This window comes from Alkaliphilus crotonatoxidans, assembly GCF_054658015.1.
In genome coordinates, this window is the sequence record NZ_BAAHXS010000005.1 from 57,672 (window position 1) to 115,342 (window position 57,671).

Below are 57,671 nucleotides of genomic sequence, written 5' to 3' on the forward strand. Positions count from 1 at the left end.
CGATATTTTTGATTCGTAATTTTCATACTCATACTTAATTTTTCCATAGGCTACACCTTTGTAATCCCTTTCTTTCCAAATAGGCCATGGGGCCTTAGAACAAGAACAATGATTAATATGATAAATGAGACCGCATCTCGATAGGTTCCCCCCAAAAAGGCTGCTGCCAGGCTTTCTGAAACCCCTACGATTAAGCCGCCGATCACTGCCCCATGCAATACGCCAATTCCACCCAGTACGGCAGCTGAAAATGCCTTTAGCCCGGCCACAAAGCCCATGGTGGGGTAGACAATCTGATAATACCCACTAATCAGGGTACCGGCTATGGCTGCCGAAGCACCACCCAGAAAAAAGGTAAAGGCAATGATAAAATTCACATTAATTCCCATTAAATGGGCTGCCTTAACATTTTGAGACAGGGCCCTCATGGCCAGGCCTATTTTCGTTCGATTGATAACAAAGGTGAGTATGATAAGCAGCACAATAGATGTCACCAGCATAAAGATTTGGGTAGAGCTGATTTGTACCGATAATATGCTCACCATTCCCCGATCAAAGAGGGGTGGAAAGGATTTTCTTTCACTTCCGAATAAAATCATTAGCATATTTTGAATTATATAGGAAACCCCAATGGTGGTAATAAGGCCTGCCATGGGGATTGAATTTTTCCTCCTAAGGGGCTCAAGAGCCGTTTTATCAATGACTAAGCCCAACAAGCCGGTCAAGAGAATACTCAACAATATGGAGGGTGCCAGGCCAAGGCTCATGCCTGCAAAAAGCAAAACCATATGGGCACCAAAGGCATAGACAGCCCCATGGGAAAAATTAATCAGCCGTAATATTCCAAATACCAGGGAATAGCCAACTGCAATGAGGGCGTAGGCCATTCCCAGGGCTAAGCCATTGATTATTTGTTGTAAGATCATAGGCTATATCACTGTCATATTAAAATGACAGTAAAACTCCTTTCCCTATGGATTTTTATAGTCAGCATGGAATAATCCATACTGACTGAATTTACCATGATAGCTTAAAAATTTATTCAATATTCACAAAGGTACCATCCTTAACGGTGGCTCTGATATAGGTTTTTTGAGCGTCACCGATTTCATCAAAGGTGGTGTCACCGGTAACCCCCTTATAGTTGATTTCATAGAGGGCATCCTTTACCTTCTCACGGTCGGTTGTGCCGGCATTTTCAATGGCCTGGAGCAAAATTCCCGCACTGTCGTAGGCCTGGGAGGTCAGGGCACTGGGGGCGGAACCATATTTTTCTGTATACCGCTGTACATATGACTGAATGTCGGGGTCAGTACTGCCTGAAAAAAAGCTGATGGGAAAAGTGATTCCTTCCACTGCATCACCGCCCAGCTCAATTAATTGCTGGCTATAGGCATTGGAAAAGCCCACCAGTGCAATATCCGGGTCAACCTGCTTATATTGTCTGGCAAAAGGTGCCAGGGTATTGTACATACCGGCAACAATAATTACATCGGCCCCAGCATTAACAAATTTGGTTACCACAGCGCTATAATCATCAGAGCCTTCAATAACCTCCTCCTGGGCCACCAGATTCAGCCTGTCATCAGCCAGAATTAGATCTCGGGTAATATTAGCTGTCGAAGTACCCCAGTCGGTTTTAATTGAGAGTATACCAATGTTGGTTTTACCGAGATTGGTCACTGCAATATCAAGGCCAATTTCGGCCTCTGCACTGATAACGGTATTGTTGCGGAAAATATAATCACCCTCTGACGAATAATCAGGGTGTGAGGCCGTCGGCGAAATTTCGATCATCTTATTTTCCTGATAGGTGGGGGAAGCCGCCATAGAAACGCCACTGGCGAAGTGTCCGATTACCCCTATAATATCCTTGTCACTGACAATTCTCTGGGCGATGCTGGCAGCTTCTTCACCAGAGTTTTTATCATCATAGGACACCACTTGAATTTCCTTACCCAATACGCCACCCTTTTCATTCCATTCCTCTACCATGAGTTCAACGGCATTTTTAAAACCAATGCCATATTCAGCATTATCTCCTGTTAGGGGGCCTGCCACAGCAATCTTAATAACGTCACCTTCGGCACCACCGGAGGTTTCATTACCGCTACAGCCCATAAGTAATGTAAAGCTGAGGGCTAAAATCAATAAAAAGCTAATTTTTTTCTTCATTCAATCAACCTTCTCCTTCCTTTTTTCCCTAATACACGCTGCCTACCACCAAGCTGCCACAATTAACTTCTTTATTTTCCAATGGCTTCCGGCATTAAAATAAAAACATAGTATTCCTATATTTATACTATGTTTTATTTGAAATGTCAATACGCTTTTACTCTATGGTTCAAAAAAGAAAAAGGATGTATGAATAGTTTTTCATACATCCTTTTTAGCAGCCAAATAAAGGCCCACTGCTAAAACCCAAGTGCAGATGATATTTGAATCAGTTTATTAATTGTGGTTCAGGTTCTTATGGTAGTTCCTAAAATCAAAACCCACATCAAAACAGAAAAAAAGGCCTGTAATAGTTCCAAATCCTTATAGGTAGTTCCTAAACGAAGTATTTCGAAGTCAGGACTTTGCACATATTTATAGTTTCAAATCCTTATAGGTAGTTCCTAAACTTGTCACACATAGGAATAGTGAAGGACGGAGAAAAACAGTTTCAAATCCTTATAGGTAGTTCCTAAACGGAATAGTGGTCATTTCAATAGTGGTAATTATAACAGTGGGTTTCAAATCCTTATAGGTAGTTCCTAAACTGAGAAAGTAAGATTCAAAATATTAAATGATTGCTAGTGTTTCAAATCCTTATAGGTAGTTCCTAAACCTAAACGCACTCCAATAAAATTATCCCAATTGTGTTTCAAATCCTTATAGGTAGTTCCTAAACCTAGCTCTTTTGTTTGTGAAGTCTGCGGAGAAAGTGGTTTCAAATCCTTATAGGTAGTTCCTAAACAAATGCTAGGTTTAAAAACAAAGGCTTCATGTTCAGTGGGTTTCAAATCCTTATAGGTAGTTCCTAAACAAAGATAAGGGATACTGCCAAGAAAAATGGGGAGAAGGTTTCAAATCCTTATAGGTAGTTCCTAAACCCTGCATTGGCACTCTCTACCCCGACCGTTTTCTAGTTTCAAATCCTTATAGGTAGTTCCTAAACAAGAAAAAGCCCCGACCGTTGCAGCGGTAGGAGCCAAGTTTCAAATCCTTATAGGTAGTTCCTAAACCACTAATGCAGAGACTACAGGAAAAATTAAATTCGAGTTTCAAATCCTTATAGGTAGTTCCTAAACGTGTCTACATTCTTCTTTTTTTGAAAAACATAGATAGTTTCAAATCCTTATAGGTAGTTCCTAAACAGAAATCACTGAGCCTTTCATCATTTGCACTACTGAGTATGTTTCAAATCCTTATAGGTAGTTCCTAAACTCAGGAGATGACGAGTTGTATTTTGAAACAAAAAAAGTTTCAAATCCTTATAGGTAGTTCCTAAACTGTTGGAAGCCTATCCAACGGAGTCGTTTTTGAAAAAATGTTTCAAATCCTTATAGGTAGTTCCTAAACCATCACAATCCTTTATAAGTTTGATTTTCAGGATTTGTTTCAAATCCTTATAGGTAGTTCCTAAACGTGAAGCCAATTGAATCCTCAACAACCGATGTCTTTTTTCGTTTCAAATCCTTATAGGTAGTTCCTAAACCCATTAATACTATTGATTCTACCATATCTTCTAACTATTGTCAAAATAAGCCATTAGGTTTTATGTAAACTTAAAAAACGACTTTTGTGTACTTTATTTATTGATATTACTCGTTTCTTACAAAAAATCGAAATGTCGTCGATCTCCGGGGTTTTTTACGCTATTGGAGGTCGACGACATTTCGTAAAGCAGTTTTCTTGTAGTTCAATTTAATTCTATTTTAATATATACTTCTATTTAAAACCAGAAGTATTAGCCTGTTTTTAAAATTTGTCGGGGCTGGGAAGTCTTTTCTTGCGGAGCCAATTCATAGGGAAGACAGAGGGGGACTCCTGTCCGTGGATCAGCAACAATGTCGGCTTCGATATTAAAGACCCTTCTCAATACCTCTTTGGTCATTACCTGCTCTGGGGTACCCTGACTTATAATGGTGCCGGATCGAATCGCCACCATATGCTGAGCATATCGAGAGGCATGGTTTAAGTCATGTACCACCATGATAATGGTTCTTTTCTCCTTCTGATTCAGCTTGTATAAAATCTGCAGTACCTCTAGCTGATGGGCCATATCTAAAAAGGTGGTTGGTTCATCTAAAAATAATATATCGGTCTGCTGGGCCAGGGCCATGGCTATCCAGGCCCGCTGCCGCTGTCCTCCGGAAAGCTGTTCCACTGGTCGATCATAAAATTCCATCATTCCAGTTTCTTCAATGGCCCACTGTATAATTCGACGATCTTCATCATTTAAGTTGCCAAAACCCTTTTGATGAGGAAACCGACCATATGCCACCAGCTCTGAAACCGTTAGTCCATCGGGGGCTGTGGGATTTTGGGGAAGAATAGCCAGTTGTCTGGCAACTTCCTTTGTGGATTGCTGAAATATCGATTTACCATCCAGTAAAACATTCCCCCCCTGGGGCTTCATGATTCTTGCCATGGTTTTTAAAATCGTTGATTTGCCAGACCCATTGGCCCCCACCAGGGCAGTAATTTTACCTGTAGGGATTTCAAGATTGAGGCCCTTTACAATGATGGTATCACCATAGCCAATATTTAAATCCTTTGTATTTAATCTTTCCGACATTTTGTAACCTCCCGTCTTTTACTCCCACCGATCTAACTCAATTAGGCCCTGGCTTTTGCCAGCAAATATAAAAAGTATGGAGCGCCAATCACTGCCACAACTATACCGGCAGGTATTTCTAAGGGCTGGAGTATCCAGCGACCCAGGGTATCGGCCAAAATCAAGAGAAATGACCCCGCCAAGGCCGATGCAGGCAATAAAAATTGATGCTTAGGCCCAACAAGCCTTCTTGCCAGATGGGGGCCAATCAGGCCAACAAAGCCGATTCCACCACTGACGGCAACACAGGAGCCTGCCAGGCCAACGGCTATGGCCAATATTTTAAGTCGCTCCCTTTCAACGGGTGCCCCCAGGCCCGTAGCCATTTGTTCACCGAGGTTTAGTACATTCAATACATTCGCTTTACAAAAAGCATAGGGTAATAGTACGACAATCCAGGGCAGCAGGGCCAAGACAAACTTCCAGTTAGAGCCCCAGATACTGCCTGCCAGCCAAACAGCTACAAATTGATAATTTTCTGGACTTAACCGGAGGGTTAGTACAATCATAGCGGCACTAATTCCTGCTTCTACAGCTATACCTGTCAGCAAGAGATTGCCCGATGAGAGCCCCTGGTGTTTTTGATAGGATAGGACATATATCAAGGCAGCCGTTAATCCCGAGCCCAGCAAGGCCAACAGGGGTAAGAAGAAAATTGAAACCGCTGTTGTGGTGGGAAAGAAAGAGACATATAACACCACCATTAATCCGGCACCTGCATGGATGCCTAAAATTCCTGGGTCTGCCAATGGGTTCCGTGAAATACCCTGTAACAGGCAGCCCGAAACCCCCAGACCCGCCCCTACCAACACCGATAGTACAATTCTAGGCAGTCTGAAGTCAAACAAAATTAGCTTCTGATTACTGGTACCTGCCCCTATTATGGTTCTAAAGAGCTCATGGGGCGATAATCGAATATAGCCTACATTCATACTAATGATAAAGGTAAGTATAATTAAAATTCCAAAGACCATTAAAACTGTAAAACTCCGTTTTACTCTCCTTTTTTCAACAATTGACATTTCAAGGGTATCCATTATAGCACCCTCCTCTCTTTACGGGCCAGATAGAGGAAAAAGGGCACCCCAATTAACGCTATTAAGGCCCCTATTGGGGTTTCATAGGGGGGATTGATCATTCTGGCGCCTAAATCTGCTAAAACCACCATCAGACTGCCCAGTACAGCTGAGCAGGGAATCACCCATCTATAATCCACCCCCACCAGGTATCGTGTCACATGGGGGATTACCAGGCCTACAAAACCGACTGCCCCCACAACGGAAACTGCGGCACCTGCCAAAATCAGAACAATCAGAGAGGCCACAAGCTTAATGACATTGGTTCGCTGACCAAGGCCCTGGGCCACTTCTTCCCCAAGGCTAAGCAAGGTAATAGACGGTGAAAGTACAACAGCCCCCAAAAGGGCAGCGGCAATCCAGGGAGACATGATTCGAAGCTGCAGCCAGGTGGTTCCTGCAACTCCCCCGGCCCGCCAGTAGGCAATATCTTGACTAACCCTGAAGGAAATGGCGATCCCCTGACTGAGGGCGGCCAACAGGGCACTTACGGCAGCCCCAGCCAACACCAAACGGATGGGTGTAAGGCCATTTTTTGAAAAGGAGCCAATTCCGTAGACCAGTCCTGCCCCTAGGCCTGCTCCTAAAAAGGAAAATAGAATAATATACAGATAGGGTAAACCAGGAAAAAAAGCAAAGCAAATGGCAAGGGCGAAGCTTGCTCCGGCATTGAGGCCCATCAGACCTGAATCGGCCAGGGGGTTACGGGTGATTCCCTGCATAATAGCCCCAGAAACGGCAAAGCAGGCCCCCACCATGGCTCCTCCCAGTACTCGAGGCAGCCGCAGCTCTTGAATAATCAAATGCTCTGTTATGGCGTCATTAAAACGAAAAATTGCTTCCCATACGGTAGCAAGCTTTATATCGGCAGCCCCTAGGGAAACAGATACGGCGATGGCCAGCAACAGCCCTGTCAGGCCACCGACAAGTACTAAAGTAGCAGTAATCGGCCGAGTTCGCAGTTTTGGCCTCGATGATTCCATTGCTGGATTTGACTGTGTCATTTTATAACCTTCTTTGCTATTAAAATTTAAAAGAAAAAATAAAATAACTTTAATTAACAAGCCGTTTGACGCTTCTCAATCAAAGTTATTTTGCCCTCTAGATACCATGCGCAGCTATTTCCCAATTATATGTAGACTGGGAGCTCATCTTTTTTTGGAAATTATAATAAAGAGCAAAACTGATACCAATTATCATTATCATATTATATTGTAATTGAAAATGACTATCTATGTCAAGTTAAAAATATGCTATCAATATACCTCTAACCCCTATTCTGAAGCTTTGAAGACAAAAAAGAACAAAGTCTACCTTTGAAATATTTAAGGGAGACTTTGTGGAAATCTATATATGGTAGCACTTTAGAAAAATTATTTTAAGGTAAGAACTTTCCTATAAAACATAAAATGGAGAGTGCAGGGGCACTCTCGAATATGATATATTATATCAATACAATTTTTTGAGGGATAATGGTCAGCAGACTTACGTAAAAGCGCCTGATAATTCGATTGAGGTCCATTTCTAATTCAATTTCATTGAAGTTAATATGATCATCCTGGCTATAGGCAGTGATGATTCTGAACAGCGTGTTTTTAAACATCAGCTGGTTGTCATCATTTTCTATAGAAGCCAGCTCAGGAAAATGAACTGCTAAATCGCTGTTTTTGATAAAAACTGTTACCATAAAAGTAACCATGGGTATATGAAAATAATTTACTACCATTCGATTCATTCCATGCTTAAGGACCATATCAATAAACATATCGTCGAATTCCATCAATACTTCATCAAATTCATTGTTTAGATTTCGATTTAAAAAACCGTAGAAGTTAATGAAGAATTCTCGCTGCTGCATAACCCTGTCACTGTTGTTTTCAAGCTCCTTTGATAGCTTATAGTCGTTTAGATCTATTATTTGTGCCATCTTCATACCTCCTTAAACTTCCTTAAAAGTATTTGCATATCTCAAGAAATGTATTCAGATAATATGAAGAGCGGCATTGGATATCATTTTAATTGGTCAGAAGAGGATGGTGTCATATGGATGATAAAATGCGATATCGAGAGGTCAAGAAGGTCTCTTATGTGAGCATTATTGGAAATATTATCTTAACTATTTTAAAGGCAATTATAGGATATTTATCAGGCAGTACGGCCCTGCTGGCCGACGCCTTTCATTCAGCCTCTGATTTGTTTGGAACAATCATACTCTTACAGGGGTTAAAAATAGCCCATCTTCCCCCGGATGAATCTCATCCCTACGGCCATCATAAGGCGGAATCAGTTACTGCAAAAATTTTAGCCATCATTTTATTCGTTACTGCCCTGGGGATTGGAAATGAAGCAGTTAAAATTTTACGCTCCGGTAATATTGCACCGCCCCAGGTTACAGCTATCTACGTAGCAATTATATCCATCCTGGCCAAGGAAGGGCTTTATCATTATTCTGTTAGAATCGGGAAAAGAATCAAGAGCACTGCGGTCATTGCCGATGCCTGGCATCACCGTTCTGATGCCTTTTCCTCTGTTGCTACGCTAATTGGCGTTACTGGAGCCATTTTTGGGTATCCCTTTATGGACCCCTTTGCCGGAATCATCGTATCAATTTTGATATTAAGAACAGCCGTTTCGATTTATGTTGATGCCATAAAGGGATTGATGGATACTTCACCGGATAAAAAAATTTTGGAGGCCATCAAACAGGCCGCCTCTAAGGCCAAAGGTGTCGAGGAAATTCAAGATGTTAAGGTAAGACAATATGGTTCTAAGTATATGGTAGATATGAAAATATGCGTAAACCCTACCATTACTGTAGAAGAGGGCCATGGTGCTGCTGCCCGGGCAAAGGAGCATATTATGAATGAAATGGAGGAGGTAATGGATGTCTTGATTCATGTTAATCCTTGTTACAAGGGTAGAAAATAAAAATCCAACCCCCGGTCAACCGCCAGGGAGGCTGGATTAGTAGCAGATTAAAAGTCCCCCTTCACCGGAGTGGGTGCCAATAACAGGTCCCATTGTGGTAACAATTACTTCCTGGGGGCTAAAGCGTTTGATTATTTCTTCCTTCAGAGCCAGAGCATCTTCGATTCGATTACAGTGGGTAATTCCTACAATTTTATCCTTAAGGTCAACATTTTTTTCTGCAATTCTTTCAAGCATGAAGCTAATAGCACGTTTTTTCCCCCTAATAGCCTTGAGTACCTTCACATAACCTTCTTCAACATGAAGTATAAATTTAAGATTTAACATGTTAGCCACCATTTCCTTTGCCCGGCTAACCCGGCCACCCTTTACGGCATTTTCGAGGGTTTCTAAATATACCAATACCTTCATTTGGTCTCGATATTCCTTTAGCTTCTCAATAATATGGTTTAACTCAAAGCCTTCTTCTACCATATGACAGGCCTTCAAAACCTGAAGCCCTAACCCCATGGAGCCACTCAGGGAATCAAATATTTCTACCTTCGCCTCTGAAATTTCCTTTGAAAGCTGGGCACAGCTAAAGGTTCCACTTAATTTAGAGGACAAATGTATACTTAAAATTTCCTTTGTCTTTTTTGCCCCCTCCATAAAAGCATCTATGAATCGTTGTGGTGATGGCTGTGAGGTTTTAGGTAAGTTTTGGGACTGGGCAATTTTTTCATAAAAATCATAATGGGTTAATTCAAGGCCATCAAGGTAAGTTTCTCCATCTAATTCAATATTTAATGGCACAACAATTAGATTGTATCGTTCAATATATTCCTTAGGTAAATCACAGGAACTGTCTGTAATGATTTGCATGCTCTTACCTCCTTATTTGCTATCCCACTACATTCGACATTAAGTAAGTATTTCCTTTTTATCGATTGAATTTTCTTTTATTTCCAGTAGAAAGAAGAAAACCCGCCCATGGGGAGGTCTTCTTTCATAAAATCCTGGAATGATCATACCATTAACTTAAATCATTGGAAAAAAGCGCCGTAGGCCCGATAGGTCATGTATAAATCAACCTTACTGATTAATTCAATAGGGGCATGCATACTCAGCATGGGTGTGCCACAATCTACCACTTCAGCTCCATAGTTGGCTAAAATATAGGCTATGGTGCCGCCACCCCCCTGGTCAACCTTTCCCAACTCTCCGATTTGCCATGCCACTTTATGGCGGTTAAATATAGCCCTAATCTCTCCTAGAAATTCAGCATTGGCGTCATTAGAACCGCCCTTGCCCCGAACCCCTGTATATTTGGTTAAGGTGACCCCTTTGCCAATATAGGATGCATTTCGCTTGTCAAGAACATCGGGAAAGTTGGGGTCGAAGCCAGCCGTTACATCTCCTGACAATACCTTGGTATTTTTCAGGGATCGCTGAAGGGCTACATAGCTTTCCTTACCTTGAAGGGATAATAATTCAGCGACACAGTGCATAAAAAACATAGATTCCATACCTGTATTACCCATGCTGCCAACCTCTTCCTTATCGACAAAAAGAGCTACAGCAGTTTTTTCAGGGGAGACAAGCTCTAAAACAGCTTCCAGAGCTGCAAAGGCACACACCCGATCATCGTGACCGTGGGCAGCAATCATGCTTCTGTCAATCCCTACATCCCTTGATTTACCTGCCGGAACAATCTCCAGCTCTGCAACGGTGAAATCTTCTTCTGTAATACCATATTTTTCATTTAAGAGCTTAAGTATATTCAGCTTAACAGCCTTTTTCATTTCCGAAGACTGATAGGGAATGTTGCCAATAATAACATTTAGGTCTTCCCCCGTAATGCCCTCACTCATTTTTTTAGCCATCTGCTCGCTGGCCAGATGGGGCAAGAGGTCTGATATATAAAATACTGGGTCTGATTCATCTTCCCCTATGACTATCTCAAGCTTTGTTCCATCATGCTTGATAATAACTCCGTGAAGGGCCAAGGGGATGGCCACCCACTGATACTTTTTTACGCCGCCATAGTAATGGGTCTTCAGCAGAGCCAAACCAGCCTCTTCATATAGAGGAAAGGCCTTTAAATCCAGTCTGGGAGCATCCAGATGGGCCCCCACCACCTTCATACCGGCCGTTAAGGCTTCCTGTCCTATGACAAAAAGGGCAATGGCCTTTCCTCGGTTTTCGGCATATATTTTATCCCCCGTTGCCAATTTGCCCCTATTAATTACTTCTTCCAGTGATATGTAGCCCTTTTCTATGGCTTTTTTCTTAATTTGTTTGACACATTCCCTTTCAGTCTTACCATGATCCATAAAGTGCTTATAAGTCTCACCAAAGGAGAAAACCTTTTCCTTTTCTCCTGGTTGAAGCAGCTCCCAGGCACTTTCAAACTTCTTAAATAATTTTTCCTGTAATATTTGTTCCTGCTCTGCCATGAAACACCCTCCCCAAGATATTTTATGGAAATATATTAAGATTAGTCTATTCAAAAGTGATTATTCCCATATTATTTTTTTTATATAAACATCTACATCATATATTTCTCTTATTTTTTTGTCAACAGGTTTTGGAGAGGCAACACAATAAATTTATATTTTTTTAATATTATGCTTATAGGCATATATTGCAGCCTGGGTTCGATCATTCACTTCAATTTTCTTGAAAATATTGGAAACGTGATTTTTAACTGTCTTCTCACTAATAAATAATCCGCAGGCAATTTCCTTATTATTTAACCCTTCTGCAATCAGCGTTAATACTTCATACTCTCTTCGAGTCAGCTTACTCTCTTTACTGTTTTCCTGCTGACCTCGGTTAAATTCCTTAACCAGTCCTGTTGCCAGGCTGGGTTGTATGTAGGATGATCCTTTGTATACATCCCTTACGGCTTGAATTAGGCTTTCGCTTTCTGAATCCTTTAAAACATATCCATTGGCGCCCAAATTGATGGTTTCGTAAAGATATTCCTGATCTTCATGAAAGGTCAACATAATAACCTTGATGGTCTTGTCAATGTCCTTCAACCTGCGAAGGGTCTGTATTCCATTGAGCTTTGGCATGTTAATATCCAGTAAAACGACATCGGGCTTCAGCTGTTGAACCTTGGTAATTGCTTCTTCCCCATCACCAGCCTGTCCTATAATCTTAATATCCTTTTCCAGCTCTAAAATTTGCTTTAAACCTTGTCTGACTAATGAATGATCATCTACAATCAATACTTTAATGATTTTCACAAAGGTTCCCCCCTACTCAAAGTTATTTAAATTCACATAAATCCTCGTCCCCTTATTGGGCGCACTCTTTATTTGTAAAGTACCGTCTAGCAGCTCGACTCTTTCTCTAATATTTAATAGACCAAAGCCCCCACCTTCACTGGTTCCATTGGATGCCTCCGCATCAAATCCCACACCATCGTCACTAATGGTTAATTGTATATTTTGATTGGATATTTCTAATTTAATTTTTACACTTTGGGCCTTGGCATGCTTTCGAATATTATTCAGAGCCTCTTGAATGATTCTAAAAATAGCTAGGTTTTTTACAGGGTCTTCCATGGGTCTGCGGGATAAAATAATAAAATCTACTGGAATTTTGGTATCCTCCTGAAAGCCTTCAATGTATCTTTGCACCGTAGGAATAAAACCCAGATCATCCAATGACATGGGCCTTAAATTATAAATTATTTTACGTATATCCTTGATACTGTCCCTTAGTACGTTTCTTAAATCCTGCAGTTCATGTTTTGCCCTATCCTGATCTATATCAATTAACTTTTCACACACCTCTGCCTTTATTGTTAAGTTAGCTAAAGATTGTGCCGGCCCGTCATGGATGTCCCTTGCCACCCGATGCCGCTCCTCCTCCTGGGCCTGTATTATTCTTCTTCCCACCACAGCCCGCTGCTGTATATCTTCAAGGGTGTTGGTAAAGTCCTTTAGATTCCCCCCCAGATACTCCATAACAACGCCAATTTTTGAGGTAATGTCTTCAGCTTTTCTTAGAATGTCTTCAGAATGCTTATACCTCATTTCCAGCTCAGTTCGCTGTCTGATCAAGTCACATTCCTCTTGTCTTTTGATGATCAGTTGAATCTGCAGCTCATTTGCTCTCTCGTAGGCCCTTCTAATATCATTTTCCCGATATCGAGAAAAGTCTTTGCTAACCTCCAGCAATCGTTTACGACTGCTTTTTTCTGCAGCCTCCTGTCTTTCAACCTCCTTCATTACAGACTGAATCCTTAGCTTGATATCAGAAAGTTGCTTCTTCAGAATGCTACACTCTTTACGGGCGCTCTCTGCTATTTCAAAGACAGCCTCTTTACTCTCTTCAATAGCACTGATAGTCTTTTCCAATATCTCATTCATGTCTTTAATATCCACTTTCTGACTCATGCCTTCACCCCAATATATTCATTCGAATCATATTTCTTCATATTCATACAAATTTCCTCTATTTTTTACATTTAAAAAAGTAAATTATAAAGGATTCCTACCAGAAGCCTAATTTATTAGTTCACACAAAAAAGAGACCGGAGTGATCTCTTTAGGGATTTAATTCTTTACAATTGTTTAACTTATTAACTGGTATAATAATCCTTTAATAGCCAACAACCATCAATCTTTTCCATTTCAACATAATAGCCTACATCTTCACCTGTAATTCCTTCATAGCCCTCTATTTGCCATCGAACAACTACCTCCCAGGTCTCAACCGTTGCGGAATGCTTTAATAGCTCGGCTTTAATTATTTCCACATCCCTTATCTTTTCATAGGAAGCAGGCATCTCTATAATAGCTTCAAAGACCTCTATATCTGATTTTAATAATGGTTCGGTGACGATCAGCGATAATTCTGCTTCTATTTCCCTGATGGTGGGAACCTCTGAACGAAACAGGCTATTAAACAGACGATTTCTTTCCCGAAGTAGAGTGGTTAGCCTGGCCATCCTTTCTTCGTACTGTGATTCCTGTTCAAGGGAATCGATAGTGGCTGAAAATGATTGCGACTGAATCGAAAGCAAAATGAGTATAAGGAAAAGGGGTATGATTCTTTTCATTTCTTTCCTCCTTTGAATACATGATATTGCTTGTCCACTAGTATTATAAACAAAGTAGAGGAAGAAATTTGCTCAATTTTGCTTAAAACAAATATTTTCTAACAACAGAAGCTGCCATTTTTCTCTTGTAACTCAGCATTTCTACCTTTTCCCATAAAAAATTATAAATTAACTATTTTTTCTTTTTCTTCTTCGCTTAGTACCTTTTCCAGATCCAGCACGATAATCATACGTTCCTGAACCTTGGCAATACCGCTGATAAATCGTTCGTCGATATTACCAGATATTAATTCGGGGGCTGGGTCAATATCCTTTTCATCAATGGTAAGCACCTGGGAAGCATCATCCACCAGGAAGCCAATTTGCCGATCGTTCATATAGATAATAATAATCCTCGTATTGCTGGTGATCTCCAGCAGGGGCATATTAAACTTTTTTCTGAGGTTAATGATCGGAGTAACCACCCCTCGATAGTTTACAATTCCATCAACGAATTTCGGTGCATTGGGTACCTTCATGCTCTCTTTAAATTCGCTGATTTCTTTGACGTGCATAATATCTACACCATACTCTTCCTTATCCAGCTTGAATATTACATATTGTCTTTCAGACATAATCATCCCTCCAAAATTAGACATTTTTCTACCTAAATTACTTAAGTATTCGCTAAGGAAAAATAGAATCCTTTTTTTCTTTCAAAAATATCCAGAGAAAATAAAAAAGATGAGAAAAGACCTATCGATTTTCCTCATCATAAAAAAAGAAGATGGTATCTTCTTTTTTTTAATCAACATATTCAATTTCTAAATTATCTAACTGCTGCTTGAAGGTTTTTCTAAAGGATTCTATATATTCCTTCCTCAATTGGGCCTGCTCACTTTTTTCTTCTTCTGTCAGCTCTCTTTCTTTTGAAAGCTTTGCCAATTGGTTAATTCGACTGATTTTTTCTTTTGAAACCATAGAAACACTCCCTTTACTTCTTCTGTTATCAATATATCATAAAAGGTTGTTAAATTAAAGTAGTATTCTAACTTCAATTTTATATTTCCTCAATGGGAGCGACCTCAGTGTCAATCGGTTCTTTTTCCTCACTGTCAGGATTTTCAGGCCCTGTCATTCCTGCCGAACTGCTGCCTTCCCCAATACTGCTGACTGCCCTAAATATTTGTATCATTTTATTGAGCTGTTCACCCTGCTCTTTACTTAAAAAGGGCTTTGCAATTTCAAATATATCAGATTCATCCAGTTTTTGCTTACTGCTCAGAGACTTAACTAGTTTCAATATTCCCACTAAAACCCGCAGCTCCTTGGTTTTATCCTTTAATTCACCTTCCAGAAGGGGGTCAAAGACATCTATGTATTTATCAAGCTGGTCAATAGATAGCGGGGTATTGGCTAGGTCCTGCAGCTCTCTGATTTTGTTTTCCATCAGACTGGCCTTCATATGCAGATCGATGGCCTTATGAATGACCTCTCTTTTTTCATCATCGACGAATTCACTAATATCCATCAGCATATGTCTTTTTCGATCAGTATAGGACAAGGTGTGATATTTTGTTTCAGCCCCTATCAAACCTGGCAGCTCCATCAATTCCTTTACCTTTAAAATAATATGCAACAGCATTTCAGCTCGATGAATGACCAGCTGCTCTTCACTATCCATATAGCCCTTAATTCTTCCCAAGAGTTTTGCCTTTTTTTCCAAAGACATGGCTTCTATTTCCCTTACATTCAGCTTATTGCTTTTTCCTCCTATGAACAATAATAAAATAGGCAATATCCAAAGCCAAGTGGGCTGTACTGAGGCTTGCTTTTTATCTTCCAAGGCTAATTCCCGATCTTTTAACTCCTCCATTGTCTTCCTCCTTTTGGGTACATTTTTACTACTAATATATTGCTGTTGATCATGAATTATTAAAAAAAACACTATTTTATCTGATTTGTTCTGGAAAGAATTAATTTAATTTTTTGTAGCATACCCAACCCCTGCTGCATAGATTATAGGGATAGCATTTTATCAGGTGAATAAATTATCTCAGGAAATTATGGGAGGGATTGTGTTGGATCAAGGTAAGCTAAATGAATTGATGGCAGCAATAAAAGCGGGAGATTTTTCAAAGGTGGAAGAAATAAAGAATTACATTTCTGAAGAGGATTATCAAAAGGTACTGGGCCTTTTTAATCAGTACAGTGGAAAGTCAGAGGCGGAAATAATCCAGGAATTACAACGACTAAAGCATACTGTTCCCAATCAACAGGAACTGGTTGAAAAGCTGAAACCCTTCTTAAATGACGAACAGAAAAGAAAACTGCAACAGGTGCTTCAAATTTTAGAACAAGATTAAAAATTGAGTGAGTAGGTACTTATTTAGTTTTAGGGCCGATAGAATAGACAATTCATCGGCCCTGTATAATTTAAATTTAATTTAGTTTAATAACTTTAGTTACCTCGTCAACTATTTTATGACCCTTTATTAGCTCACTGCTATTATGAATATCGACATACATTACCCGGTCATCTTCAAGGGAGCTAACCCTTTCTCTAATTAACCCGTACGCCAGGGCTGTTCCCCTTCCAAGCTGGTGTTTTTGATAAAAATCAATGGCCTGGGCCGCTGCCAAAAGCTCAATGGCCAAAACCTGCACTGTATTTTCATAAATTTCTCTGGCCTTTCTGGCAGCAATGGTTCCCATGGAAACATGATCCTCCTGATTGGCTGAGGATGGTATGGAATCTACGCTGGCGGGATGGGCCAATACTTTATTTTCTGATACCAGGGCGGCGGCTGCGTATTGGGTTATCATAAACCCTGAATTTAGCCCTCCCTTAGGGGTTAAAAAGGCTGGTAGGCCACTTAGTTGAGGATTAACCAGTCTTTCAATCCTCCGCTCCGATACATTGGCCAGCTCTGCTATGGCAATTCCTAAAAAATCAAAGGCCAGGGCCATGGGCTGACCATGGAAATTCCCACCAGAGATTACCGCCTGTTCTTCCGTGAATATCAAGGGGTTGTCTGTGGCTGAGTTCATCTCTATCTTTACTTTTTCTTCAACATAGGCAATGGCATCTCGACTTGCTCCATGAATTTGGGGAATGCACCGCAGGGTATAGGCATCTTGAACCCGAAGCTGCCCCTGCCGGGTGACGAAGCTGCTTCCCTCTAAAAGCATCAATAGGTTTTCGGCAGTTTGAAGCTGACCAGGATGGGGTCTTACTTGATGAACCTGTTTAAAAAAGGCATCAATGATTCCCCGCTGCCCCTCCAGGGTTAAGGCAGCTGCAATATCCGCCAGCTTTATCAGCATTTTACAATCATACACTGTCAATGCCCCGATAGCGGTCATTACCTGTGTACCGTTAATCAATGCCAGGCCCTCCTTTGAAGTAAGCTCAACAATGTTAATGCCGGCCTTTTCCATGGCCTCCCTGCCTGACATTCTGATTCCTTGATATACCGCTTCTCCCTCCCCAATCATCACCAGCACCATATGGGCCAGGGGGGCTAAATCTCCGCTGGCTCCAAGGGAGCCCTTTTCTGGGATAATGGGATGTACGCCTTTATTTAACATGTCGATCAGGATATTTAATGTACTTAATCGAATACCTGAATGACCCTTTAACAGGGCATTGGCCCTTAACAGCATAATAGCCCTGACAATTTCTTCTTCCAGGGGCTTTCCTACCCCGCAGGCATGGCTAATAATAAGATTTCTTTGCAAGGCAGCCGTTTCATCCTTTGAGATGGCTACATCACTGAATTTTCCAAAACCCGTCGTGATTCCATAGACTACAGATTCCTCCTCAACGAATTCCTCCACCAGCCTTCTGCTGAGGTTTACCCTTTCTGCCGCCTCCTTTTCAATTTCAACACGATCAAATTTCCTGGCCACCATCACCAGTTCCTCTAGGGTTAACCCGTTTCCATTAATCAAAACTTGGCCCAATTCAATCACTCCTTTTATCCATAAATGTATGCTGATTTCATCTTATTACTTTAGTAATCATTCTACAGTTAGGTTACTTTTCCTTCCAGCCTTACAATTTTTTTTAAGGTTTCAACAAAATTTAGTAATCTAATTTTTTAGCGTGATAAATTAATAAAAAGAAAGGATCAATTCTTCAAGACTGATCCTTTTATCAGGTTTATGTTTTTTCTTATAATATTTTAGGTAAAATTTAGAAATCCCCCAAAATGGGACCTAAAATACTGCTGGTGAGCTTTACAAGATTGTAGGCATTAAAATCGAATTCCTTTTCCTTTACCGAAACCGATAAGTAAATTACACCCTTTACTACTCCATTGTAGATAATGGGGGTAACAATTACTGATTTCCAATTGGGGGTTCCGGTAAAAATATCAATATGACTGATATCTTCCCAGTCAATCAGGTATTCTCCCTGTCTAGACTGAATTACCTTCCCAATTAGTCTGCTATTGTAATTTAACTCCCCCTGCCAATTATCCATGAATCTTCTACGGCAAAGCTGAGACTTGATTTGATTGTTTTTAACGGTAAATACAATTCCTTCTTCCGCCTCTAGTATCTCAATTAGTCTGCCCAGCATAATGTATATTTTATCTTCAAGGCTTCGACCCTCTGTAAGCAGCTCTATAGCCTCTGCTATTACCAATACATTTCGCTGATCCTGCACCACATTTCCCGATACAATTCCCGCCAGCTTATCGGTCCGCTTATCTACAAATCCTATGTCATTTTCATAGAATACAGTTCTGTTTCTGCCCTGCTCCTTGGCATGATACAACGCCTGATCAGCCTTTTCAATCAATATTTCCTTTGTAATGCCGTCTTCAGGACAACCGGCCACACCACAGCTAATGGTTAGCTCGACCTCGTCACCTAAAAGTTTTGCCTCTTGAAAGGCATTTCGAATTTTTTCAGCAATGATAAAGGCATCTTGCTTTCGGGCACCGGGCAAAATAATGATAAATTCCTCTCCTCCGTACCGTCCCACATGGTCAGATGAACGAATATGCTCTCTGATTACCCTGCCAACCTCTGTCAGTACCATATCACCCCGTTGATGTCCATAGGTATCGTTAACACATTTAAAATGGTCTATATCACACATAATAATGGAAAACTGCTGCTCTGCTTCTTTAGCTGCCTCAATATTTTCCAGCAGAATTTTTTCAATGGTTTTTCTTACATAGGCCCCAGTCATCTTATCAATTGATGAGCTGATCTGTAAATAATAGTTGTTCAGCATAATACAGGCTAACGGAAGCAGCTTCTTGCAATCATTAAAGGTCTCCTGAGAAAAATTGTTAAATACCTTATCGGTTTCTTGGTACAAATACCCAATTACCTTTACCTTCTCCTTTACCGGCTGCCGCTGTTCAAAGCCAGGTATTTCATCGTTTCTGCTATTATTAATAATAGGCAGGCAGATGATGGCCCTTGTATCTTTGCTATTATATAGGCCACTGTTTTCTATTCCATGGGTCAAATGATTTTCAATGAGCAGTCCTTCCTTGGTTACTGCACATTTTTCTAAAATATGTCGTATTTCTTCCAGGCTGATCTTGGAACCAAAGGAGGTCACAAATTCATAGCCTTCGTCCTTTACCCCCAGTAGGGCTCCCCTGGTGGCCAATACATATTTGCCTGCCAGTCTGGTGATCAGACCTAAATTATACACCACATCATTGGTCAAAGCAGCCACAAGGGATTCAATACTATCAATATCAATGGAGATTAAAGCTTTATACTGCTGAAGTGCAAGATCATAAAAGGCTGGATTATGGAATAGCTCCTTGTACCTCGATACATCAAAAAAGCTCACCAAATCCAGAACATCCTCCTGTACGGATTCCTTCACATCGGTGGGATCTGTCTGGTTTTGAATGACCCTTTCCATCTTAAGGAGTTGTTCTTTTATTCTGAATTTATTTTTAACTTTTAAATATGATTCCTTATACTCCCTTGGTGTTCTTGCCAGCAGGCCTTGAATAACCTCCAGCGCATTTAAATAATAGCTGGTGGCCCGATAGTAGTCCCTCTCTTTGAAATAAAGCGCTCCAAGCCTTTCATAGATTTGCCATTTAATTTCTTTTTCATAGGTTTCGCTTATTTCTACCAACAGGTTTTCCCATATCTGGAGTGACTCACCCTGATGATACAATAAACACTCGAAATATTTTCTTTTCATTTGATAATCATAGTTGTCGTAGCTTTCAACCAGGGCTTCATCCTCTTTCAGCAGCAGCTTGGCCAGCTGCCTGTCATCCAACCGATAGAGAAGGTCAACGGCCATCAGCAACAGGATTCTTCTTTCCTTAATGTATGGTGTATCACGGTAAGCATAGACCACTTCCAACAGCTCTTTTACTGTATCTGTTCTTTTCAAAGCATAATTTGAGAAAAACCTCATGCTTTTAAGGATTAAATCCAGTCTTTCATGGCTTCCCTTGACCTCATTATGCTGATCAATCAGGGAAAGAACCTTTTCATAGTCTCCCATAGCCATGTAGAAATAGATCATACTTTCAAAAAGGGAATCTGCAAAATAAGTATTCATCGAATAATCACTAAATTCAACCTGGGCCTTTAATACATAATGATAGGCCTGCTTGTAGTCACTGATTCGGGTAAAGCAAATGATCAGATTACTATAGCCCAAAAGCTTCATTGCCTCATCTTCATATTCTATGGCCAGACTAATGTTATTATGAAGTACTTCAATGGCCTTATCAAATCTGCATTCATGCATATAGGAATCGGCAATATTATTTTGGGCCCGGAACAGGTCGTCCATCCGGTGATACTGCTGGGCGATTTTAGCTGAGCGTTCAAAGTATTCCCGGGCCTCTGGAACATTTAAAAAATGATCCTGAAGGAGAACACCGATATTATTAATGGGCCGGCTGGTTTCTTCAAGCCTTTGGCCCTTTTCTAAATAGACAACGCTAAGCTCAAAATATTCCTTGGCCTTTAGTATTTCCCCCCTGAAAAAAGCTGTCACTCCTTTTTGGCTTAAAAACATGCCCATATACCCATAATCGTTTAATCCCTGGGCTAGGGTCAAATAGGTTTTACAAAGGGCTTCCATTTGTTCAGTTTCCTTTTGATGCATGTAAATCCGGCATAATAAATACCCAGCCTTCATCATACCCTCGTGATATTGAATTTCCTCTGCCATTTCAAGTGTTTGAGCCAGGACAAGCTTTCCCTTTTCCAATTCATTTCGATTCATTAGAATTTGGGCTATTTTACATTTCGCTTCAATGGCATAATGTAGCAGTGGTTTTGCTTTACAATTAGATACTACTTCATCGTAGCAAGACAGGGCCTCATAGTTATTTCCTTGATTTTGACACACCTCGCCCATTTTTAACAAAAGCTGAAATTTTCTCGGTTCTATAGAATCTTCTAGTATTTCGTAGGCCTTTTTATAAAAAATCATAGCCTGGGAGTAAATTCGGAGATTATACATACTGTCTCCCGCTTCTATGCAATAATATACTGCTTTATCCCGCTGATTCGACTGAAAAAGGTGATAGATTAACTCCTCCTTGTTTTCTCGCCCTTCTCGCTTGTACTGTTCCTCCAACACTTCGCTGACTCGCTTATGTAGCCTTATTTTTTCAGCGGCATCAATGGAATTGTATATATATGATTTAAGCTGCGAACGATAAAAGCCATAGGTATACCCCCAGTCCTCCAGCTTCTCATTGATAATCTTCAGCTGAGTTAACCGACCTAAATATTGTGAATAATCCATGTCCTTTCCTAAAATATAAGCGATAATTTCACGGGAGACGGTGGTGCTGAAAAGTGATACTATCTTTAAAACCCTTACGGTCTTTTCGTCAAGGGTATTGATTAAACTAATAACTGCATCGTCCAGGTTTTCCGGTAGCTTTATTTTAGTATAATCCTCAGTGTGGCTTTGCCAGGCAAATCCATCTTCCTTGGTGCTGTAATCTACATAGAGGATCCGCTGGGCATAAAGCTCTTTTATTGCCTCTTCAATTAATACCGGAACTCCTTCCGTTTCTTTCATTATCCTGGTGGCAAAGCGCAGGGGATCTTTATTCCAGCCCAAAATATTCCTTATCATTTGGGCTGTCTCTTCCACTGAGAGCCTGCTCAGCTTGATTTCGAGAAGTTCGGCCTGTCTCCACTCATTAATTCGATCCTTTGTTTTTTCCCAGCAATAGCCCTCATTGATTAAGCTGAACATCAATATGATAGGGGCCTTTTTCAGTTTATTTAGCTTAATAAAGTAATCTACAAATTCAACAAAGGTCTTTGAAGCGGAATGAAAATCATCAATCATAATAATGCTAGGACGATTTCCTAGGACTTCAATAATAAAATTAGTTACACGGTCGTAAAATCTTAAGATTTCCCGGTCCTCCCTCAATTCCCTTGAGGGTCTTATATTTTTATTGATACCAATCTCAGGTATCAGCTTTACCAATTCTTCTGCATATTTATTAATTGTATTGGGATGGGCCAGTTTTAAGACATTCTTCAACATAAAGGGGATAATTTGATAAAAGCTGTTTTTATCAGGAATGATATTATGATGAATTATATGAAGTCTGCTCCAACGCATCTGATATTTAATTTCATTCATCAAACGGGTTTTGCCGATACCCCGATCCCCCCAGAGAAGCACTAGATTCTTTTTTTCAGGGGACTCTTTTAAGGACAGTATTTTTTTCAGCTCAACATCCCTTCCGACCAGGGGGGTTTTAAAATTTAGATTTTCTACATCCTGCTTATCTTCAATCTTATGCCCTAATTTATAGAGCTTTACAATCTCCCGGTTCATTGCGTGGATTGATTGAAAACGCTCAATAAAATCATATTGGGTTGCATTTTTAATGATTTCATAAAACTGTTTGTCCCAGCTGGTGATTGATCCCTGCTGTAAATTGATTTTTTCTCCAAGCCTATGGGGCTGAAAGGGCTCTTGGGTATAAAGCTCATAAAGCAATACACCTAAGGAATAAATATCGATATAGACGCCAACCTCAATCCCATAGCCAAGCTCCGGAGCCTCGAATCGTGCTCCTTCTCCTTGGCTATATTTACTGTTGGTTTCCCTCAATTTAATTGTCATTAGATCTCTTAATTTTATCTTAAACTGACCAGCTTCATGATAAATTAGTAAATTATCAAAATTTATAAAACCATAAAAAATACCATGAAAATGCAAGTAATCAATCAGCCTGGCAAGCTGAGAATAGATGGACAACAGAGTCTGTTTAGTAATAAAATTCTTCAGATTATGATTAAGGGTAGGGTTGATTAATTCTGTTGTATAGAAGAACAATGTTTCATTTACCGGCTTATCATCTATGGAATCAATAATTCCAAAACTGATTAATTTAACGATATTTGGATGGCTCAATGAGGAAAACTGATAAAAGTTTCTTACACAATGGTTAATAAAAGCTCTCAAATAGCTGCTTTCTTTTATGATATAGAGTAAAACAGGATTATTATTTTGCATCAGGTCGGTTGCTTCATATTTGCTGGTAAAGCTATCTATTTTCAGACATTCAACGATTTTATAACGATTGTTAATAATCTCCATGTCCCCACTTCCCCAATTTATTTTTCCATATAACTACATTGTTCTACCATATATCATGGCAACACCCTTAAGAATAAAATCTCTTTCCTGTTGAGTGAGGTCCTGCAAAAGATCTGCCAAATAATTTCTTCTGGCATGCAACACCTGGCGGATAATTTCATGCCCCTTTTCCAGCACTAAAATCCTTACAATTCTTCGATCTTTCTCATCTCGAACACGCTTAACCAGCTGATTTTTTTCCATTCGATCGACTAAATCAGTGATAGTACTGCAGGCTAAAAACATTTTATTACTCAATTCACCAATTGTCATATCTTCACCATTAATTAAGGTTTGAAGGGCTTGAAACTGCGGAGGGGTAATTTCAAATTCAGTTAATATTTCCCTTCCCTTATTTTTAATTACCGTACATAAATGTCTTAGTTCTTCCTCTAACTCAATAATGGTATCATCATACATGACTTCCTTCATATTAATCCTCCTGAAGATAAAATATTTAATTTATTTTATCATATTTCGGTTATAATGCTAACAAAATCATTTAAAATCATTTTTTAACTTTTAATTTTTTACAAGGGACTTTTCTACTATTTTCCCCATTTTCCAAAAAAATTATATTTTTTAAAGGGATAAAGAGCAATTTGTCGAATTTAGATATGTAATTATGGGTATTTAGCAGGCCATGAGGAAGGAGGTATTTAGCATTCGATGAAAAAATATATTCACTATACAATGAAGCAAAATAAAATGCTATCCTTCACAATTATTCCCAGCACCACCAACAAAATTGTCCAATTTACCATTCCCTACTGGATTCCTGCGGCAGGAGCCTTATTCATGATCGTATCCTTCATATTTTCCATAGGTATCTCTAAGGAATTTTTTAATGTTAAAGAAGCCCTGATCATGGCAGAAAATCAGGTGGCCATATTAGAGGATGAAAATTTCAATCAAGCCTTTGAAATAGAATATCTGCGTAATCGTTCGGCCGAAATAGAGAAAAAGCTTTTAGACCTCAACCAGCTCCAGGATAGGGTACTTAATATGGTCGGTCTAGACAACGAGGCTAAAACCAATGCAGTCGAAACCTTTCCTGCCTTTCTGGTAACCCGTTCCAGCCTGCGCCCTTCAATTATTGATGTAAGCCTTGAAGATGGCTTACTCCATTTGGATCAATTGATTGAACAACAGAAGCAGTCAATGGAAAAGCTGGTTGTTGATGTAGAAAAACAGCTGGAATATATTGATTCTATTCCCAATCTACAACCCACCGTCGGTCGCCTTACCTCGCCCTATGGCTATCGTATTTCACCAACCTCACGAAACCGGGAATTCCATTCTGGTATAGACCTTGCTAATCAAAAAGGTACCGATATTTATGCCAGCGGAAGTGGCATCGTTACCTTCTCAGGCTATAATGGCGGCTATGGCCGAATGGTTATTATTTCCCATGGACACGGCTATACTTCTGTTTATGCACATAATTCCAGCAACTTAGTCAAGGTGGGCGACAAAGTGAATAAGGGCGATGTAATTGCCAAGATGGGCAGTACCGGAAGAAGCACAGGCCCCCATTTACACTTTGAAATCAGAATTAACGGAAAAGCAGTAGACCCCACCACCATACTGGAATAAACAACAAGGAGGACAGGCTATGTTTAATAAAAAGGAAAATAGAAAGGAAGAGGTTCAGTACAGCCGTGCCAGCAGCATTATTGATAAAGACTGCTATTTGGAGGGTATGCTACGGGCTAAGGGAACCCTGAGAATTGATGGCAGCTTTAAGGGTGAAATTGTAGTGGACGGAAACCTTTTTATTGGTGAAACCGGAAAAATTATAGGTAATATTCAGGTAAACAACCTAATGGTTGCCGGTGAAATACAGGGAAATATTACAGCAGCGGAACAGCTGCGAATTGCCACCGGGGGAAGCCTCTATGGCGATGTATGGGTTAAATCCTTTATTTTAGATGAAAATGCGATTTTTGAAGGAAGCTGTAAAATGCAAAAGGAATCAAGCTCCCTGGCTGATGACAGGGAACCTGTTGTCACCTGAAAAAAATAAAACTAGTACCTTGCGCCATTTAAATACGCAGGGTACTAGCAGACAATTATACAAATTGCCATCAGTTAAGGTATCAAAATGTCAATTGCCGCCTGATGTGCCTTAAAGGTTAGGGGCAGCTTCCCACCATATTCTCCGTCAACATCCACAACAATCTCCTCTTGACAGGCGATACTCACCTCTTTTACCTGCAGATACTGAATATTGGGATGATTGATATGATTTCCCTGGAGCAGCATCAGAAATAGTCCTGCCATATCCTTCAGCTGGCTGTTCTCAACAAATATCAAATCCAGGAGGGCATCATTGGTCTTGGCCTCCGGAGCAAGACTTTTAAATCCCCCTACATGGGGACTGTTGGCCAGAATAAAAAACAATATTTCCTTCTCTTCTATGGTGCTTCCAATTTTAAGCTGAATATTAATAGGATGAAATAATTGCTTGGGAAACTCCTTGATTCCTTCAAAATAATAGGCAAACCTTCCAAAAAAGGTCTTGGCCTCTGAAGAAACTCGATGGGCTACATCGGTTAATAGTCCTGCCGCTGCCACATTTAAAAAGTAGCGATCTCCTGCCCTTCCAACATCAACCGGGATACTTTCAGCTCTATTCAGCATATAGGCAAATTGCTCAATTGTTTTTGGTATTTTTAAATGACAGCCAAAATCGTTAACGGTGCCTGCCGGGTAAATAGCCAGCTTGGTGCGACCAGAATTGGGCTGACTTGCTGTGAGCATACCATTAATTACTTCATTTACAGTACCGTCACCGCCGGCGGCTACTATAATATCACAGCCCTCTAAGCAGGCATCATGGGCCAGCTCTTTAGCATGGAAGGGCCCGGTGGTTTTTACCAGGTCACACAGGCATCCATATTCCGACCACATGATCTCCTTTAATCTCGGTATATTTCTTTGTAATAACCTTCTTCCCGAATCTGGATTATATATTATTTTTATTTTATTCATTATCTTTCCCCCTAGTATTTTCCTGCTTTCAAAGCGGCAGGAATTCTTCATTAGTATCATTTAAAGAAAATATACAAAGAATTAATGAGTACTATAGGATTGGTTTGATTTGTCCTTCGATTAGGCCAAGTCTTCGATGATTAATAAAATCATCAATCATTCTTGCCAGGATTTTTACTCCATACTCTATTTCTCTGGTATTAACTGAAGCAATACTTAAACGGAAATAGGAATCATCTCGATTATTAACAAAAAATAGTCCGCCAGGAGCAAAGACAACATTTTCTTTTTTTGCCTCATCATAGAGCACCTGGGATGAAAACTCCTTGGGCAGCCTTAACCAAAAATTAACCCCGCCCCTTGGCAATTGCCAGGTAACGATTGAGGGCATTGACTCCGTTAAAGCCTTAACCATTGTATTAAATCGTTCTCTGTAGCTGGCTTCCATGTGTCTGATATGTTGTTTAAAAATACCCTTTCTCAAATAGATTTCAAAGGCTCTTTGCAAAAGCCCAGCTGTAGAAATATCTGAGTTATGCTTTGCCAGCAATAAATGCTCCTGTAGATTGGTTGGGATCACCAAAAATCCCAAGCGTAAACCGGGCATCAGAATCTTGGAAAAGCTCTTTAAATAGATGACCCGTTCCCCATGGTCAAGGGATTTCAAGGTACTGTTATCTTCACCAGAAAAATTTAAATCGCTTAAATAGTCATCTTCTAATATATATAGGTCATATTGATTGGCCAATTCTATAAGCTGTACCTTTTTATCTCTGCTGTAGGAGATTCCCGTAGGATTTTGAAAATTGGGCATAACATATAACAGCTTCGGACGATAGGTCTTAATTTTCTTTTCCAGCATGTCAAGGTTCAGTCCATCCTGTTCCAGGGGCAGCTCAATAATTTTAGCTCCCCTTGATTGAAAGGCCCCCATAGCTCCTGTATAGGTGGGGTTTTCAGTCAGTACAAAATCACCATAATTAAGCAGCGCCTTGGCAACAATATCGATTCCCTGTTGTGCCCCTGAAATAATGTGAATATTTTCTGCCTCCTCCAGCATTCCCTTTTCTGAAATATATTCCTTTAGCATTTCCCTCAAGGGGTAATAACCCTGCCCCTCTTGGTAACCAAAGGCATAGCCCTGATCCCGGTCCAGGGCTTCATTAATGGCTATTTTAAAATCTTCTACAGGAAAAAGCTCAGCTGATGGGGTGCCACTGGCAAAATTAATCATGTAGTCTTCAATTTTCATTCTCCCCTGGTTCATTAATCTTTCATTTTCATTTGATAAATTCGATGAACCGATGTCAGTCCCCTCGATTCCCTTTAAAGCATGGTGAACCTGGGGTGAAACATAGGTACCGCTTCCAATTTTCTTATAAACAATACCTTCTTTTTCTAATATCTCATAGGCCTTCACCACGGTAACATTATTGACCCCTAATTGCTCTGCCATTTTCCTTACAGGTAATAGCCTATCTCCTCCCTTTAGCTTTCCTTGAAAAACCAATTCCTTGATGGCGGTATAGAGTTGAATATATAAGTGCTGGTAATTTCCTTTATCCAGACGGATTCCCTCATAAATCTTCATAGGCTTCACCTCATTAATATTGTTCCTATGAACTACATTATATCAAACATTCATCCCTTTAAATAGCCTCTGATTTTAGACAAGAAAAAACAGCGACCACATCGTATATGCTATACGAAAGGGTGCTGACTTTTCCATAGAGTAGATAGGGTAGGTACTAATCTCTTTTATATTTGTCCGCCAATCTTTGTAATTCTCTTGCCTGCATACCGCACTCCTCGGCAAACATTTTAAAACGCTCTGATACCTCTCGATCCTCCATCTGCTTTGAAAACATTTCATAATCACGAACCATTTCCTGGGCATCCAGCAGCTTTTTGGTAATCATGTCCTTTGTATTCATATTCATAATAAACACCTCCTTTAGCCATATTTTTTCCAAATTGAACTTGAATATGTACTACTGTAATTAGAAAAAAATATGAAAATTTTAAAGGAGTCCACCCCTTTTTTATAGAAGTTTTAATACTTAAACTGTCAAAATTTTTAGCCGAGGTGTTTATATGAAGCATTTTGCAACTTTAAAAGGTTTTTTTGTTAAAAACAAATGGTATTACTTTTGGGGAATTGTATGGCTTTTACTGGTTGATATTTTTCAATTGGTTATTCCAGAGGTTTTGAGGCGGTTTACCGACCAGCTTCAGGCCAATAGCCTGACCAAAAATGATCTGCTGCGATATGGCTTCTATGTACTGTTAATTGGTATTGGAATTGCATTTTTCCGTTTTCTATGGCGTATTTTTATCATTGGAACCTCCAGAAGGCTTGAATATGAGCTAAGGAACCGGCTTTTTTCACACCTGCTGGGCCTTTCCACCAACTACTATACCCACCACAAAACTGGAGATTTGATGGCCCATGCCACCAACGACATTAATGCAGTTCGTATGGCCCTGGGAATGGGTGTTGTAATGATGACGGATGCAGTTTTTATTACGATTATTGCCATTTTTATGATGGCCACTACAACAGATTTACGACTGACCATCATGGCCCTCTTTCCCCTCCCCCTTTTGGCGATTGCCATTGGGAAATCTGCACCAATTATCAACAGGCGTTTTCGGGAGGTGCAGGAGGCGTTTTCTTCTATGACCGATACTGTACAAGAAAACTTTTCTGGCATTAGGGTTGTAAAATCCTTTGTACAGGAAGCGGCAGAAATTATAAAATTTAATGGGAAGAATCAGATACTGTTTGAAAAAAACATGCGCTTAGTAAAGCTATTTGGTCTTTTTATGCCCTTTGTTCAGCTTATCTCAGGGTTTAGCTACTTAATTGTCATTGGCTATGGCGGCATACTTGTCATTAACAATACCATTACCCTGGGTGATTTCATTGCCTTTAACAGTTACCTGGGCCTACTGGTTTGGCCTGTCATGGCCCTTGGGTATGTCATCAATGTTTTGGAACGGGGGGCTGCCTCAATGGAGCGCCTTAACCACATATTTGATGAGAAACCCGAAATTAAGGATATCGACGGAGCTCAAAAATGGCATGATCCCAAGGGTGTGGTTGAGTTTAAAAAGGTATCGTTTCAATATCCGGGCAGCAATGCCTATGCTCTAAAGGACTTTTCAATTAAGATTGAGGCAGGAAAAACCCTCGGAATCATCGGTAAAACCGGCAGTGGCAAGACGACCCTGGCGGCATTGCTACTCAGGCTGTATGATGTTAATCAAGGTGAAATTTGTTTAGATGGAATTTCTGTTAACAGCCTTCAATTGGAGGATTTGAGAAGGCATATTGGCTATGTCGATCAGGACAGCTTTCTTTTTTCCACCACCATTTCCGAAAACATTGCCTTTGGTCTGGATTCCTATTCCCAGCAGGAGGTGGAACGGGTGGCCAGAATTGCCGAGGTGCATGATAATATTATGGATTTCCCCCTTCAATATGAAACCTACGTAGGGGAAAGGGGTGTTACCCTGTCTGGCGGGCAAAAACAACGGATCTCTATTGCCAGGGCCCTTGTCAAACAACCCAAAATACTGATATTGGATGACTCCCTTTCAGCTGTGGATACCAATACCGAGGAAAGAATTTTAAATGCCTTGAAGGAGGAATTAAAGGGAAAAACCAGTATGATTATTGCCCACCGGATTTCCACCATTAAAAACTGTGACCAGATCATTGTTATGGATAATGGAAGTATTGTTGAGGAAGGAACCCATGATTCTCTGTTGAATCGTCAAGGGTATTATTATGAACTATATCAAAGGCAGCTGCTGGAAGAAAAGATTGCCAATGAATAGGGGAGGATACACGTATTATGGATAATTTTCATCAAGAGGAAGCACTAGGAAAGGCTTATGATGCTAAGCTGATGGCTCGTCTTTTAAAATATGCAAAACCCTACTGGCACTGGTTGAGCCTTTGCATCTTTCTGTTAATTTGCATTGCTCTGGTTGACCTGGCCCAGCCCTATATTATTAAAATTGCCATAGATGATTATATTAATGTCTATGAAGAACCCCTGTATGTATATAATACCACCCCGGAGGAGCTAACGGCCTTCACCTTTGAAAATCAATACTACGTCAGAGAGTCAAATCACAATGGGCATCGTGACTATGACTCGATTGCCCAGTTAATACAATATGAAGGCCAGACCTATCTTGTTTCTACCGGCATTTCCCTTAAGGAGCAGGTTTATCATTTGGAGGAAAGCCAAGGTGTTCATCGGCTGATTGTGAATGACGAACAATATCAGGCCCAGCCTTTGTCTAAGGATGAGCTTCGACAGTTCCGTTCTGGAGATATTCAATCATTAAAAAAACTTAGTCTGTTTTACTTACTGATTCTTTTACTGGGCTTTGGCATGAATTTTGTTCAAGTCTATATTTTGAATTATACGGGAAATAAAATCGTTTACCATATCCGGGAAGAATTGTTCAGCCATCTGCAAAATATGTCCCTAGGATTTTTTGACCGTAATCCTGTAGGCCGGCTGGTCACAAGGGTAACCAATGATACCGAAACCCTTTACGAGATGTACACCAGTGTACTGGTGAATTTATTCAAGGATATCTTTTTGCTGGTGGGAATTGTGATTATTATGCTCAGGTTAAATGTCAGGCTGGCCCTTGCCTCCTTTCTGGTACTACCGTTGATTTTGATTTCGGCCATTATTTTTAGAAGGAAAATCAGAGCGGCCTACCGGGATGTACGGGTAAGACTGGCCCGAATCAATTCCTTTCTGAATGAAAATTTCACCGGAATGAAGACAATTCATACCTTTAAACGTGAGCTGCAGCAATTTAACAAGTTTGACAGGCATAATCAGCATCTATTGGAGGCAAATCAGAGGGAAATATTTGTCTTTGCCATTTTTCGTCCCTTTATGGAGGTACTAAGATCGCTGGGACTGGCCATTATCATATGGTATGGTGGAGGCCAGGTACTGCGCCAGTCCATCGATTTCGGCGTACTGTTTGCCTTTGTGAACTATTTGAAGCAATTTTTTCAGCCGATCAATGACCTGACAGAAAAATATAATATTTTACAGGCAGCCATGGCCTCTTCCGAAAGGATTTTCGCCCTGTTAGACCAGACGCCCACTATCACCAATTCTTCCAAGGCCATCCCTAAGACCAGCTTTAAAGGTGAGATCGAGTTTAAGAATGTTTGGTTTGCCTACCAAGATGAAGATTGGGTACTTCGGGATATCAGTTTTAAGATCAGTCCGGGGGAATCTGTGGCCTTTGTGGGAGCCACCGGAGCCGGTAAATCTTCTATCATTAATTTAATAGCCCGGTTTTACGACATTCAAAGGGGCGAAATTTTACTTGATGGAATTAATATTAAAGAGATTCCGCTGGAGGATCTAAGAAGAAATATTGGTATCGTTTTGCAGGATGTCTTTATGTTTACAGGAACCGTAAGGGATAATATTGTTCTCAATAATCAGGACATTACAGATCAGCAGATAAAGGAAATTACCCGATATGTCAATGCTGACCAATTTATTAATCAGCTAAACCGGCAATATGATGAGCCCATTATGGAACGGGGTGCCAATCTGTCTACAGGCCAGAGACAGCTAATTGCCTTTTCCCGAGCCCTGGCCTTTAACCCTTCGGTTTTGATATTGGACGAAGCCACCTCAAATATTGATACGGAAACCGAGGCCCTGATTCAAGATGCAATTTTAAAGCTAATTAAGGGTCGTACCTCGATTGCTATTGCCCATCGGCTTTCTACTATTCAAAATTGCGACAAAATTATTGTCCTTCATAGGGGCAAAATTAGAGAAACCGGCAATCATCAACAGCTTCTAGCCCTGGAGGGGATTTATTACAAACTTTATCAGCTACAATATAAAGAAAGCCTCATATCGTAAAAATTGCAAGATGAAGGGACATACCCTTCATCTTTTTTTGATTTTTGAGCCCCTTCCTTTAATTCAACACCAGAAGGTTGGCAAATTATTTTATATTGAAATTGATTTTAGGTATTGTATTTATCCATTATTAATAATTTTTCCTAATATCATCATTCATCATTATTTCTACTTAATGTTCAAAAAAATAAAATCTACCATTAAGATTATAGGCCTTAACGGTAGATTAGGTCTTTTTCCTTTGCATATTGTTTTTATCCCTCTTGCACAAATTTTCTTTCAAACATATCACATTCATCCAGCATACAGGTGTTTACTACGCAATGAATACAGGTATATACACCGCATTTTCTAGGGTTTTTAGCTTTATCACATTCTTGATGATCCCTTTGCATAATATGATCCCTCCTCTATCCTGTAATTTGTGATTTAATTATACCACTAGTTCATTTTTCTGTCAATTGCAACTTTAAATATTTTTTATTCATTTATATTTTTTTACTTTTATTTTTCTGCTATTCTGTTTCGTTGGGATTAAGGACTTATTTTTGAGCCATACTATGTCTATGATGACTAAGCTGTAAAGAAAGGATATGGTTAAATGAAAGCTAACGATCCAATACATGTATATAATGAAATCGGTCAATTAAAAAGTATTTTGCTCCATTGCCCAGGGCCCGAAATCGAAAATATCGTTCCTGATTATTTAAGAAGGCTGCTCTTTGATGAAATTGCCTACTTAAAACAAGCTGAGAAGGAGCACCATCAATTTGCAGAAATATTAAGAAATGAAGGGGTCGAGGTGTTATATCTAACCCATTTAATGGCGGATATTTTTCAAGATGCCACCGTTAGAACTAACTTTTTAGAGGACTTTATGGATGAAGCCAGGGTTTCTTCAGGAGCAGTCAGGGAAGCCTTGAGGGAATTTTTTCATGCCTTATCTCCACTGGAAATGGTTCAAAAATGTATTGCCGGTATTAAAAAGAGTGAGATAGAAATTAAACCTCCCAAAGGATTATCGGATATGGTTAAAAATCCTTATCCCTTTTATTTAGACCCCATTCCAAACCTGTATTTTCAACGGGACCCCTTCGCTTCCATTGGTAGTGGTGTCACCCTAAATGTTATGTCATCCATTACCAGAAACCGTGAAACCTTGTTTGCTAAATATTTATTTGACCATCACCCTAGATTTCAGAATATTCATCGCTGGTATAATCGAGACAAGGATCATCCTCTGGAGGGGGGAGATGAGCTGGTACTATCAAACAAAGTTATTGCCATTGGTATCAGTGACCGAACCAGCCCCTTTGCCGTAGAAACAACGGCAAAGCACATATTTGAGTCGGATGAGCCCTTTGAAACGGTGTTGGCCTTTGATATTCCAAAAACCAGAGCCTATATGCATTTAGATACGGTGTTTACCATGGTGGATTATGATCAGTTTACAATTTATCCGGGTATTGAAGCACCTCTGGATGTATACAGCCTGCGGCCTGGAAAGAAGGGAACCCTTGATATTTCCTACGAGGCGGCTCCCCTTTCGACAATACTGAAAAAATATTTACATCTGCCTGCGGTTAATTTAATCAGATGCGGCGATGGTGACTTTATTGCTGCAGGTCGGGAGCAATGGAGTGACGGCAGTAACACCTTGGCCATTTCACCCGGCAAGGTTGTCTGCTATAACCGGAACTATGTCACCAATGCCGCCCTGAGAAGAAATCATATTGAGGTTTTAGAATTTGATTCTTATGAGCTTTCAAGGGGAAGAGGGGGCCCCAGATGTATGAGCATGCCCCTTGTTCGATCGGATTTATAGTGAATAACGGCAAAGCCTGACTCCCTTTGACTTTTATATTAAATCATTATACAATATACCATATCATAAAATGAGGAGGGCTCCTATGTTTGATTATCATGTTCATAGTCACTTTTCCCCCGATGCCTCCATGAATATGGAGGAAGCCATTGAAGCTGCCTTGGCCAGGGGAGTAACTGAGCTTTGCTTTACTGATCACATAGACTATGATTTTGACGGAAACCATAGTGATATCGCATTTGAATATCAGGATTACTTTTCAACCATTGATCAATATCGTAAAAAATATGAAAATAGAATTACCATTAAATATGGTGTAGAATTTGGTCTTCAACCGCATCTTACGGAAAAATACCGAAAAGATGCCCTTGACCATCCCTTTGATTTCATTATTTGTTCGATTCACTCTGTGGCTAAATCAGACCTGTACAGCGGTAATTTTTTTGAAAACCGCAATCAGCCTGATGCCTATTGTGCCTATTTCAATGATTTAATTAAAGTTATTAATCACTTTGACAATTATAGTATAATTGGCCATATGGATGTAATTAAACGATATGGGAGCTATGACATGATTTTACCCCTTGAAGCATATCGTGGCTTGGCAGAGGAATTGTTAAAAGCAATTATTGAGAAGGGGAAGGGGATTGAATTAAATACCTCTGGTATTCGGTATCAACTGAATGACTGGCATCCGTCTATTGACATACTTAAACTCTACCGCCAGCTAGGGGGCGAAATCATCACCCTTGGATCAGATTCCCACCGCACCGAACATCTAGCCTTTGATTTTCCAAAGGCTTTAAAGGCTTTGTCGGATATTGGCTTTAAATATATTACAACATTTGATCAAATGAAGCCTTCCTTCCATGCCATCGAAAAGCTTCTTTAAGAATTAATACTTTAAAATGGCTTAAGACCCTTTTTCAGGGTCTTAAGCTGTTTATTGTTCACGATAACGCTTCATTACATCACTGAATATATCCCCAATGTTCGGCGGCGTATAGGTGATGGCATTGGCACCCGCCTCTATGGTTCTTTTAATACTTTCATCGGTGCTTCCCCCGGTGGCAATAATGGGAATAGTGGCACTGATTGATCTGATTTTCTCAACAATGAGTGGTGTTTTAGCGGCTCCTGATACATTTAATATATCCGCTCCAGCCTGTATTCTGCCCTCAATGTCCTCGTCCTCTCCTACGATTGTCACAACAACAGGAATATCTATATTCTTTTTCAGTATCTTTATGGTTTCATTGGGTGTGGGCTTATTGACTACAACTCCAATAGCCCCTTGATGCTCGGCATGAATAGCAATGTTAATTACACGATCACCCATGGTTAAGCCTCCCCCTACTCCAGAAAAAACCGGCACATCAGAGGCCATTAGAATTGACTGGGTAATGACAGGCTGGGGTGTAAAGGGATACACTGCTATGACAGCATCAGCATTGGTATTTTTAATGATGGCTACATCTGTACTGAAAAGGATAGATTTTATTCTTTTACCGAATATTTTAATTCCACTGGCATTTGAAATACACTGAGGTAACTCGATAAATTTACTCCTTAATACGCCCTTAATCTCGGGGACATACTTGATCTTCTTCGTATTGTTTTCCATATTTTTCCCCCTTTGCTATTCCACCTATCCTCTTAATCTTAACAAGGAGAAGTGAAACTGACAAGTCAAATTTTTTATATAAAAATACGTTTAATTGGAACTTGTTTGAATCTTTTACACTGTTTACAAGAAAATAAATGCAGGCAGTAATCTGAAGTCACTCCATCGGCCAGCTCAGTCAGGCTCCTTTCCAAATAGGGGCTATAATCATCAAAATAATCCTGTATTGGGCCAGTATCCTCCATTTCCTTTTCACAGTCAGGGCATTGAACTACATAGCTTGATAAACGATTACATAACGGACAAACCTGATCCACCGTTTCACCTCCTGCAAAAACTCATTTTTACTTATTCTTTACTTAATTTTTATTTATTATTTGTGATTTAATTTTGTCCCTTAGAATTAAAAAAACAGGTACTTTTGTAATCGGCACCTGTCTCATTGCTATGTATTTTTTATTTGCTGTACTTTTCAAACAAGTCATCCAGAGCTTCTCTTAGTAAAAAAGCCTCGGTCTTTTCTGTCTTTTTTGAAAGCTCGCCTAATCTTTCCAGCTGGGTTTTGGTATAGTAATTTGATTTTAATATCATATTCTCACTTTCAGCCAGGCAAACTCGATTTTTCCCCTCTCTTTTGGCTCTAAAAAGAGCACTGTCGGCCCCCCGAAGAAGCTCTACGGCATTTTTGGCATCCTTAGGATAATTAGCGATTCCTGCACTGATTTTAATTGAAATTTCTTTCTTACGCTCTCCCAGCTGAAAGGTATTTTGGTCGAAATATCTCCTGATTTCTTCTACCATAATAAAGGCGGTCTCTGAGGAAGTGTCATTGAATAGGACATTAAATTCATCTTTATTGCTTCGGCAAATGAGATCATTTCCCTTTACATTCTGTCTTAATACTGAGGCCATCTTTCTTATGACCTCATCCCCTACCATTTCTCCATAATAGCGATTCACTGTTTCAAAATTGTCAATGTCGATGGTTGCAAGGGTAAAGGTTCCCGATGGATTCGTAATTTTTTTCTCAATTTCCTTTAAAAATGTCTCTTTATCCAGTATTCCGTCAATTTTATCGATCATGTTCGATCACCCCCAAGATTAGTTTATCATCAATGTATTATGACGACTACAGCATAACTCCCATTGATTATTTATATGTACCCAGCTTGAAAAATAATTCACATTGAAATTTTTTAAAAAATCTTATATCCAATGAATTACCCTCACCCTGCTTCTTTGTTTGATATCTTACCTTAGAAAGGTACTAAAGATAATTGCAATAGAATATTTATTGTATATCAAGGATTTGAGGTGAGCTAATTGAAAAAAACTTCTTCTTTTATACTAGGTACCATACTCCTGGCAACCATTAATTTTATTGTAAGGGTCCTTGGCTTTATCTATCGGATCATTCTTTCCAGAATGATCGGTTCTCAAGCCATTGGCCTATATCAAATGGTCTTTCCCTTTTTGATGGTGTTAATTACCCTGCCCACTGCAGGTATTCCCGTGGCCGTATCAAGGCTGGTGGCCGGCGAAAATTCCCTTCAAAATAGAAGGGGAGTCTATCGAATTCTCTCGTTATCTCTGCTGCTAGGTGGTTTAATAGCAGCTTTTCTAACAATTTTGGTATCCTTTAATATGGAGTTTGTAACCACCAAAATTTTAAAAAACCCGGATCTTTATTACCCTCTTTTATGGACGATACCGGCAATTGGTCTCATTACCTTTTCCAGTATACTCAGGGGCTTCTTCTACGGACTAAAGGACATCAAGCCCCCTGCCATGGCTCAAATACTGGAACAGCTCTCACGGATCACCTTTGTCATCGCCCTCTTATACTACATTAAGCCCAATCATCCTATTACTGCCGCAACCATTGCTATTATCGGCTTATCAGTCGGTGAGCTGATAGGGCTTCTTTATCTGGTATTTCGATTTAATTTAAAAAAACTGCCCCAGCTGAAAAACCGGCACCTGATTAGGAATGAATCAATTATTCGCAGCATCAATGGTATTCTTTATATTTCGGTTCCCATTACCATTAGCCGCCTGCTGTCGACCTTTATGCAAACCATTAATTCCATAATGATTCCCCAAAGGCTGGAGGTTTCGGGCCTTACCGCCCAGGGGGCCATTGATGTCTTTGGAAAAATCTCTGGTATGGCCATGCCCCTATTGTTTCTTCCCTTTACTGTTACCAGTGCCCTGGTGGTTAATATTATTCCCAATATTTCGGAGGAGCAGGCCATTAACAATTATCAGGAAATTTCCAACAAGACCAGCTTGGCGCTGAAAATCACCCTCTTGACCGCTATTCCTATTACAGGTCTTTATGTGATATTTGGCGGTGAAATGGCTGCAATGATTTTTAATGATGTAGAGGTAGGCCAATACCTTTCATTAATCAGCTATGCCACCCTATTCCTTTGTATGCAAAATACCCTGTCTGGAATTTTGCATGGCCTTGGCAAACAGGTTTCCACCACCATTAATTTTTTACTGGGTATGCTGATTCAATTATATTGTACCTATTTCCTGGTTGCTGACCCCCGTTATGGCATCTATGGCTTTATTATTGGCTTTATTTTGTCATCTGTTGTTATTTCCATTCTTCATTCCATCATACTATTTCGTCATGTGAAGATTAGGCTTTCCCTCAGCCAATGCTTAATCAAGCCCATTCTATGCACCCTTTTAATGCTGGCCGTCATCTTCCTATCCTTTGACTTACTTGCTCCAACGGGAGCTTTATTAAAGGGGCTTTGTATGCTGGTGGGTATTATGTTCTATTTAGCAGGGCTGTTTTTAACAAAAACCATTGATATTCATCAACTAATGAATAATCTAAGGCGTTAAAGGCTATCGTCCCTGAAAAAATTTTATTACTTCTTTAAATGGAAGACTATTGATGATATCCGCCGCTTCGAGCCATCCTTTACGGGCTACGCCTATTCCATAGCAGATATTGTCAATTTCTTCTGCCCGATGGGCATCGGGCTCAATGGCAAGTTTAACTCCGTGTTCCTTGGCATATTGAACCATGCGCCAATCTAAATCAAGCCGATGGGGATTACTGTTAATTTCTATTGCTATTCCCCTTTTCCCGCAGGCTTCGATGACGCTTTCCAGGTCTAACTCATATCCCCTTCGTGATAATAGCAATCTACCAGTAATGTGACCAACTATTGAAAGATACTGGTTATCAATGGCCTTTAACAGTCTACTGGTCATAGCTGCTCTTCCCATGTGAAAATTTGAATGGATGGAGCCAATCACATAATCAAAGGAGGCCAATATGTCGTCGGAGTAGTCAAGGGAACCATCCGGCAAGATATCTGATTCGATTCCCTTTAGAATTTTAATTTGAGGGTATTTTTCTGACAGTCTGTCGATTTCCTCGTGCTGTCGCTTAATTGCCGCTTCCCCTAATCCCCGGGCGTAGATGGCACTCTGGCTATGGTCGGATATACCTATATATTGAAACTCCATGGCGATGGCTTTTTGAACTAATTCCTCTATACTATGGATCCCATCGCTATAATGGCTGTGAACATGAAAAATACCCTTGAGGTCGTCTTGGGTAACCAATTGGGGCAATCCCCCCCTTTCGGCCGCCTCTAATTCGCCTCGGTCCTCCCTTAATTCTGGGGGAATATAGGCAAGGCCCAGGGCCTGATAAATGGCTTCTTCATCCTTTAATAAAATCCGCTTTTCTTCTTCATAGATGCCATATTCATTCACCTTGAAACCCAGCTTTTTGGCCCGGTGCCTTAGGGCTGTATTATGGTCCTTATTTCCTGTAAAGTGTTGAAGAGCATGGGGATAGGCCTCCGGTTCAACCAATCGTAAATCTACATTTATACCTGCCTGTAAAATAACACTGGATTTCGTAGGCCCCTTGGCAACCATCCGGTTTACCTCTGGAAGCTGTACAAAATGGTCCATGACCTCCTCCTCGTGACCCGGGCGGCAGCAGGCTATGATATCTATATCCTTCACAATTTCCTTTTGTCTTCTAATACTGCCCGCCAGGCTTATTTCCAGCACTTGGGGCAATGATTTCATTTTGTCTACAATCCTTTCACCATGAAACAGGGCAGTGGATATAAGGAATTGACCCTTACGCTTTTTATAATCTTCAATTCCCTCTAATATATTTCTTTGAGTCTTTTCTCCAAACCCCTTTAGGTCTATCAGCCGATTTTCCATACAGGCATTTTCTAGTTCCGCCACCGAAGCGATATGAAGCCTTTCATAAAGCTCCTTTATCTTTTTGGGGCCAAGGCCAGGGATTTTCAACAGCTCAAAAAGTCCTTCGGGGGTTTCTCTTCTCAGCTTTTCATAATAGGCCAGCTCCCCCGTTTCAATCAGCTCTGTTATTTTGGTTTCAAGGGCCTTTCCAATGCCCCTGATTTCATTTAATCGTTTTTCCTTCACTAGTTCCTCTAAATCTTCTTCTGTATTTTCAATAAGCCGGGCTCCGGTATAGTAGGCCCTGATTTTGAAGGGGTTTTCTCCCTTAAGTTCAAGCATTTTCCCAATTTCCTCTAATATAATGCTCACCTTGTATTTATCCATTGACTATCCTCCCTTCTATCTGTTGATTATATCCCTTTTCTCTACTTATTATCATAGAATTTAAAAGTCCCTATTTCAGCAAAGCAAGCCCAGGGCTTTATCCAATAAATTACCCCTATCTTCTTCGTCGCCTTGCTGCTACTGGAATCTAGGGGTTGTTTTAGGTCTTTTATTTATTCTATAATTTCGATTTGATCACCGGGCATAACAGTACCACCTTTAATTATCTTGGTAAAAATCCCCTCCTTGGGCATTACACAGTCTCCCACAGTATGATAGATGGCACAGCGGGTATGGCATTCCTTTCCAATTTGGGTTACCTCTTGTATGGTATCGCCTATTTTAAGCCTTGTGCCTATGGGCAATTCATGTAAGACAATGCCCTCTGTTGTTATGTTTTCGGCAAATCGCCCTGGTGCCAGATCTTTGATACCCATGGCTTCTATTTTTTGTATGCTCTCCTGGGCCAATAGGCTTACCTGACGATGCCAGTCGCCGCCATGGGAATCATTTTCTAAACCAAAGCCCTCAACAAAGACGCCTTGACTGATTGGGTCCTTGGGAATTCCCTTCTTATCGCTGATATTAATTGAAATAACCGTTGCCATTTTAATGCCCCCTCTAATTTAATTCTATTATTTTTCCGATTTCGTCGGTTCGATAACCACCTAAAGAAGCAATTCGTTCCTTAAATCCTTCGCTGGTCATCACCCTTAGTAACGCCTGTACTTTTTCATCCTTCAGCAGCTTCTGAGGAATCAACAAATCGTAATCCTCCCATGCCAGGGGGATAAAATCTAATCCTAGTGCCTGGGCAGCCGACAGTATTCCCAGGCCGCAATCTGCTGTTTCTCCTTCAATGGCAGCCGCCACAGCCATATGGGTTGTCATCTCCCTTTCGTAGCCCATAATTTCTTCTGAAGGGATGCTATGCTTTTCCAGTAAATAATCAAGCAATATTCTGGTACCTGCTCCCCTTTGGCGATTGACAAACTGAATACCCTTTTCCTTCAGGTCTGCTATTCCCTTAATATTTTTAGGATTACCCTTAGCCACCATTATCCCTTGGCTTCTTCCAACAAATTTGATCAGGGCCAAATCCTGTCCCTTTAAATATTGTTTTACATAGGAACGGTTGTATTCACCGGTGGTGGTATCCAGCAGGTGAATCGGTGCCAGATGACATTCTTCCTTTTTCATGGCCATAATTCCCCCCAGGCTGCCCACATGGGCTGAAGACAGGTATAAATCTCCTATGGCCTCCTGAAGCTGGTTACTAAGCAGATCCATTACCAAATCGTGGCTGCCAATCGATACGATGGTTTGCTGAATCTCTTTTAAGGGTTTTAATAGCTGTATTTCAACACGACTGCCCCCTTCATAGCCCTCTAAATGCTGTGGAATCACCAGTACGCCGTCGGCTCGAACCAAAGACATGGTGACTCCTGCCCCTCGGTCCAGAGGGGTGGCAATCAGCTTTTCACCCACTCGTCCCAGCTTCATGCGAACATATTCCTCATATTTAAGGGAAGAAACGATTCTGCGGGAGAGAATTGCCTCCACCGTATCTGCTGTTGGTACGCTTTTATGCTGGTATTGTGCGATAAGTGGCTTAATAAAGAATTCAACGGTAAAATAGGCTGATACAGGGTATCCTGGTATTCCCACCACCGGCTTGCCCTGAACAATCGAGAGAATAACCGGTTTACCTGGTTTGGTGGCTACTCCATGGATAACTACTTCTCCGATTTCCCGCAGCACATCGACCGTAAAATCCTTTGAGCCTGCCGATGAGCCTGCATTAATGATCACCAGGTCATTTTCCGTAACAGCATTGATAATTGCAGCCTTCAATTCCTCGTAGTCATCCCGGACAATCGGATAAACTTGAGGAGCCCCACCATACTGCTTTACCATAGCCTGGAACATGCTGCTATTAGAGTCAATAATTTTCCCCGGCGCCACCTCTTCCTTTACATGTATAAGCTCGGCCCCTGTGGGAATAATTCCTACCCTTGGTATCGTCAATACCTCCAGCTTTTGAATATGACCTGCCAGCAGGGCACCCATATCAACGGGCCTGATTTCATGATTGGCCGCCACAATTAGTTCTCCTTCAACGATGTCCTCGCCAATGGGTCTGACATGCTGCCAGTTTTTTGCCGCCTCAACAATTTCTACGGTATTTTCATCGATAATTACGATATCCTCAATCATAATAACGGCATTAAAGGGATGTTTCAGCTCCCCACCGGTATTAATATACACAAAATCATCATTGATCTTTAATTGCAAGGGATTAACTTCTGTAGCCCCGTGGGTCTTTTCTGCAATTACCGCAATACCATCCATGGCCGCAGCATTATAATAGGGTGAAGATTTATGGGCAAAGACGGGCTTGGCTGTTATTCTGCCCAGAGCATCAGAAACGGAAATAACCTCTGTATGATTGCGGTTGTTGAAGTTGATTTTGGTCATATAGCTTTCCTGGGCCTCTTTAAGGGGTATATTGGTTAAATAGATATTTCTTTTTTCCTTCATCGTTTTCCCTCTCTTCTTAAAATAGGTAGACCTTAACAGAATCGCCACGATAAATTCCTTCTTGATTTTGTCCAATACAGATATATCCTATGGCTTTCGTCATCATACTGAGCATACCCGATTTACCATAGACGGGATTAACCATAAGCTTTGAGCCTTCCCTTGACAGGGTAACCATGACATAGTGCTCTTTGCCGGCGGCAGAAGGAATATTGACGGTAATTTCCCCCATCATATAAGGATTTTCTGGGGCCTGCCCCTGTATCCTTTTTATAAATTCCCCCACAATAACATGATAAATTACCAGGGCCGATACCGGCTGACCCGGTAACCCAAAGACGGCCTTGTCCTGAAGTTTAGCCGCAATGGTGGGCTTTCCAGGCTTAACAGCCAGACCATGGATAAAAACCCCCGGCTCCCCCAGACTATTTATCACATCCTTGGTAATATCCTTCACCCCCATGGAGCTGCCTCCTGAAATCAGAACTACATCGCTTTGGGGTAATACCTCCTGCAAATGATTTCTCAACAGATCAAACTGATCACCAACTACGGCCGTTGATACGATCTGACACCCATCCTTTTGGGCCGCCGCAGCCAGGCTATAGGTATTCATATCTCTAATCTTTCCTGGTGTCAGCTCTTCTTCCGGGGCCAACAGCTCGTCTCCTGTAGAAATAATGCTAACACGCAGCCTTTGATAGACCTGTACCCTGTTAAAGCCCATTCCAGCCAGGGCGCCAATATCCTGACTTCTTAACCTATGGCCCTTTTTAAATATCATTTGCCCTTCCCGAATATCATCTCCCCGACTAAGTATATTTTCAAGGGGTGCTACGGGCCTTTGAATACATACCGTCTTTTCATCCAGCAGCTCCGTATATTCAACCATTACAACCCCATCGGCCCCCATTGGAAGCATTCCACCGGTGGGAACATAGCAGCATTGTCCAGATTTCAAGCTCAAATCGGCTCCCTGTCCCATTTCTACGGAACCAATTACCTCTAAAAAGCCCGGCAGTGTTTCACTAGCTCCTATGGTATCTTTACTGATTAAGGCATAACCATCAACGGTAGATCGATTAAAATCCGGCACATTATCAAGGGCCGTGATATCTTTAGATAAAATTCGATCCTGGGCCTCGGTCAGAGGTATGTCCTCCACCGTCAGCTTAAAGTCCTTAAAGTGCTGCTCTATTTTGTTTTTAGCTGCCGATATAGATAGGGTACTTAGTAACTCCATGACCTTCCTCCTTAACATATCAATAAAAAAACGATCCCTTAATGTTAGCTTTTTTTCCTTTCCACCAGCCAAAATTTCCGACCTCTATAAAAACTCTTTTAATCTGTTTAGGGATTAAAAACAGATTCTTTGCGAAATTTGTTAAATTTTCTTCAATTATCATGTCTAAATATCATATCATAATTTCCAAAAAAATTCAATTATCTCACAGGAATCAGAGCTTCTTATCCCTTGAAAATTAACAAAAAGAGGAAGCCATATTTTTCTGACTTCCTCACTAATCGATTCTATGCCATGACTACACATATTTCTTTCCTTAGGCTCTTAAATTGGCCTAACCATTGCTCTCTTTCTTTCTTTAACTGATTAACCAAATTTTTGTATTCGACTTGACTATAGTATTTTTTGGGGTCGTATTGGGATATGTCTATTCCTTCTATCTTCTGGGGTACCAAATAGCCCCATTCCTCATCCAACTGCCATTCTATTGCATCTCTGGCAATCTGCTTCATAATTTCAGTCGATAGTTTGATTGTGATCTTCTCTCCAGGTTTTTCAGCTCTGGCACCAACACTGCCTGTATTTAAGATATAGCATTCCATATCTGGATTGTTTTTTAATATCTCCATCATTCGATGGCCTTCTTCCGCCTCTGGCCCAATGATAAAGGGGTTGGTACCTACACATCGTTTTGATTGCCCTGCTCTGGTGGGGTCCCCTGCCGAGGTTTCAATTGATTCCCCCAGCATAAAATAGGTTGCGGCCTGTTGGGCGGTCAGCTTTGCCACCGGTGGAATTATATCATTTCTTCTTGTAATTAATATCAACTTATGGGCCTTGGGCAGATCAATTGTTTCATCGGTATTGACTATTTCTTTTCTCAATACAACCCCCCTGCCATTTGAGGTTAATTCTGTATTATGAAAATCAATCTCTCCCCCATTGTCTATAAACACATTCTCAAAGGTGGTAGAGGGGTGTATTGCTGCTTCATACAAAACCTTCTGGGATACGTCTAAGCCTTCAGTTTTAATAAAAAAGCCGTCTTCACTGCCATAGCAGGCGCCCTTTTCATCCATAAAAACGACATCATCCTGCCTTACAATGGCTCCTTCTTCCCCCAGTAAGCCATGATCGTGAATTGTTAAGGTGGTTTTCCCCGTACCGCTTAACCCAAAGAGGATAAAGCCTACCTCTTTCATTTTTCCTTCCTTGTCTTTAACTCGTAGTACCTTACTGCCGGCATGAAGCCCCAGTCCCTTTTGCTGTTTCACCTCATACATTGCCATTCTTAAAAAGGATTTTTTTGCTTCGCCAAAGTAGTCTGTACCTAAAATGAGGGTTAGCTGATTTTGAGGGTCACAGACAATAATCTTTTCAGGCCATTCGGGTACATAAATACTGGTAAAATCAACAGCTTCTTGTATTGTTGGGCTAAATAATGTGTTATACCACATATGGGCAATTCTAGCGTATTTTTCTGTAATATACAGCCTGCAATGGAATGAAAACTTGCCACCCATTCCCATTTTACGGTCGACCTGAATAATATTTTGACTAGCCAGATAAGCCAGCACTTCCCTTTGAAGGAGCTGGGCCTTTTCCCTTGAAATTCCCTGTTGTTTTACTCCCAATTCTATATCATCAACAATATAGGTTTGGGCTGCACTTCTGTTTCTTGTTTGGGATACATAGGCTACACTGCCATATTTCGTTGTTTTACCGCTTTCCCTGGCCAATTCCTTCAATTCTTCCAGTGTTGGGTTTTCTATTATTTTTCTTGCCTTGATTTGCTCTGCAAACACAATGGTCACCTCAATTAATTATATTATATGCTTGACTAATTGGTGTATATCAATTTCATATAAAGTATAACATAAATATTCTTTCAATCAATATATAATATGTATTTTAAATATTAAATAAAATTAATTTCATTTTGGGAAGCTAATAGAATATCATAATTATGATATAGATCAAAAAAAGTATCAAGAAACATACTATTGGGCAGTCGGCAAGCGGATGTGACAACAAAAGGCGGACTATCGGATAAAGCTGATCCTTCGTTTGTCAGCGGCGTAATGACACAGAAAAAATCCAGCCAGTCAAAGGTTTAAGAGTAGATTTTGCGCTAGCAAAATACTACTCGCCCTTGACTGACTGGATAGGCGCAGCAATCTGATGTACAGGCAATTCTGCACTTGCTCATCCACCTTATCAGTATAAGGTGACTGAAGATAATGCTTATATTATTTGCCTGTTCTTTTTGTCGTATATCACAACGGTTACAATTGAAACCAGAACAATCACCGCATTTGCGGCAATGGTTCCCGCCCAAGTCATAGTCATGGTGCCAAAGATAGGGGATGCCGCATTGAACATGGTGTGGAATAATACACACATAAACACACGGCCTTTTCCTGATATTTTGTAGATCGCCCCGTTGAAAAACCGAAACGCCATAAGTTGAACTGCAAACATCCAAAAGTTAATGAGTCCCTCTCCATGATTCGTCCCCGGAATGAAGAAAAGAGGGATATGCCACAAGTTCCAAATAATCCCAGTATATACACATGATAAAACAAATCCATATTTTTTGTCAAGCTCAGGCTGCAAAATGTACATCCAGCCAGCTTCCTCCAAGCCACCGATAATAAGATTACCAGGCAGGGCAAGAAAGAACGTATAAAATGGTAGCACCATTTCCGTGCGGACTGAAACTGCAATATGTATTAAAAAATACAGTGCAAGCCCTGCAACAACGAACAAATAGAGAAATATGTTATTTTTGGCGTAAAAAACAGTTTTCAGCCATTCCCTAAAATCTGCTATTTTGTTATTTTTCTTTAGAACAATATATGAAGCAATAGCGGGCGACAAAATATAAATTGCAAAAGGGATATTCATCGCAAATTGCTGTAGCGAGTAAACCCAATTGTGAACCGTATATCCGAATTGCCCAAGAGCTATCAACGCACCTGACACAAGATAGGCTATGATAAATGTCAAACCAGTAAATTGTACTATGATTTTTTTCTCTGTCACGATTTCTTTACCTCACTTTTGAAATATTTTTCCTCGTTGATATGGGCTGTGTTCAATATGCGATATGACGGTCATACTCCCCGGCGGTATTTCTTTTCTATGGTGTCCTTCGCCAGATTGATATAGTTGATGATGTCTTTCCTTTCTCCCACGGGTTTTCTCTGCTCCTTCATTATACCATACCTTTCCGCAATCGTTGAAATTTTTGCTTTGCAGGCTCTTTTCCAGCTTTGTGAATATAGGGGAGGAAGAACAGATGAAAAAGCACACCGAAGTAAAGGAACTGACACCATCGTACTCAATGAGTTTGTGGAAAAAAATCATTACAACTCTGTCGGTGTGATTGAACTGCCGGACATGAACGAAACTAACAGCAAAACGGTATAGCCAAACTGACTATACCGTATGCTGTACAAATACTTCTTTATTGGGAGTCACCTTAGGATAACTCCCTTTTACTATTGAAATTTTACAGAGCTGAGGCTATCTCTGGCTCCATAGCTTTATTTTTAACCAGTGACAATAATGGCATCGTATCCCTTTCTCTTTAATTCTGCCACTAAGGCCTCTGCATTGGCTCTAACTGAAAAGGCTCCTACCTGTACTTTATAAAGTCCGCCTTGAGTTACGATGAACGGACTATAGCCCTTTCCTTTCAATTCATTAACAAGCTTTTCTGCATTGGCCTTGACAGAGAAGGCTCCTACCTGCACCTTATAAAGGGTACTTCCTCCACCGTTATAAGGTATGCCAAGGTTCTTTAAAATTCCCTTGGCAACTGCCACTGCCAAATCATTTTGCCTATTTCTTAGTATATTAGCATCCTGACTGTTGGTAATGAATGCTAATTCTACTAAGGCCGCAGGCATGTTTGTCAATCTCAATACTGCAAAGTTTGCTGTTTTGCAGCCTCGATTAACTGTATAAGCGCCACTGGCAATAATACTATCTTGAATATTCTTGGCCAAGGCAGCCCCGGTTGAGCTTCCAGGGTAGCTATAGGTTTCTACTCCCCTTGCTGATGAATCGCTGAAGGCATTACAATGAATTGAAACGAATTTGTCTGCCTTCGCATTATTAGCTCGATTAGCCCTATCTGCCAATTCCAAGAATACGTCCGTAGTTCTGGAATACCTGACATCGACTCCATGATTTGCAAGAATATTTCCAATTTTCAATGTGACAGATAATGCAATAACCTTTTCCTGCATTCCATTTCCTACGGCGCCAGGGTCTTTACCTCCATGGCCTGCGTCTAAAAACACTCTAGCCATAAAAAGCCTCCTTGAATTTTTTAAATTTCTAAATATTTTGTCTTTGGTATATAATACTATATTTCCCTTGTACTTAAATGGTGCATAAAAATAAAATATTTTTTACTATAATTTGTTAATGTGTATGAAATGACAAAAGCCCCTTTCATCTACTTTTACGAAAGAGGCTTTGCCAAATTGTTTTAATTTGATGTTTCTACCATACTATTGTTTAAATTGGTTTGATGTATTGGTTTAAATAATTATCATTTATCAAGATAAGGTAAAGGTTTTATTCCTTGTAGGTATTTCTAAAACACGAAATGATAATGATGTTAAAACCATGTCGATGGTTTCAATTCCTTATAGGTATTTCTAAAACCTGGCATAATTTTTCACTCTCTGCAATGCAGCGAATAAGTTTCAATTCCTTATAGGTATTTCTAAAACCGCTACGGAGAATTAATGGGATCCAACCTACAAGAGTTTCAATTCCTTATAGGTATTTCTAAAACCATTAGTGGTTCCAGGTTGATCGCCTCCTATCGCTTGGGTTTCAATTCCTTATAGGTATTTCTAAAACGGTTTCCGTAAACGAAAGTCTTTCCTCTACTAGATCAAGGTTTCAATTCCTTATAGGTATTTCTAAAACTGTAGTGGCTGGCGTTTTTATACAAATGCAACTCATCGTTTCAATTCCTTATAGGTATTTCTAAAACAGCAGAAGTCCAAGTGGTGGCAATACCCACCATGGTACGTTTCAATTCCTTATAGGTATTTCTAAAACGTATAGTTCTCGCCACTTTTGTCTGAACGATGCTCGTTGTTTCAATTCCTTATAGGTATTTCTAAAACCCATTACATATATTGATACTATCATAAATACTATTTCCTGTCAAAAGAGATTCTGTAATTTTATGTAAACTTTCAAGTTGTATTTTATGTACTTTCCCCCTTGATATTACTCATTTCTTTCAAAAATTAAAATGTCGTCGATCTCCCGGGTTTTTTACGCTATTGGAGGTCGACGACAAAATATCATTTTTATATTTATAATGGTTGAGATTCGACAGGGAGTCTCAAAACCGTCTTAAGCTTTTCCGGGGCTGTTTTCCTCGGGTCCGATAGATAGATTTCGTGATGCTTGCCCTTTATTCCTGTCATATTCTTTAGATTATTTTCTATCACGAATGCTGTAGCAGGTCTATCGTAGCAAGCTCCTGGCTATAGGGGCCAAGGTGCATCATTTGAATGCATAACCCTTCGGTAAAGCTTTCAAGTCTGGCTCGACTTACATCTAAATCCTGCTTTTTTTCACCAACCTCATCTACTGCCCAATTAAATACTTCCATTGTAACAAATTCTGGCTGCCGTATCATTGATGTCCAGTGCCATTGGTCCCTTTTTTTTAGATCAAAGTCACCGACTGCCCACCATAGACCCTCTAGGGGAGGAACAACATATTCAAAATAACCTTCAAGTGCCACACTTTTTTTATACTCATTTTAATGGTATATTTGTAGCACTCCCTAGTATTTTAAATCAATTATATCATGATAAATAAGACATCAGTATATCCTAATTGATTGACATTTGCCAAAATCTGTATACTGTACCTCTCTTGATTTAATTAGTTTAGCGACAGCTTTCCAGTGGATTATAAAAAAAGAGCATCTATTCTAATTTACCAAAAATAGATGCTTGTACATTATATTAAATAAACTTTAAGGGGGAATCCTTAAAGAGTCTGGCTATTTAAATATTGGTCATAAATTACGTTAAGCTCTGCTTCATTTAATGTTTCTTCCTTTAGCAGTTTCTCAGCAATAGAGGCAACCAGGGGTAAGTGCTTACTAATTAGCTCTTTAGCTTCATTATACAGTCTTTCCATTTCACTGCTAAGGGCTTGAATCAAAGTCTGATCTGCCCCATGCTGCCCCAATAGCATATCGTAATTAATTAAACCCATTTTTTCCGACATACCAAAGCGTTTTACCATGGTAGACAATATTTCCGTTGCCCTTTGAATATCGTTGCTGGCACCGGTGGTAATATGATCTTTACCAAAAACCAATTCCTCCACGATCCTTCCGCCCAGGGCAATTTTGATATTATCAAGCATTCCTTTTTTAGTATGAAACATTCTGTCAGGCGGAATATTCATGCTAAAGCCACCGGCTCCATTGGTGCTGGGTATAATGGTAACCTTGGTTACTCTATTTTCAGGGCATAACAGCTTTGTAACGGCTGCATGGCCTGCCTCGTGGTAGGCAGTAATTTTTCGATCGAGCTGGTTAATACTGCTTCGATCCCTTTTCTCCTCTCCTGCCACCACCTTGTAAAAGGCCTTGTCTATATGATCTTCTGTAATTTGCTTGGCGTTTTCTCTGGCAGCATAAATCGCCGCCTCGTTGACCAGGTTTTCCAGCTTGGCGCCACTAAAATAGACGGTTTGGTGGGCCAGGGCATCAAGATTGATTCCCTCGCTTATGGGTCTATCCTTTGTATAAAGTGATAAAATTTCCACCCTTGCCTTGTAATCTGGAAGCCCTACCTCAATTTGCCTGTCAAATCTTCCCGGTCTTAACAGGGCTTCATCAAGGGTATCCAGACGATTTGTGGCAGCTAAAACGATGATTCCTGAATTATCCTTAAAGCCCGACATCTCAGTTAACAGGGCATTTAATGTTCGGTCTGATTCATCACTACCACCTAAGCCGCTTCGGTCTCTTTTTTTCCCAATGGCATCGATTTCGTCAATAAATATAACACATTTTTGTTTTTCCGCTGCCTGTTTAAAAATGCTTCTTATTCTGGCAGCCCCTACCCCTGCATAAATCTGTACAAAGTCTGAGCCTGAAACAGCTAGAAAATCTACTCCAGCTTCACTGGCCAGTGCTTTAGCCATTAAGGTTTTACCTGTTCCCGGAGGGCCATATAAAATCACACCCCGGGGCATTCTGGCACCATAAAAGGAATACTTTTCTGGATTTTTTAGAAAATCCACCAGTTCAATTAGATTATTTTTGGCTTCCTCATTACCGGCAATACTACTAAAATTAATAGATTGATTTTTTTGAGAGGAAAATTCCATGGAAGACATTTTGTCATATTCCTTTGATGCTTGCTTTACATTGTTTTTAGAAAGAAAAATCGCCAGAACAACAAAGGCTGCCATCATTAAAACAAATGTAATAATCTGAGTAATTGAATATTGTCCATTAACCTCATTTACCTCAATCCCTTTTGTCAACAACATTTCCTTGAGATGGTCAACCCTAGGATTATCTGTAACAAAGGTCTCCCCATTTTTAAATTCACCTGTTAGTTCCGGGGAATCCGATAAATTTACCTGAATAACCTCTCCCGTATCTATCTTGCTTAAGAAAAGCTGATAGGTAATTCTATTCTGATCTTGTTTACCATAATAATGATTTACCCCAAAGGCTATTGCAGTGATCACTAATATCAGTATCGTCAGGCCAATGAGATATCCCCAGTATTTCTTAAAAAGCAAAACAAAAACCCCCTTCCAATTTCTTACTTCCTTCAAAACAATCAGTGATTTTAGTTTACATAATATATTAACATAAAAACACAAAAAAATAAAGCCCTAAAGAGGCTTTATTCATATGGTAATCATCACTATATATCATTTTATTTAACCTGACAGCTTCCTTTTTTCAGCTTCTTGCTGACGAATAATACTTCTTTTTGTTTGCTTTGTCAATATTTCATAGTTTCCTGTGGCGGCCGTGGCCACCAATAGTGAATTAATTATACCTAGATAGATGCTTCGAGCATTGATTTCTTCAAATATAACAATATTTGCTACAGATATGATCATAGCAATTCCCAGGGTTATAATTTTATAATCGAAGGATTCTGGAAAATAATCCTTTACAAAATGGGTAATGATGGACGTAATCAATACTGCTCCTGTAAAGCTCCTTAAAAAATCTGAAGTAATATAATTTAAACCCTCTGTCATCATAATATTGCCTCCCCTAACCCTAGGCCTTGGTATATTATATGACATTATAAGAGAAAGCGTAATTATGAAATTATTTAGATACTTTTTAGATCCGCTTGATTAATTTGAATAAAATCCTTCTTGACCTTAACTAAATTATTATACTCACTTTCGTTTAGTATTCCCTGTTTCTTACATTCAAGTAGTAATGAATTCATCTCAATAGAAAGCAAAATCAATTCTTCCTTAATTTCGCCTAAATCTCCCATTTCATAGCTGGTATCTTTCTTTTCCATTTCCATTTCTAATCCCCCTACTCTTATAAAACATAAAATTTAATTAATCATGCTTTTTGATGACATATTTGTAAACTTTTTTTGTTTTACAGTATTATATGAAACTTTGAGAGGGAATATGTCATATTTTTTGAATCTTTCTCTATTTGCGATACCTTTAAATACAGCAATTATTACAATAAATTTATTTGTAGCTAAAACACTCTCAATTGCATATTCGTTAAAACTTGATTAAATCCTTCTTACCTTTTAAAAATTTATTACATAAAATTTTTACAGGTAGTCAACCAAATAATTACTGTATTAAATTTGAATATATTTCCACTTTCCTGTTCGAAATCTCCAATATACGATTAAATACCTTATCACCTGATCGATACAAATACCCAGCCAGGCCCCTACTAACCCCCAATTAAAGCCCAACACAAAAATATAAGCCAATATAATCCGAATTCCCCATATACCCGCCATGGTAGAATACAGCGGCCATTTTGTATCACCGGCTCCCCGCAGAGCCCCAGAAATAATCAGCTGTGAGCTTTGAAAGGGCTGAATAATGGCAATCATCTTCAATACTTTTGATGCATTAACAATAACCTCTGGATCATTACTAAACAAGGCCACAATCTGTTTTGAAAAGATGAAAAAAATGACAGCTATGACTGATGCAACTATACTGCCTATAAAACGAACCTCTTTACCATATTCCTCGGCCAGTCTTCTTTTTTCTGCCCCCAGACTTTGTCCAATCAAAGTAGAGGCAGCCATACCAAAGGCCATTCCTGTGGTGAAGGAAAGATTCAAGATGCTAAGTGAAACCTGATGGGCAGCATAGATCACTGTTCCCAGCCCTGCCACTACTCTGACAAAGACCAAGGTGCCGGTTCTTAAAACCAATTGCTCCATAGCTGATGGAAAGCCTATCCTAATCAGCTTTGAAACAATTTTTTGATTCCAATTAAAAATCTTGGAAAAGTTTAGCTTGATATTTTTTCTTCCTAGACATAATATAGCGGTTAACCATATAAAGGCAATTATACGTGAAATCATGGTGGCTACCCCTGCTCCCGTAACGCCCCATTGGGGAAAACCATATTTACCAAATATCAATATATAATTCATGATGACGTTGGCTATATTAGATATTACATTAACCGTCATAGGAGTTTTAGTATCTCCACTCCCTCTCAATACTGCCGCACCGGCTAATGAAAGATTTTGAAAAAAGACCCCTATCAAGGCAATTTTAAAATAATTTAAACCTAACTGAATCACCTCGGTGTCGGCCCCCATAAACCGATATATAATTTCAACATAGAGATAAGCTGGTGCAATCACAACTACAGAAAGGACCGCTGTAATAATGAATAAATGTCGTGTAGCTTCATTTGCTTCAGAATAATTTTTTGACCCAAAAGCCCTGGAAACCACTGCTGTTCCACCAATATTTAAGGCCTGAAAAACGGCCATAATTAAAAAAATAGGTTGATTTGTCAACCCGATTGATGTAATGGCAGCAGCCCCCAGTTTTCCCACCATAATCATATCAATAGCACCAAATAACGAGATTAATATGAGCTCTGTAACCGCAGGCCATGCAATTGCTATAACATTTTTTCTAAGTAGCTTCTTGTTTTCTGCTTTAATTTCAATGACAGAAGCAGTATCCATTTTTTAAGTCCTCCTTATATTTCGATACTCTAATTATATTAATATGATACCAAAGTTTTAATTTATTGACAAATTTTTTCTCTTTTTCTCTGTCCATCATTTTTTATTTTTTTTAATTTTTCTCTTGACTTTTATTTGTATTTTTAGTATGATTTTATTTGTCGGTAGTACTTGCGGGGGTATAGCGCAGTTGGGAGCGCGCTTGACTGGCAGTCAAGAGGTCAGGGGTTCGAATCCCCTTATCTCCACCAAAAAGCGATAAACGGCTTAAATTCAAAAATTTAGGCCGTTTTTTTATTTTTTGAAAATCTTTAGTTTTTTGTGTTTTTGAAAGTAGTCAAGGTATCACTATAATCTTACCTTCTGACCCCTTAACCTGTCTAAAGTGGTAAGTTTTTTAAAGTTTTTACTGTGTAGGCACTGGCTAAATAAAAATAGACCCTAGTTATTTCGAGCGTTGAATGCCCCAATATTATTTGAGGCTATTAAAAATCACCTTGCATTTTATAATTTCTTAAATTTTTTTTATTTAAAATTCTGGGTTCGCCATTGAGGCGAACCTATAATCTTCTTTGTTGTAAATAGCTTCTTAAAGCCTCCATATCCTCTGCTAAGGGTACCCTTACATAAACAGGCTTGCGGTAACGTGGCTGTAGAAATTCCAAACGATAGGCTTGCAGAGCCTGCCTGTTAATCAGTGGACTTTCCTTCCCATACAGGGTGTCACCAATAATTGGGTGTCCTATATGGCTCATATGAACCCTTATTTGATGGGTTCTGCCGGTTAACAGTTCGATTTCAAGCATTGTTGCCCCTAAAAATCGTTCCATCACTCGATATTTAGTGATAGATGCTTGTCCCCGCTCATCTACTACCCTGCAAATAGCATCTTCCGAGGGGCGGTAAATGGGTGCACTGATTGTGCCAGATTCCTCTTGCACCCTGCCTTCAACAAAGGTAATATATTTTTTTCGAACCTGGTCTTTCTTCATTTGTTCAGACATAATATGATGGGCATAGGGATTTTTGGCTATGATTAGAAGGCCTGAGGTATCCATATCCAACCGATTTACAAATCGTATTCTGCAGCTGCTTCCCCGTTGCTGAAGATAATAAGCGGCTCCATTGGCCATTGTATTAATGGGATGACTTTTGGTTGGATGAGATACAATGCCAGGCTGCTTATTAACGATAATTAAATCCACGTCTTCATACAGCACCTCAAAGGGGATATTTTGAGGAAGGAATTGATTAGGCGGCTCATCCATAAACACTTCAATTATATCCCCTGCTGAAACTTCCTCGTGGTATTTTCTATATTGTCCATTGACCAATACATTTCTTCCCTGCTTGATCTTTGTTAGCAGCCGGCTGGAAAAACTTAATTTACCCTTCAAAATTTCCTTTATCGATCGGCCCCCCTCACCGGCTTCGACCAGATACACCAGCCTGCTTTCTGTCTGTTTATCTTCAATTAGCATTTCTTCACCTACTTAATTTCTTTTTAGCTCTATTCTACTATATTATGAAATCGAAAATTCAGCAATAGCGTCGTTATTCTATAAGAAGCTTCCAAAGCAACAAATGTTCATAATTAATCTTATGTACGAATGTACGAAAATATAAAGTTAAGAGGATTTCTATTTTATTTATAGAATTATTGAGTAGAGGAAAACTTATACCTGGCCTTGGCATGTAAAAAGAATAATTGTTTAAAATATACTATGATGCTATATACATATAATAAGGTTTCAATACGATTTAACCTATTATGTTTAAAGGAGAATTCAGAATGAATTTAAATAAAATCATTAATATTGTGTATAATGACTCAAAATTTTCTATAGACACCTTTAATCAATTAAAATCGGCACTCCTTAAATTAGATTACATTGTACCCGATTCCTTTGATTATACCGCCGATTTAACCATTTGTATCGGGGGTGACGGGTCTTTTTTAAGGGCCATACATCAATATAACTTTACAGATATCCCCATATTAGGTATAAATACAGGTCACCTGGGATTTTTTACCGAAATAAACCCTGATGAAATTGATCATTTTTTAGAGAGCTATTCAAGGGGTGATTATTTCATTGAGGAGATTAATCCTGTAGAGGCTGTTATTTGCACTCGTTCAAATTGTATTAATGCCCTTGGTCTTAATGAAATTGTGATTAAGGGCGATAAATCAAGAACAGTACACCTTGACATTTCTGTCAATGACAATTTAATACAACGGTTCAGCGGTGATGGAATTTTAGTGGCCAATTCAACAGGCAGCACTGCCTATAACTATTCTGTAGGAGGCAGTATTGTTGATCCATCCTTAAGTGTTCTACAGGTAACCCCCCTGGCCCCCATTAACACCACGGCCTATCGTAGCTTCACCTCTAGTATCATTTTACCGCCCGATGCCATTATTAAGGTAAATCCCGAATATCACTACGAAGATTCCATTGTAATTGTATCGGATGGAATGGAATACCGTTATCAAAGTATTACTGAAATTGCCCTGAAGCTATCGGAGGTTAAGGTAAGAATGCTACGTCTTAAGGATTTTGAATTTTGGAGCAAGGCAAAGGATAAATTTCTATAAAGTCTTTATTTGAAAAACACCCCTGTCAAAGGCCATTTAACACTTACGTTAAACCTTCTAGGGGTGTTTTTTTACAGACCTTGGGCAAACAGCATAATACCTTCTAAAAATTTCTTTACATTGATCTTTCCTCGATAATGCTTTCGTCCTTTCAAATATTCCATTTCTGCCCTGACCTCAGAAAAATCAAAGATGGAATTGGAATAGGCGGAAAAAACCGTATCACTAAAATCTTCTAATCCTATACTGGCAATATTTTTAAGGGCCTTGGCTATGGCCCGCCTGACTCTTTGCTCAATTGCTTTTTCGCTGGATTCTTCTAATGGCTTTTCTTTTTTATAATGAAGGCTAAGAAGCCTATAGATATCTGAGGTTTTATATCTGGTTAGATGATTATTAAGCCCATTTCGTTTTGCCGTCAGAATACCTAAAATATTGATTATATCTTGACTTCCCGATTCCCCTAAAATACCTAATTGAGATAAAATTAGCCTAATCTTATCCTCATCATTATTCATGCCTGCCTCAGAATAAATCTTCTGAGAATTGGGATTTTTAAAGATATGAAAGGCATTTTCTATATATCGTAAGGTTGAGGATA

Annotated in this window: 49 protein-coding genes, 1 tRNA gene and 2 CRISPR repeat arrays (2 of these 52 cut by a window edge); of the genes, 11 read left to right on the plus strand and 39 right to left on the minus strand. The window is 39.8% G+C overall.

Annotation, left to right across the window (positions count from 1 at the left end; all coding sequences use genetic code 11):
- From ACYQ1I_RS11470 to ACYQ1I_RS11500, 7 genes are all read right to left on the minus strand, one after another.
- Positions 1–47 carry the 5' end (the start) of a branched-chain amino acid ABC transporter permease gene (locus tag ACYQ1I_RS11470; RefSeq protein ID WP_459765462.1) on the minus strand. It extends 1,006 nt beyond the left edge of the window, so only the first 47 of its 1,053 coding nucleotides appear in the window; its start codon is at positions 45–47; its stop codon lies beyond the left edge, outside the window.
- Between the two features lie 3 nt (positions 48–50).
- Positions 51–926, minus strand: coding sequence for a branched-chain amino acid ABC transporter permease (locus ACYQ1I_RS11475; protein ID WP_459765464.1), 876 nt, complete (start codon positions 924–926; stop codon positions 51–53).
- 112 nt (positions 927–1,038) lie between these two features.
- Positions 1,039–2,175, minus strand: a complete 1,137-nt coding sequence (locus tag ACYQ1I_RS11480) for an ABC transporter substrate-binding protein (protein ID WP_459765466.1) — start codon at positions 2,173–2,175, stop codon at positions 1,039–1,041.
- 352 nt (positions 2,176–2,527) lie between these two features.
- A CRISPR array of direct repeats spans positions 2,528–3,700; the repeat unit is 30 nt; unit sequence GTTTCAAATCCTTATAGGTAGTTCCTAAAC.
- A 252-nt stretch (positions 3,701–3,952) separates the two neighbouring features.
- The gene (locus ACYQ1I_RS11485) at positions 3,953–4,783 is read right to left on the minus strand and encodes an ABC transporter ATP-binding protein (protein WP_459765468.1); all 831 of its coding nucleotides are present in this window, start codon (positions 4,781–4,783) and stop codon (positions 3,953–3,955) included.
- Between the two features lie 41 nt (positions 4,784–4,824).
- Complete coding sequence (locus ACYQ1I_RS11490) at positions 4,825–5,859, minus strand: FecCD family ABC transporter permease (protein WP_459765470.1); 1,035 nt, start codon at positions 5,857–5,859, stop codon at positions 4,825–4,827.
- Positions 5,859–6,902, minus strand: coding sequence for a FecCD family ABC transporter permease (locus ACYQ1I_RS11495; protein WP_459765472.1), 1,044 nt, complete (start codon positions 6,900–6,902; stop codon positions 5,859–5,861). Before ACYQ1I_RS11495 ends, ACYQ1I_RS11490 begins: the two co-directional genes overlap by 1 nt.
- Before the next feature lie 440 nt (positions 6,903–7,342).
- Positions 7,343–7,825, minus strand: coding sequence for a hypothetical protein (locus tag ACYQ1I_RS11500; protein WP_459765474.1), 483 nt, complete (start codon positions 7,823–7,825; stop codon positions 7,343–7,345).
- A 116-nt stretch (positions 7,826–7,941) separates the two neighbouring features.
- On the opposite strand from ACYQ1I_RS11500, the gene ACYQ1I_RS11505 reads away from it, so the two are divergent.
- Positions 7,942–8,826: a cation diffusion facilitator family transporter gene (locus ACYQ1I_RS11505; RefSeq protein WP_459765476.1), complete on the plus strand. Its 885-nt coding sequence runs from the start codon at positions 7,942–7,944 to the stop codon at positions 8,824–8,826.
- A gap of 36 nt (positions 8,827–8,862) precedes the next feature.
- Here ACYQ1I_RS11505 and ACYQ1I_RS11510 read toward each other — a convergent pair whose 3' ends face one another.
- From ACYQ1I_RS11510 to ACYQ1I_RS11545, 8 genes are all read right to left on the minus strand, one after another.
- Positions 8,863–9,687, minus strand: a complete 825-nt coding sequence (locus ACYQ1I_RS11510; protein WP_459765478.1) for a DegV family protein — start codon at positions 9,685–9,687, stop codon at positions 8,863–8,865.
- A 161-nt stretch (positions 9,688–9,848) separates the two neighbouring features.
- Positions 9,849–11,261, minus strand: coding sequence for an aminopeptidase (locus ACYQ1I_RS11515; RefSeq protein WP_459765480.1), 1,413 nt, complete (start codon positions 11,259–11,261; stop codon positions 9,849–9,851).
- A 153-nt stretch (positions 11,262–11,414) separates the two neighbouring features.
- The gene (locus ACYQ1I_RS11520) at positions 11,415–12,059 is read right to left on the minus strand and encodes a response regulator (protein WP_459765482.1); all 645 of its coding nucleotides are present in this window, start codon (positions 12,057–12,059) and stop codon (positions 11,415–11,417) included.
- A 12-nt stretch (positions 12,060–12,071) separates the two neighbouring features.
- Entirely contained in the window at positions 12,072–13,217 is a 1,146-nt protein-coding gene (locus ACYQ1I_RS11525; RefSeq protein WP_459765484.1) for a sensor histidine kinase, read from the minus strand.
- A gap of 185 nt (positions 13,218–13,402) precedes the next feature.
- Entirely contained in the window at positions 13,403–13,882 is a 480-nt protein-coding gene (locus ACYQ1I_RS11530; protein WP_459765486.1) for a hypothetical protein, read from the minus strand.
- A gap of 161 nt (positions 13,883–14,043) precedes the next feature.
- Complete coding sequence (locus ACYQ1I_RS11535) at positions 14,044–14,496, minus strand: chemotaxis protein CheW (RefSeq protein ID WP_459765488.1); 453 nt, start codon at positions 14,494–14,496, stop codon at positions 14,044–14,046.
- A 169-nt stretch (positions 14,497–14,665) separates the two neighbouring features.
- Complete coding sequence (locus tag ACYQ1I_RS11540; protein WP_459765490.1) at positions 14,666–14,842, minus strand: DUF896 domain-containing protein; 177 nt, start codon at positions 14,840–14,842, stop codon at positions 14,666–14,668.
- Positions 14,843–14,921: 79 nt separating this feature from the next.
- On the minus strand, positions 14,922–15,737 hold the full coding sequence (locus tag ACYQ1I_RS11545; protein ID WP_459765492.1) for a hypothetical protein: 816 nt from the start codon (positions 15,735–15,737) through the stop codon (positions 14,922–14,924).
- A gap of 205 nt (positions 15,738–15,942) precedes the next feature.
- Here ACYQ1I_RS11545 and ACYQ1I_RS11550 point away from each other — a divergent pair, with 205 nt between their 5' ends.
- Positions 15,943–16,227 (plus strand): hypothetical protein, encoded by a 285-nt coding sequence (locus tag ACYQ1I_RS11550; RefSeq protein WP_459765494.1) that lies wholly within the window; start codon positions 15,943–15,945, stop codon positions 16,225–16,227.
- 76 nt (positions 16,228–16,303) lie between these two features.
- On the opposite strand, the gene hutH is transcribed toward ACYQ1I_RS11550, so the two are convergent.
- The 3 genes from hutH to ACYQ1I_RS11565 all read right to left on the minus strand — a co-directional run bounded on the left by hutH (position 16,304) and on the right by ACYQ1I_RS11565 (position 23,924).
- Complete coding sequence (gene hutH, locus ACYQ1I_RS11555) at positions 16,304–17,776, minus strand: histidine ammonia-lyase (RefSeq protein ID WP_459765650.1); 1,473 nt, start codon at positions 17,774–17,776, stop codon at positions 16,304–16,306.
- Between the two features lie 283 nt (positions 17,777–18,059).
- Positions 18,060–23,453 carry a diguanylate cyclase gene (locus ACYQ1I_RS11560; RefSeq protein ID WP_459765496.1) on the minus strand — a complete coding sequence of 1,798 codons (5,394 nt, stop codon included), beginning with the start codon at positions 23,451–23,453 and terminating at the stop codon, positions 18,060–18,062.
- A gap of 33 nt (positions 23,454–23,486) precedes the next feature.
- On the minus strand, positions 23,487–23,924 hold the full coding sequence (locus tag ACYQ1I_RS11565) for a MarR family winged helix-turn-helix transcriptional regulator (protein ID WP_459765498.1): 438 nt from the start codon (positions 23,922–23,924) through the stop codon (positions 23,487–23,489).
- Positions 23,925–24,161: 237 nt separating this feature from the next.
- On the opposite strand from ACYQ1I_RS11565, the gene ACYQ1I_RS11570 reads away from it, so the two are divergent.
- Positions 24,162–25,088, plus strand: coding sequence for a M23 family metallopeptidase (locus ACYQ1I_RS11570; protein WP_459765500.1), 927 nt, complete (start codon positions 24,162–24,164; stop codon positions 25,086–25,088).
- A 19-nt stretch (positions 25,089–25,107) separates the two neighbouring features.
- Positions 25,108–25,509: a bactofilin family protein gene (locus ACYQ1I_RS11575; RefSeq protein ID WP_459765502.1), complete on the plus strand. Its 402-nt coding sequence runs from the start codon at positions 25,108–25,110 to the stop codon at positions 25,507–25,509.
- Between the two features lie 74 nt (positions 25,510–25,583).
- Here the strand turns inward: ACYQ1I_RS11575 and ACYQ1I_RS11580 are convergent, their stop codons facing one another.
- From ACYQ1I_RS11580 to ACYQ1I_RS11590, 3 genes are all read right to left on the minus strand, one after another.
- On the minus strand, positions 25,584–26,486 hold the full coding sequence (locus ACYQ1I_RS11580) for a diacylglycerol/lipid kinase family protein (RefSeq protein WP_459765504.1): 903 nt from the start codon (positions 26,484–26,486) through the stop codon (positions 25,584–25,586).
- 91 nt (positions 26,487–26,577) lie between these two features.
- A complete protein-coding gene (gene pdxR / locus ACYQ1I_RS11585) occupies positions 26,578–28,077 on the minus strand; it encodes a MocR-like pyridoxine biosynthesis transcription factor PdxR (protein ID WP_459765506.1) in 1,500 nt (499 codons plus the stop codon).
- A gap of 157 nt (positions 28,078–28,234) precedes the next feature.
- Positions 28,235–28,426 (minus strand): hypothetical protein, encoded by a 192-nt coding sequence (locus ACYQ1I_RS11590; RefSeq protein ID WP_459765508.1) that lies wholly within the window; start codon positions 28,424–28,426, stop codon positions 28,235–28,237.
- A gap of 154 nt (positions 28,427–28,580) precedes the next feature.
- On the opposite strand from ACYQ1I_RS11590, the gene ACYQ1I_RS11595 reads away from it, so the two are divergent.
- Both ACYQ1I_RS11595 and ACYQ1I_RS11600 read left to right on the plus strand, forming a co-directional pair.
- A complete protein-coding gene (locus ACYQ1I_RS11595; RefSeq protein WP_459765510.1) occupies positions 28,581–30,329 on the plus strand; it encodes an ABC transporter ATP-binding protein in 1,749 nt (582 codons plus the stop codon).
- A gap of 17 nt (positions 30,330–30,346) precedes the next feature.
- Complete coding sequence (locus tag ACYQ1I_RS11600; RefSeq protein WP_459765512.1) at positions 30,347–32,416, plus strand: ABC transporter ATP-binding protein; 2,070 nt, start codon at positions 30,347–30,349, stop codon at positions 32,414–32,416.
- A gap of 254 nt (positions 32,417–32,670) precedes the next feature.
- Here the strand turns inward: ACYQ1I_RS11600 and ACYQ1I_RS11605 are convergent, their stop codons facing one another.
- Entirely contained in the window at positions 32,671–32,811 is a 141-nt protein-coding gene (locus tag ACYQ1I_RS11605) for a hypothetical protein (protein ID WP_459765514.1), read from the minus strand.
- Positions 32,812–33,017: 206 nt separating this feature from the next.
- Between ACYQ1I_RS11605 and arcA the strand changes: the two genes are divergently transcribed.
- Positions 33,018–34,241, plus strand: coding sequence for an arginine deiminase (gene arcA, locus ACYQ1I_RS11610; RefSeq protein ID WP_459765516.1), 1,224 nt, complete (start codon positions 33,018–33,020; stop codon positions 34,239–34,241).
- A gap of 85 nt (positions 34,242–34,326) precedes the next feature.
- Positions 34,327–35,133 carry a histidinol-phosphatase HisJ family protein gene (locus ACYQ1I_RS11615; RefSeq protein ID WP_459765518.1) on the plus strand — a complete coding sequence of 269 codons (807 nt, stop codon included), beginning with the start codon at positions 34,327–34,329 and terminating at the stop codon, positions 35,131–35,133.
- Positions 35,134–35,184: 51 nt separating this feature from the next.
- Here ACYQ1I_RS11615 and ACYQ1I_RS11620 read toward each other — a convergent pair whose 3' ends face one another.
- From ACYQ1I_RS11620 to ACYQ1I_RS11630, 3 genes are all read right to left on the minus strand, one after another.
- Complete coding sequence (locus ACYQ1I_RS11620) at positions 35,185–35,865, minus strand: beta/alpha barrel domain-containing protein (RefSeq protein WP_459765520.1); 681 nt, start codon at positions 35,863–35,865, stop codon at positions 35,185–35,187.
- 74 nt (positions 35,866–35,939) lie between these two features.
- Entirely contained in the window at positions 35,940–36,182 is a 243-nt protein-coding gene (locus tag ACYQ1I_RS11625; RefSeq protein ID WP_459765522.1) for a hypothetical protein, read from the minus strand.
- Between the two features lie 139 nt (positions 36,183–36,321).
- A complete protein-coding gene (locus ACYQ1I_RS11630; protein WP_459765524.1) occupies positions 36,322–36,948 on the minus strand; it encodes a diguanylate cyclase in 627 nt (208 codons plus the stop codon).
- Between the two features lie 240 nt (positions 36,949–37,188).
- On the opposite strand from ACYQ1I_RS11630, the gene spoVB reads away from it, so the two are divergent.
- Entirely contained in the window at positions 37,189–38,727 is a 1,539-nt protein-coding gene (gene spoVB / locus ACYQ1I_RS11635) for a stage V sporulation protein B (RefSeq protein ID WP_459765526.1), read from the plus strand.
- A 3-nt stretch (positions 38,728–38,730) separates the two neighbouring features.
- On the opposite strand, the gene polX is transcribed toward spoVB, so the two are convergent.
- The 12 genes from polX to ACYQ1I_RS11695 all read right to left on the minus strand — a co-directional run bounded on the left by polX (position 38,731) and on the right by ACYQ1I_RS11695 (position 54,471).
- A complete protein-coding gene (gene polX, locus ACYQ1I_RS11640; RefSeq protein WP_459765528.1) occupies positions 38,731–40,449 on the minus strand; it encodes a DNA polymerase/3'-5' exonuclease PolX in 1,719 nt (572 codons plus the stop codon).
- A gap of 173 nt (positions 40,450–40,622) precedes the next feature.
- The gene (locus tag ACYQ1I_RS11645) at positions 40,623–41,057 is read right to left on the minus strand and encodes an MOSC domain-containing protein (RefSeq protein ID WP_459765530.1); all 435 of its coding nucleotides are present in this window, start codon (positions 41,055–41,057) and stop codon (positions 40,623–40,625) included.
- Positions 41,058–41,070: 13 nt separating this feature from the next.
- A complete protein-coding gene (locus ACYQ1I_RS11650; protein ID WP_459765532.1) occupies positions 41,071–42,990 on the minus strand; it encodes a molybdopterin biosynthesis protein in 1,920 nt (639 codons plus the stop codon).
- Positions 42,991–43,006: 16 nt separating this feature from the next.
- Positions 43,007–44,233: a molybdopterin molybdotransferase MoeA gene (locus ACYQ1I_RS11655; protein ID WP_459765534.1), complete on the minus strand. Its 1,227-nt coding sequence runs from the start codon at positions 44,231–44,233 to the stop codon at positions 43,007–43,009.
- 287 nt (positions 44,234–44,520) lie between these two features.
- Positions 44,521–46,038, minus strand: a complete 1,518-nt coding sequence (locus ACYQ1I_RS11660; protein WP_459765536.1) for a phosphoenolpyruvate carboxykinase (ATP) — start codon at positions 46,036–46,038, stop codon at positions 44,521–44,523.
- Between the two features lie 439 nt (positions 46,039–46,477).
- Positions 46,478–47,278 carry a CPBP family intramembrane glutamic endopeptidase gene (locus ACYQ1I_RS11665; RefSeq protein WP_459765538.1) on the minus strand — a complete coding sequence of 267 codons (801 nt, stop codon included), beginning with the start codon at positions 47,276–47,278 and terminating at the stop codon, positions 46,478–46,480.
- Positions 47,279–47,787: 509 nt separating this feature from the next.
- A complete protein-coding gene (locus ACYQ1I_RS11670; RefSeq protein ID WP_459765540.1) occupies positions 47,788–48,552 on the minus strand; it encodes an N-acetylmuramoyl-L-alanine amidase in 765 nt (254 codons plus the stop codon).
- A 267-nt stretch (positions 48,553–48,819) separates the two neighbouring features.
- Positions 48,820–49,386: a CRISPR direct-repeat array (repeat unit 30 nt; unit sequence GTTTCAATTCCTTATAGGTATTTCTAAAAC).
- A 329-nt stretch (positions 49,387–49,715) separates the two neighbouring features.
- Positions 49,716–50,018: a hypothetical protein gene (locus ACYQ1I_RS11675; RefSeq protein ID WP_459765542.1), complete on the minus strand. Its 303-nt coding sequence runs from the start codon at positions 50,016–50,018 to the stop codon at positions 49,716–49,718.
- A gap of 251 nt (positions 50,019–50,269) precedes the next feature.
- A complete protein-coding gene (locus tag ACYQ1I_RS11680) occupies positions 50,270–52,048 on the minus strand; it encodes an ATP-dependent metallopeptidase FtsH/Yme1/Tma family protein (RefSeq protein WP_459765544.1) in 1,779 nt (592 codons plus the stop codon).
- Positions 52,049–52,192: 144 nt separating this feature from the next.
- Positions 52,193–52,525, minus strand: coding sequence for a hypothetical protein (locus ACYQ1I_RS11685; RefSeq protein ID WP_459765546.1), 333 nt, complete (start codon positions 52,523–52,525; stop codon positions 52,193–52,195).
- A 74-nt stretch (positions 52,526–52,599) separates the two neighbouring features.
- On the minus strand, positions 52,600–52,806 hold the full coding sequence (locus ACYQ1I_RS11690; RefSeq protein ID WP_459765548.1) for a hypothetical protein: 207 nt from the start codon (positions 52,804–52,806) through the stop codon (positions 52,600–52,602).
- Between the two features lie 297 nt (positions 52,807–53,103).
- On the minus strand, positions 53,104–54,471 hold the full coding sequence (locus ACYQ1I_RS11695; protein WP_459765550.1) for an MATE family efflux transporter: 1,368 nt from the start codon (positions 54,469–54,471) through the stop codon (positions 53,104–53,106).
- A gap of 175 nt (positions 54,472–54,646) precedes the next feature.
- Here ACYQ1I_RS11695 and ACYQ1I_RS11700 point away from each other — a divergent pair.
- Positions 54,647–54,722, plus strand: a tRNA-Ala gene (locus tag ACYQ1I_RS11700).
- A gap of 309 nt (positions 54,723–55,031) precedes the next feature.
- Here the strand turns inward: ACYQ1I_RS11700 and ACYQ1I_RS11705 are convergent.
- Positions 55,032–55,952: an RluA family pseudouridine synthase gene (locus tag ACYQ1I_RS11705; protein ID WP_459765552.1), complete on the minus strand. Its 921-nt coding sequence runs from the start codon at positions 55,950–55,952 to the stop codon at positions 55,032–55,034.
- Positions 55,953–56,263: 311 nt separating this feature from the next.
- Between ACYQ1I_RS11705 and ACYQ1I_RS11710 the strand changes: the two genes are divergently transcribed.
- Positions 56,264–57,070, plus strand: coding sequence for an NAD(+)/NADH kinase (locus ACYQ1I_RS11710; RefSeq protein WP_459765554.1), 807 nt, complete (start codon positions 56,264–56,266; stop codon positions 57,068–57,070).
- A gap of 71 nt (positions 57,071–57,141) precedes the next feature.
- Here ACYQ1I_RS11710 and ACYQ1I_RS11715 read toward each other — a convergent pair whose 3' ends face one another.
- A protein-coding gene (locus ACYQ1I_RS11715) for a response regulator (RefSeq protein WP_459765556.1) crosses the window boundary here: on the minus strand, positions 57,142–57,671 show its 3' portion. The gene runs 373 nt beyond the window's last position; the window shows 530 of its 903 coding nt (coding positions 374–903); its start codon lies beyond the right edge, outside the window; it ends in the stop codon at positions 57,142–57,144.

What these genes read in the sequence shown, in the direction of transcription:
- ACYQ1I_RS11475 (WP_459765464.1), bottom strand. Translation starts at nt 926, where the DNA reads ATGATCTTACAACAAATAATCAATGGCTTAGCCCTGGGAATGGCCTAC.
- ACYQ1I_RS11480 (WP_459765466.1), bottom strand. Translation starts at nt 2,175, where the DNA reads ATGAAGAAAAAAATTAGCTTTTTATTGATTTTAGCCCTCAGCTTTACA.
- ACYQ1I_RS11485 (WP_459765468.1), bottom strand. Translation starts at nt 4,783, where the DNA reads ATGTCGGAAAGATTAAATACAAAGGATTTAAATATTGGCTATGGTGAT.
- ACYQ1I_RS11490 (WP_459765470.1), bottom strand. Translation starts at nt 5,859, where the DNA reads ATGGATACCCTTGAAATGTCAATTGTTGAAAAAAGGAGAGTAAAACGG.
- ACYQ1I_RS11495 (WP_459765472.1), bottom strand. Translation starts at nt 6,902, where the DNA reads ATGACACAGTCAAATCCAGCAATGGAATCATCGAGGCCAAAACTGCGA.
- ACYQ1I_RS11500 (WP_459765474.1), bottom strand. Translation starts at nt 7,825, where the DNA reads ATGGCACAAATAATAGATCTAAACGACTATAAGCTATCAAAGGAGCTT.
- ACYQ1I_RS11505 (WP_459765476.1), top strand. Translation starts at nt 7,942, where the DNA reads ATGGATGATAAAATGCGATATCGAGAGGTCAAGAAGGTCTCTTATGTG.
- ACYQ1I_RS11510 (WP_459765478.1), bottom strand. Translation starts at nt 9,687, where the DNA reads ATGCAAATCATTACAGACAGTTCCTGTGATTTACCTAAGGAATATATT.
- ACYQ1I_RS11515 (WP_459765480.1), bottom strand. Translation starts at nt 11,261, where the DNA reads ATGGCAGAGCAGGAACAAATATTACAGGAAAAATTATTTAAGAAGTTT.
- ACYQ1I_RS11525 (WP_459765484.1), bottom strand. Translation starts at nt 13,217, where the DNA reads ATGAGTCAGAAAGTGGATATTAAAGACATGAATGAGATATTGGAAAAG.
- ACYQ1I_RS11530 (WP_459765486.1), bottom strand. Translation starts at nt 13,882, where the DNA reads ATGAAAAGAATCATACCCCTTTTCCTTATACTCATTTTGCTTTCGATT.
- ACYQ1I_RS11535 (WP_459765488.1), bottom strand. Translation starts at nt 14,496, where the DNA reads ATGTCTGAAAGACAATATGTAATATTCAAGCTGGATAAGGAAGAGTAT.
- ACYQ1I_RS11540 (WP_459765490.1), bottom strand. Translation starts at nt 14,842, where the DNA reads ATGGTTTCAAAAGAAAAAATCAGTCGAATTAACCAATTGGCAAAGCTT.
- ACYQ1I_RS11545 (WP_459765492.1), bottom strand. Translation starts at nt 15,737, where the DNA reads ATGGAGGAGTTAAAAGATCGGGAATTAGCCTTGGAAGATAAAAAGCAA.
- hutH (WP_459765650.1), bottom strand. Translation starts at nt 17,776, where the DNA reads ATGGTGGCCAGGAAATTTGATCGTGTTGAAATTGAAAAGGAGGCGGCA.
- ACYQ1I_RS11560 (WP_459765496.1), bottom strand. Translation starts at nt 23,453, where the DNA reads ATGGAGATTATTAACAATCGTTATAAAATCGTTGAATGTCTGAAAATA.
- ACYQ1I_RS11565 (WP_459765498.1), bottom strand. Translation starts at nt 23,924, where the DNA reads ATGAAGGAAGTCATGTATGATGATACCATTATTGAGTTAGAGGAAGAA.
- ACYQ1I_RS11570 (WP_459765500.1), top strand. Translation starts at nt 24,162, where the DNA reads ATGAAAAAATATATTCACTATACAATGAAGCAAAATAAAATGCTATCC.
- ACYQ1I_RS11575 (WP_459765502.1), top strand. Translation starts at nt 25,108, where the DNA reads ATGTTTAATAAAAAGGAAAATAGAAAGGAAGAGGTTCAGTACAGCCGT.
- ACYQ1I_RS11580 (WP_459765504.1), bottom strand. Translation starts at nt 26,486, where the DNA reads ATGAATAAAATAAAAATAATATATAATCCAGATTCGGGAAGAAGGTTA.
- pdxR (WP_459765506.1), bottom strand. Translation starts at nt 28,077, where the DNA reads ATGAAGATTTATGAGGGAATCCGTCTGGATAAAGGAAATTACCAGCAC.
- ACYQ1I_RS11590 (WP_459765508.1), bottom strand. Translation starts at nt 28,426, where the DNA reads ATGAATATGAATACAAAGGACATGATTACCAAAAAGCTGCTGGATGCC.
- ACYQ1I_RS11595 (WP_459765510.1), top strand. Translation starts at nt 28,581, where the DNA reads ATGAAGCATTTTGCAACTTTAAAAGGTTTTTTTGTTAAAAACAAATGG.
- ACYQ1I_RS11600 (WP_459765512.1), top strand. Translation starts at nt 30,347, where the DNA reads ATGGATAATTTTCATCAAGAGGAAGCACTAGGAAAGGCTTATGATGCT.
- ACYQ1I_RS11605 (WP_459765514.1), bottom strand. Translation starts at nt 32,811, where the DNA reads ATGCAAAGGGATCATCAAGAATGTGATAAAGCTAAAAACCCTAGAAAA.
- arcA (WP_459765516.1), top strand. Translation starts at nt 33,018, where the DNA reads ATGAAAGCTAACGATCCAATACATGTATATAATGAAATCGGTCAATTA.
- ACYQ1I_RS11615 (WP_459765518.1), top strand. Translation starts at nt 34,327, where the DNA reads ATGTTTGATTATCATGTTCATAGTCACTTTTCCCCCGATGCCTCCATG.
- ACYQ1I_RS11620 (WP_459765520.1), bottom strand. Translation starts at nt 35,865, where the DNA reads ATGGAAAACAATACGAAGAAGATCAAGTATGTCCCCGAGATTAAGGGC.
- ACYQ1I_RS11630 (WP_459765524.1), bottom strand. Translation starts at nt 36,948, where the DNA reads ATGATCGATAAAATTGACGGAATACTGGATAAAGAGACATTTTTAAAG.
- polX (WP_459765528.1), bottom strand. Translation starts at nt 40,449, where the DNA reads ATGGATAAATACAAGGTGAGCATTATATTAGAGGAAATTGGGAAAATG.
- ACYQ1I_RS11645 (WP_459765530.1), bottom strand. Translation starts at nt 41,057, where the DNA reads ATGGCAACGGTTATTTCAATTAATATCAGCGATAAGAAGGGAATTCCC.
- ACYQ1I_RS11650 (WP_459765532.1), bottom strand. Translation starts at nt 42,990, where the DNA reads ATGAAGGAAAAAAGAAATATCTATTTAACCAATATACCCCTTAAAGAG.
- ACYQ1I_RS11655 (WP_459765534.1), bottom strand. Translation starts at nt 44,233, where the DNA reads ATGGAGTTACTAAGTACCCTATCTATATCGGCAGCTAAAAACAAAATA.
- ACYQ1I_RS11670 (WP_459765540.1), bottom strand. Translation starts at nt 48,552, where the DNA reads ATGGCTAGAGTGTTTTTAGACGCAGGCCATGGAGGTAAAGACCCTGGC.
- ACYQ1I_RS11685 (WP_459765546.1), bottom strand. Translation starts at nt 52,525, where the DNA reads ATGATGACAGAGGGTTTAAATTATATTACTTCAGATTTTTTAAGGAGC.
- ACYQ1I_RS11690 (WP_459765548.1), bottom strand. Translation starts at nt 52,806, where the DNA reads ATGGAAATGGAAAAGAAAGATACCAGCTATGAAATGGGAGATTTAGGC.
- ACYQ1I_RS11695 (WP_459765550.1), bottom strand. Translation starts at nt 54,471, where the DNA reads ATGGATACTGCTTCTGTCATTGAAATTAAAGCAGAAAACAAGAAGCTA.
- ACYQ1I_RS11705 (WP_459765552.1), bottom strand. Translation starts at nt 55,952, where the DNA reads ATGCTAATTGAAGATAAACAGACAGAAAGCAGGCTGGTGTATCTGGTC.
- ACYQ1I_RS11710 (WP_459765554.1), top strand. Translation starts at nt 56,264, where the DNA reads ATGAATTTAAATAAAATCATTAATATTGTGTATAATGACTCAAAATTT.